At 63.6% G+C, this 55,873-nt stretch carries 56 protein-coding genes and 1 tRNA gene (2 of these 57 cut by a window edge); 34 read left to right on the forward strand and 23 right to left on the reverse strand.

Annotated features, from left to right (window positions below; genetic code table 11):
* A protein-coding gene (locus tag OE747_RS17165) for an extracellular solute-binding protein (protein ID WP_263829779.1) crosses the window boundary here: on the reverse strand, positions 1-892 show its 5' end (the start). Its footprint begins 923 nt before the window's first position; the window shows 892 of its 1,815 coding nt (coding positions 1-892); the start codon lies at positions 890-892; its stop codon lies off the left edge, out of view.
* Positions 893-1,214: 322 nt separating this feature from the next.
* On the opposite strand from OE747_RS17165, the gene OE747_RS17170 reads away from it, so the two are divergent.
* A complete protein-coding gene (locus OE747_RS17170; protein ID WP_263829780.1) occupies positions 1,215-1,988 on the forward strand; it encodes a 3-hydroxybutyrate dehydrogenase in 774 nt (257 codons plus the stop codon).
* 75 nt (positions 1,989-2,063) lie between these two features.
* Positions 2,064-3,101: a patatin-like phospholipase family protein gene (locus OE747_RS17175; RefSeq protein WP_263829781.1), complete on the forward strand. Its 1,038-nt coding sequence runs from the start codon at positions 2,064-2,066 to the stop codon at positions 3,099-3,101.
* A 7-nt stretch (positions 3,102-3,108) separates the two neighbouring features.
* Here OE747_RS17175 and OE747_RS17180 read toward each other — a convergent pair whose 3' ends face one another.
* From OE747_RS17180 to OE747_RS17200, 5 genes are all read right to left on the reverse strand, one after another.
* Positions 3,109-3,795, reverse strand: coding sequence for a DUF502 domain-containing protein (locus tag OE747_RS17180; RefSeq protein WP_263829782.1), 687 nt, complete (start codon positions 3,793-3,795; stop codon positions 3,109-3,111).
* Between the two features lie 79 nt (positions 3,796-3,874).
* The gene (locus OE747_RS17185; protein ID WP_263829783.1) at positions 3,875-4,789 is read right to left on the reverse strand and encodes a pseudouridine-5'-phosphate glycosidase; all 915 of its coding nucleotides are present in this window, start codon (positions 4,787-4,789) and stop codon (positions 3,875-3,877) included.
* Complete coding sequence (locus OE747_RS17190) at positions 4,786-5,679, reverse strand: PfkB family carbohydrate kinase (RefSeq protein ID WP_263829784.1); 894 nt, start codon at positions 5,677-5,679, stop codon at positions 4,786-4,788. Before OE747_RS17190 ends, OE747_RS17185 begins: the two co-directional genes overlap by 4 nt.
* Positions 5,680-5,735: 56 nt before the next feature.
* Positions 5,736-6,539, reverse strand: a complete 804-nt coding sequence (locus OE747_RS17195) for a glutathione S-transferase family protein (protein WP_263829785.1) — start codon at positions 6,537-6,539, stop codon at positions 5,736-5,738.
* Between the two features lie 99 nt (positions 6,540-6,638).
* Positions 6,639-7,439, reverse strand: coding sequence for a DUF4198 domain-containing protein (locus OE747_RS17200; protein ID WP_263829786.1), 801 nt, complete (start codon positions 7,437-7,439; stop codon positions 6,639-6,641).
* Here OE747_RS17200 and OE747_RS17205 point away from each other — a divergent pair.
* The gene (locus OE747_RS17205; RefSeq protein ID WP_263829787.1) at positions 7,405-8,574 is read left to right on the forward strand and encodes a HupE/UreJ family protein; all 1,170 of its coding nucleotides are present in this window, start codon (positions 7,405-7,407) and stop codon (positions 8,572-8,574) included. The genes OE747_RS17200 and OE747_RS17205 overlap by 35 nt on opposite strands.
* On the opposite strand, the gene OE747_RS17210 is transcribed toward OE747_RS17205, so the two are convergent.
* Positions 8,571-9,191 (reverse strand): thiamine phosphate synthase, encoded by a 621-nt coding sequence (locus OE747_RS17210; RefSeq protein ID WP_263829788.1) that lies wholly within the window; start codon positions 9,189-9,191, stop codon positions 8,571-8,573. The two genes, OE747_RS17205 and OE747_RS17210, sit on opposite strands and share 4 nt — an antisense overlap.
* A gap of 187 nt (positions 9,192-9,378) precedes the next feature.
* Here OE747_RS17210 and OE747_RS17215 point away from each other — a divergent pair, with 187 nt between their 5' ends.
* The 4 genes from OE747_RS17215 (at position 9,379) to OE747_RS17230 (ending at position 13,363) form a co-directional block, all read left to right on the forward strand.
* The gene (locus OE747_RS17215) at positions 9,379-10,125 is read left to right on the forward strand and encodes an RNA methyltransferase (protein ID WP_263829789.1); all 747 of its coding nucleotides are present in this window, start codon (positions 9,379-9,381) and stop codon (positions 10,123-10,125) included.
* A 69-nt stretch (positions 10,126-10,194) separates the two neighbouring features.
* Positions 10,195-11,337 (forward strand): heme A synthase, encoded by a 1,143-nt coding sequence (ctaA, locus tag OE747_RS17220; RefSeq protein ID WP_263829790.1) that lies wholly within the window; start codon positions 10,195-10,197, stop codon positions 11,335-11,337.
* Positions 11,338-11,345: 8 nt separating this feature from the next.
* Positions 11,346-12,815 carry a carboxypeptidase M32 gene (locus OE747_RS17225; protein ID WP_263829791.1) on the forward strand — a complete coding sequence of 490 codons (1,470 nt, stop codon included), beginning with the start codon at positions 11,346-11,348 and terminating at the stop codon, positions 12,813-12,815.
* 83 nt (positions 12,816-12,898) lie between these two features.
* Positions 12,899-13,363 (forward strand): MAPEG family protein, encoded by a 465-nt coding sequence (locus OE747_RS17230; protein WP_263829792.1) that lies wholly within the window; start codon positions 12,899-12,901, stop codon positions 13,361-13,363.
* Here OE747_RS17230 and OE747_RS17235 read toward each other — a convergent pair.
* Positions 13,360-13,710 (reverse strand): DUF6614 family protein, encoded by a 351-nt coding sequence (locus OE747_RS17235; protein ID WP_263829793.1) that lies wholly within the window; start codon positions 13,708-13,710, stop codon positions 13,360-13,362. The genes OE747_RS17230 and OE747_RS17235 overlap by 4 nt on opposite strands.
* A 117-nt stretch (positions 13,711-13,827) precedes the next feature.
* Entirely contained in the window at positions 13,828-16,569 is a 2,742-nt protein-coding gene (gene gyrA, locus OE747_RS17240) for a DNA gyrase subunit A (protein ID WP_263829794.1), read from the reverse strand.
* Between the two features lie 191 nt (positions 16,570-16,760).
* Here gyrA and OE747_RS17245 point away from each other — a divergent pair, with 191 nt between their 5' ends.
* Positions 16,761-17,030 carry an usg protein gene (locus tag OE747_RS17245; RefSeq protein WP_263829795.1) on the forward strand — a complete coding sequence of 90 codons (270 nt, stop codon included), beginning with the start codon at positions 16,761-16,763 and terminating at the stop codon, positions 17,028-17,030.
* Positions 17,031-17,132: 102 nt separating this feature from the next.
* Here the strand turns inward: OE747_RS17245 and OE747_RS17250 are convergent, their stop codons facing one another.
* Entirely contained in the window at positions 17,133-17,828 is a 696-nt protein-coding gene (locus OE747_RS17250) for a glycoside hydrolase family 19 protein (RefSeq protein WP_263829796.1), read from the reverse strand.
* Positions 17,829-17,940: 112 nt separating this feature from the next.
* On the reverse strand, positions 17,941-18,894 hold the full coding sequence (locus tag OE747_RS17255; protein ID WP_263829797.1) for a radical SAM protein: 954 nt from the start codon (positions 18,892-18,894) through the stop codon (positions 17,941-17,943).
* A gap of 158 nt (positions 18,895-19,052) precedes the next feature.
* Here OE747_RS17255 and zwf point away from each other — a divergent pair, with 158 nt between their 5' ends.
* The 3 genes from zwf to pgi are packed head-to-tail and all read left to right on the forward strand — an operon-like array spanning position 19,053 to position 22,771.
* Positions 19,053-20,489, forward strand: coding sequence for a glucose-6-phosphate dehydrogenase (gene zwf / locus OE747_RS17260; RefSeq protein ID WP_263829798.1), 1,437 nt, complete (start codon positions 19,053-19,055; stop codon positions 20,487-20,489).
* A complete protein-coding gene (pgl, locus tag OE747_RS17265; RefSeq protein ID WP_263829799.1) occupies positions 20,486-21,157 on the forward strand; it encodes a 6-phosphogluconolactonase in 672 nt (223 codons plus the stop codon). Before zwf ends, pgl begins: the two co-directional genes overlap by 4 nt.
* 9 nt (positions 21,158-21,166) lie before the next feature.
* Complete coding sequence (pgi, locus tag OE747_RS17270; protein WP_263829800.1) at positions 21,167-22,771, forward strand: glucose-6-phosphate isomerase; 1,605 nt, start codon at positions 21,167-21,169, stop codon at positions 22,769-22,771.
* Here the strand turns inward: pgi and OE747_RS17275 are convergent.
* Positions 22,768-23,238, reverse strand: a complete 471-nt coding sequence (locus OE747_RS17275) for an acyl-CoA thioesterase (protein WP_263829801.1) — start codon at positions 23,236-23,238, stop codon at positions 22,768-22,770. The genes pgi and OE747_RS17275 overlap by 4 nt on opposite strands.
* Before the next feature lie 175 nt (positions 23,239-23,413).
* On the opposite strand from OE747_RS17275, the gene OE747_RS17280 reads away from it, so the two are divergent.
* The gene (locus tag OE747_RS17280; RefSeq protein WP_263829802.1) at positions 23,414-25,033 is read left to right on the forward strand and encodes a long-chain-fatty-acid--CoA ligase; all 1,620 of its coding nucleotides are present in this window, start codon (positions 23,414-23,416) and stop codon (positions 25,031-25,033) included.
* 104 nt (positions 25,034-25,137) lie between these two features.
* Here OE747_RS17280 and OE747_RS17285 read toward each other — a convergent pair.
* The 5 genes from OE747_RS17285 to OE747_RS17305 form a co-directional block, all read right to left on the reverse strand.
* Positions 25,138-25,211: transfer RNA gene (locus tag OE747_RS17285), tRNA-Gly, on the reverse strand.
* 37 nt (positions 25,212-25,248) lie between these two features.
* A complete protein-coding gene (locus OE747_RS17290; RefSeq protein ID WP_263829803.1) occupies positions 25,249-26,106 on the reverse strand; it encodes a class I SAM-dependent methyltransferase in 858 nt (285 codons plus the stop codon).
* A gap of 22 nt (positions 26,107-26,128) precedes the next feature.
* Positions 26,129-28,174, reverse strand: coding sequence for an ASKHA domain-containing protein (locus OE747_RS17295; protein WP_263829804.1), 2,046 nt, complete (start codon positions 28,172-28,174; stop codon positions 26,129-26,131).
* A 148-nt stretch (positions 28,175-28,322) separates the two neighbouring features.
* Positions 28,323-28,757 carry a hypothetical protein gene (locus tag OE747_RS17300; protein WP_263829805.1) on the reverse strand — a complete coding sequence of 145 codons (435 nt, stop codon included), beginning with the start codon at positions 28,755-28,757 and terminating at the stop codon, positions 28,323-28,325.
* Between the two features lie 87 nt (positions 28,758-28,844).
* A complete protein-coding gene (locus OE747_RS17305) occupies positions 28,845-30,002 on the reverse strand; it encodes a CaiB/BaiF CoA transferase family protein (protein ID WP_263829806.1) in 1,158 nt (385 codons plus the stop codon).
* A 174-nt stretch (positions 30,003-30,176) separates the two neighbouring features.
* On the opposite strand from OE747_RS17305, the gene guaB reads away from it, so the two are divergent.
* The 5 genes from guaB (at position 30,177) to OE747_RS17330 (ending at position 36,729) form a co-directional block, all read left to right on the forward strand.
* Positions 30,177-31,625, forward strand: a complete 1,449-nt coding sequence (gene guaB / locus OE747_RS17310; protein WP_263829807.1) for an IMP dehydrogenase — start codon at positions 30,177-30,179, stop codon at positions 31,623-31,625.
* Positions 31,625-32,407 (forward strand): MBL fold metallo-hydrolase, encoded by a 783-nt coding sequence (locus OE747_RS17315; RefSeq protein WP_263829808.1) that lies wholly within the window; start codon positions 31,625-31,627, stop codon positions 32,405-32,407. The genes guaB and OE747_RS17315 overlap by 1 nt, the downstream gene beginning before the upstream one ends.
* A complete protein-coding gene (locus OE747_RS17320) occupies positions 32,404-33,147 on the forward strand; it encodes an SDR family NAD(P)-dependent oxidoreductase (RefSeq protein ID WP_263829809.1) in 744 nt (247 codons plus the stop codon). Before OE747_RS17315 ends, OE747_RS17320 begins: the two co-directional genes overlap by 4 nt.
* The gene (locus tag OE747_RS17325) at positions 33,144-34,319 is read left to right on the forward strand and encodes an RsmB/NOP family class I SAM-dependent RNA methyltransferase (protein WP_263829810.1); all 1,176 of its coding nucleotides are present in this window, start codon (positions 33,144-33,146) and stop codon (positions 34,317-34,319) included. The genes OE747_RS17320 and OE747_RS17325 overlap by 4 nt, the downstream gene beginning before the upstream one ends.
* A gap of 103 nt (positions 34,320-34,422) precedes the next feature.
* Positions 34,423-36,729 (forward strand): hybrid sensor histidine kinase/response regulator, encoded by a 2,307-nt coding sequence (locus tag OE747_RS17330; RefSeq protein WP_404818332.1) that lies wholly within the window; start codon positions 34,423-34,425, stop codon positions 36,727-36,729.
* A gap of 20 nt (positions 36,730-36,749) precedes the next feature.
* On the opposite strand, the gene OE747_RS17335 is transcribed toward OE747_RS17330, so the two are convergent.
* Positions 36,750-37,343 (reverse strand): gamma-glutamyl kinase, encoded by a 594-nt coding sequence (locus OE747_RS17335; protein WP_263829811.1) that lies wholly within the window; start codon positions 37,341-37,343, stop codon positions 36,750-36,752.
* A gap of 192 nt (positions 37,344-37,535) precedes the next feature.
* On the opposite strand from OE747_RS17335, the gene recA reads away from it, so the two are divergent.
* The 4 genes from recA (at position 37,536) to OE747_RS17355 (ending at position 42,068) form a co-directional block, all read left to right on the forward strand.
* Positions 37,536-38,597, forward strand: a complete 1,062-nt coding sequence (gene recA, locus OE747_RS17340) for a recombinase RecA (protein ID WP_263829812.1) — start codon at positions 37,536-37,538, stop codon at positions 38,595-38,597.
* A gap of 148 nt (positions 38,598-38,745) precedes the next feature.
* Positions 38,746-41,418 (forward strand): alanine--tRNA ligase, encoded by a 2,673-nt coding sequence (gene alaS / locus OE747_RS17345; protein ID WP_263829813.1) that lies wholly within the window; start codon positions 38,746-38,748, stop codon positions 41,416-41,418.
* Positions 41,419-41,422: 4 nt separating this feature from the next.
* The gene (locus OE747_RS17350; RefSeq protein ID WP_263387588.1) at positions 41,423-41,710 is read left to right on the forward strand and encodes a DUF1330 domain-containing protein; all 288 of its coding nucleotides are present in this window, start codon (positions 41,423-41,425) and stop codon (positions 41,708-41,710) included.
* 10 nt (positions 41,711-41,720) lie between these two features.
* The gene (locus OE747_RS17355) at positions 41,721-42,068 is read left to right on the forward strand and encodes a DMT family protein (RefSeq protein ID WP_093029141.1); all 348 of its coding nucleotides are present in this window, start codon (positions 41,721-41,723) and stop codon (positions 42,066-42,068) included.
* Positions 42,069-42,104: 36 nt separating this feature from the next.
* Here OE747_RS17355 and typA read toward each other — a convergent pair whose 3' ends face one another.
* Both typA and OE747_RS17365 read right to left on the reverse strand, forming a co-directional pair.
* Positions 42,105-43,925, reverse strand: a complete 1,821-nt coding sequence (gene typA / locus OE747_RS17360) for a translational GTPase TypA (protein ID WP_263829814.1) — start codon at positions 43,923-43,925, stop codon at positions 42,105-42,107.
* A 103-nt stretch (positions 43,926-44,028) separates the two neighbouring features.
* Entirely contained in the window at positions 44,029-44,364 is a 336-nt protein-coding gene (locus tag OE747_RS17365; RefSeq protein ID WP_263829815.1) for a DMT family transporter, read from the reverse strand.
* A 211-nt stretch (positions 44,365-44,575) separates the two neighbouring features.
* Here OE747_RS17365 and OE747_RS17370 point away from each other — a divergent pair, with 211 nt between their 5' ends.
* Positions 44,576-45,370 carry a class II glutamine amidotransferase gene (locus tag OE747_RS17370; RefSeq protein ID WP_263829816.1) on the forward strand — a complete coding sequence of 265 codons (795 nt, stop codon included), beginning with the start codon at positions 44,576-44,578 and terminating at the stop codon, positions 45,368-45,370.
* Positions 45,371-45,449: 79 nt separating this feature from the next.
* Positions 45,450-45,587: a hypothetical protein gene (locus OE747_RS17375; protein WP_263829817.1), complete on the forward strand. Its 138-nt coding sequence runs from the start codon at positions 45,450-45,452 to the stop codon at positions 45,585-45,587.
* Positions 45,588-45,591: 4 nt separating this feature from the next.
* Here the strand turns inward: OE747_RS17375 and OE747_RS17380 are convergent, their stop codons facing one another.
* From OE747_RS17380 to OE747_RS17390, 3 genes are read right to left on the reverse strand one after another with little or no spacing between them, the layout of a single operon-like run.
* Entirely contained in the window at positions 45,592-46,752 is a 1,161-nt protein-coding gene (locus OE747_RS17380) for an HD domain-containing protein (RefSeq protein WP_263829818.1), read from the reverse strand.
* Positions 46,749-46,994 carry a hypothetical protein gene (locus OE747_RS17385; RefSeq protein ID WP_263829819.1) on the reverse strand — a complete coding sequence of 82 codons (246 nt, stop codon included), beginning with the start codon at positions 46,992-46,994 and terminating at the stop codon, positions 46,749-46,751. The genes OE747_RS17380 and OE747_RS17385 overlap by 4 nt, the downstream gene beginning before the upstream one ends.
* A complete protein-coding gene (locus OE747_RS17390) occupies positions 46,994-47,647 on the reverse strand; it encodes an alpha/beta hydrolase (protein WP_164126586.1) in 654 nt (217 codons plus the stop codon). Before OE747_RS17390 ends, OE747_RS17385 begins: the two co-directional genes overlap by 1 nt.
* Positions 47,648-47,829: 182 nt before the next feature.
* On the opposite strand from OE747_RS17390, the gene OE747_RS17395 reads away from it, so the two are divergent.
* The 11 genes from OE747_RS17395 to OE747_RS17445 all read left to right on the forward strand — a co-directional run.
* Positions 47,830-48,288: a Fe-S cluster assembly transcriptional regulator IscR gene (locus tag OE747_RS17395; protein WP_263387580.1), complete on the forward strand. Its 459-nt coding sequence runs from the start codon at positions 47,830-47,832 to the stop codon at positions 48,286-48,288.
* Between the two features lie 75 nt (positions 48,289-48,363).
* Positions 48,364-49,407: a cysteine desulfurase family protein gene (locus tag OE747_RS17400; RefSeq protein WP_263829820.1), complete on the forward strand. Its 1,044-nt coding sequence runs from the start codon at positions 48,364-48,366 to the stop codon at positions 49,405-49,407.
* A 40-nt stretch (positions 49,408-49,447) separates the two neighbouring features.
* Entirely contained in the window at positions 49,448-50,968 is a 1,521-nt protein-coding gene (gene sufB / locus OE747_RS17405) for a Fe-S cluster assembly protein SufB (protein WP_263829821.1), read from the forward strand.
* Positions 50,968-51,141 carry a hypothetical protein gene (locus OE747_RS17410; RefSeq protein WP_263829822.1) on the forward strand — a complete coding sequence of 58 codons (174 nt, stop codon included), beginning with the start codon at positions 50,968-50,970 and terminating at the stop codon, positions 51,139-51,141. The genes sufB and OE747_RS17410 overlap by 1 nt, the downstream gene beginning before the upstream one ends.
* Positions 51,142-51,197: 56 nt before the next feature.
* Positions 51,198-51,386, forward strand: a complete 189-nt coding sequence (locus tag OE747_RS17415) for a hypothetical protein (protein WP_263829823.1) — start codon at positions 51,198-51,200, stop codon at positions 51,384-51,386.
* A gap of 31 nt (positions 51,387-51,417) precedes the next feature.
* Positions 51,418-51,732: a heavy metal-binding domain-containing protein gene (locus tag OE747_RS17420; protein WP_263829824.1), complete on the forward strand. Its 315-nt coding sequence runs from the start codon at positions 51,418-51,420 to the stop codon at positions 51,730-51,732.
* Positions 51,733-51,749: 17 nt separating this feature from the next.
* A complete protein-coding gene (locus OE747_RS17425; RefSeq protein WP_263829825.1) occupies positions 51,750-52,685 on the forward strand; it encodes an FkbM family methyltransferase in 936 nt (311 codons plus the stop codon).
* A 2-nt stretch (positions 52,686-52,687) separates the two neighbouring features.
* Positions 52,688-53,521, forward strand: coding sequence for a polysaccharide pyruvyl transferase family protein (locus OE747_RS17430; RefSeq protein ID WP_263829826.1), 834 nt, complete (start codon positions 52,688-52,690; stop codon positions 53,519-53,521).
* 17 nt (positions 53,522-53,538) lie between these two features.
* Positions 53,539-54,294 carry a Fe-S cluster assembly ATPase SufC gene (sufC, locus tag OE747_RS17435; RefSeq protein WP_263829827.1) on the forward strand — a complete coding sequence of 252 codons (756 nt, stop codon included), beginning with the start codon at positions 53,539-53,541 and terminating at the stop codon, positions 54,292-54,294.
* On the forward strand, positions 54,294-55,574 hold the full coding sequence (locus tag OE747_RS17440; RefSeq protein ID WP_263829828.1) for a SufB/SufD family protein: 1,281 nt from the start codon (positions 54,294-54,296) through the stop codon (positions 55,572-55,574). Before sufC ends, OE747_RS17440 begins: the two co-directional genes overlap by 1 nt.
* Positions 55,574-55,873, forward strand: partial view of a YIP1 family protein gene (locus OE747_RS17445; RefSeq protein WP_263829829.1) — the 5' portion only. The gene runs 183 nt beyond the window's last position; the window shows 300 of its 483 coding nt (coding positions 1-300); its start codon is at positions 55,574-55,576; the stop codon falls past the right edge of the window. The genes OE747_RS17440 and OE747_RS17445 overlap by 1 nt, the downstream gene beginning before the upstream one ends.

Consider the following 55,873-nt stretch of genomic DNA (forward strand, 5'->3'; position numbering starts at 1 on the left):
GGACGGCGGGAAAGTCATATACACTGTCCCATTTCTGGGCGTTGAATTCCCGGATCGCGCTGATCTCACCGGCCTTGAATGCCTCGAACAGAACCGACTGGTCGCCGAAGAAATCAATGCGCATCTCGTCAAAGTTCATCGTGCCGCGCCGAAAGCCCAGGTTCTGCCCCCAATAGTCCGGGTTTCGCCTGAACGTCACGTAGCGGCCCGGCTCGTAGGCCGAGACGACATAAGGTCCGGTGCCGATGGGAATGTCGTGGATGCCAGCGTCGGACAGGCTGCGCCCCTCCCACTGCGCTTTTTGCAGAATCGGGCGCAGACCGGCCAGCATGGCCAGTTCCCGGTCATCGTCGGCAAAGGTCATCCGCACGCTGCGCGGGCCGGTTGCCTCGATCGACGCGATGCGCGACCAGAATCCGCGATAGCGCAGATGCCCCTCGGTGCCCAAGGTCTGGTAGGACCAGATCACGTCTTCGACCGTGACCGGGTTGCCATCCGAGAATCGGGCCTCGGGGCGCAGGGTGAATTCCACCCAAGAGCGGTCCGGCGGCGTCTCGACCGATTCGGCCAAAAGACCGTAGAGCGTGAACGGTTCGTCCCAGCTGCGGCCCATCAGGCTCTCGTAGGACCAGAACTGCATCTGCCAGGGAACCGTGCCCTTCTGCGCAAAAGGATTGAGGCTGTCGAAGCCGCCGGTATTGCCAAAGACAACCCGCCCGCCCTTCGGGGCGTTCGGGTTGGCATAGGGCAAAGACACAAAATCCGGTGGTAGATCCGGGTCCCCATACATAGCTATGGCGTGCCGTGATTCTGCCGTGGCGAAATTCGCACTCAGAACAAGGGCGATTCCCGCCGCCAACTGACGGAGAGAGGGGAAAAAATCTGGTCGCACTTGCGAAACAATCCTGCTCGGGCCTTATTTTCTTGGCGCTCACCCTAACGAGGGATTCACGTCTTTTCAAACTTTTAGCTTGGATGCGAGCGTGGAATTGCTTATAAAGGGGTCACTGCTCGATAGGTTTCTTGCCTGTATGAAACCTGCCTCAATAACTTAACGCCCGCCTTGCGCGGGCGTTTTTTTCTGAGCGGATCTGCATCGTTTTTCCTCGCACGGGCACCGTTCACTTCCCCTCGGGCCAGTCGTTTTGTCGTTTTCTTTGCAGGTGCAGCATGGCAGGGTGTCGCGCGATGGACATTCTCAGAGAGGGCAAGACATGTCGCTGAACGGAAAGACCGCAATCGTCACCGGGTCCAATTCGGGTATCGGTCTGGGCATCGCACGTGAACTGGCGCGGGCCGGGGCGGATGTCGTGCTGAACTCGTTTACAGATCGGGACGAGGATCATGCGCTGGCGCATGCGCTGGCCGAGGAATTCGGCGTCAAGGCGCGCTATATCAAGGCCGACATGTCCAAGGGCGAGGAATGCCGCGGCCTGATCGAACAGGCAGGTGCTTGCGACATCCTGGTGAACAACGCGGGTATTCAGCATGTCTCGCCGATCGACGAGTTCCCGGTCGAGAAATGGGATGCGATCATCGCCATCAACCTGAACTCGGCCTTTCACACCACGGCGGTGGCCCTGCCGATGATGCGGGCGGCGGGCTGGGGCCGGATCGTCAATATCGCCTCGGCCCACGGGCTGACCGCCTCGCCCTTCAAGGCGGCCTATGTGGCGGCCAAGCATGGCATTGTCGGAATGACCAAGACCGTGGCGCTGGAAACCGCGCAGGAACCGATCACCTGCAACGCCATCTGTCCGGGCTATGTGCTGACCCCGCTGGTCGAGGCGCAGATCCCCGACACGATGGAGAAATATGGCATGGGCCGGGAAGAGGTGATCAAGAAGGTGATGCTGGAACGGCAGCCGTCCAAGGAATTCGCGACCGTCGAGCAGTTGGGCGGCACGGCGGTCTTTCTGTGTTCGGATGCGGCGGCGCAGATCACCGGGACCACGATCAGCGTCGATGGTGGCTGGACCGCGCTTTGAGGTCAAAGGGGGAAGGGGGCTCTGCCCCCGTCGCCCAGTGGGCGCCTCCCCCGGAGTGTTTTCAGCGAAATGAAGATGGCGGTTTCGATGCGGCGGATCAATCTGGCCTTGCAGGGAGGTGGCGCGCATGGCGCGTTCACTTGGGGTGTGCTGGACCGGCTGCTGGATGAGCCGGATGTGGAGGTGGCCGCGATTACCGGCACCTCGGCAGGGGCGCTGAACGGCGCGGCCTTCAAGGCGGGTATGGTGGCGGCTGGGCGCGAGGGCGCGCGCGCCGCGCTGGATGGCCTATGGCGGCGCATGGGGGCGCAGGCGGACGCGCGCCTGACCGCCTGGATGCGGGCACTGGATCCGTTTCATCTGGCGCGGATGCTGGAGCATTCGCCGATGTTCGCTGCCGCCGATCTGGCGACGCGGCTAGTGTCTCCTTATGCCTATGGGCCGTTTTACTCCAATCCACTGCGTCCGGTTGTGGAGGGGTTCGATTTTGATTGCGTCCACGCCTGTTCGGGGCCTGCACTTTTTGTGTGCGCCACCTGTGTGCGCAGCGGCAAGATAAGGGTGTTTGAAGGTCCGGAGATTACCACGGATGCGATCCTGGCCTCTGCCTGTTTGCCGACGCTGTTCCAGGCGGTTCGTATCCACGATCCGAAATCGGGCCGGGAGGAGGCATATTGGGATGGCGGCTATACCGGTAATCCGGCGCTGTTCCCGCTGTTCAATCGCGACCTGCCGGACGATGTGGTGATCGTCAACATCAATCCGCTGGAACGTGACGACCTGCCGGTGACGCCGCAGCAGATCCACAACCGGATCAACGAGATCAGCTTCAACTCATCTCTGTTGCGCGAGTTGCGGGCGATCAGTTTCGTGCAGCGGTTGTTGGAGGATGGCACCTTGGAGCGCGGACGGATGAGCCGGGTTCTGGTGCACATGATCGCCGATGATGCGCTGATGAACAGCCTGTCGGTGGCAACCAAGCTGGTGCCTGTCCCGCAAGTGTTGTTGCGTTTGAAAGAGGCGGGCAGGGAGGCCGCAGGCCGTTTCCTGGAGGCACACAAGCTGGATCTGGGCACGCGCTCGACCGTCGATCTGGCCGAGATGTTCGGGTAGTGTCGGCTCAGTCCTTTTCAGGCGGGCGGCTGGGGTCTTTTTCGTTGGGATAGACCAGCCCGGCGGAAATCACCAGTTTCGCCGCATCCTCTACCGTCATGTCCAGAATGGTGACGTCCTCTTCGGGGAAATAGAGCAGGAAACCCGAGGTCGGGTTCGGCGTCGTGGGGACAAAGACGCTCATCAGCCGACCCGATGTTTCGGCCTTGTCGGCGATTTCCCCCTTTGCGGTTGTGGAGACGAAGCCGATGGCCCAGATGCCCCGGCGCGGGTACTGGATCAGGCAGGCCTGTTCAAAGCTGCGCTCGGTCTGGGCGAAGACGGTTTCCGATATCTGCTTGATGCCGCTATATACCGACCGCACGACCGGCATCCGGTCGACCAGGCGTTCGGCATAGTGGATCAGTGAACGCCCGATGATCCCCTTGGCGATCCAGCCTACCACTACCGTGAACAGGATAAAGAAGATGACGCCGACACCGCGCAGGTTGATGCCGATATACTGTTCGGGGCGGAACTGATGCGGCACCAGCGGCAGGACAAAGCTGTCGACCCAGCCGACCAGCGACCAGAACAGCCAGATCGTCAGCCCGACCGGGGCGATAACCACGATACCCGTCAGAAACGAGGCGCGCAGACCGGCAAACCGGCTGCGTTTCACGGGGGTGGGTGTGTCGTCAAATGGCGTGTTCATGATGGTCCCGGCTGGTATTGGCAGGGAAGGTAGTCATTCCAAACCCCGCCTGCAATGGTCTGCGACCGGGGAGTGGATACTAGCGTCCGATGGCGCCGAGTTCCTGGGCGATGGCCGCCGCCAGGCGCGCATTATTGCGCACAAGCGCGATGTTGGCAGTCAAGGATCGGCCTTCGGTCGCCTCGAAGATGGCTTGCAGCAGGAACGGGGTAACGGCCTTGCCGGAAACACCCTGCGCGTCGGCCTGGGCCTGGGCGCGGGCGATGATCGGGGCCAGTTCCTCGGCGGCGATCTGGTCGGCCGCAGGAATGGGGTTTGCGACAAGTTGGCCACCCGGCAACCCCAAGGCCCGCCGCATGGCGTGGGCGCGGGCGATGCTGGCGGCATCGTCCATCCGCAAAGGTGCGGGCAGGTCCGAGGTCGAAGACCAGAAGGCGGGAAAGCTGTCCTGCCCGTATGCGATGACTGGAACGCCGAGGGTTTCGAGGACCTCCAAGGTCTTGGGCAGATCGAGGATGGCCTTGGCGCCCGCCGCGACAACGGTGACCGGGGTCTGGGCCAGTTCGTGCAGGTCGGCAGAGATGTCAAAGCTGGTCTCGGCCCCCTTGTGAACACCGCCGATGCCGCCGGTGGCAAAGACCTCGATCCCGGCATGGCGCGCGGCGATCATCGTTGCGGCGACCGTGGTTGCACCGGTTCCGCCAGTCGCCATGCAGGCCGCCATATCGGCGCGCGACAGTTTGGCGACACCTTTGGCCTGACCCAGGGCGGCGAGGCGTTCGGGGTCGAGACCGACATGCAAGCGCCCTTCGATCACAGCGATCGTGGCCGGTACCGCGCCCGCGTCGCGAATGTCCTGTTCGACGAGGCGGGCGGTGTCGACGTTCTGGGGATAGGGCATCCCGTGCGTGATGATGGTGCTTTCCAAAGCCACAACGGGTTTCCCGGCAACCCGGGCGGCATGGACTTCGGCGGACAGGTGCAGGTCGATCACAGCGGCGTTTCTCCTGAAACATAGGTGGCGGCGGCATGCAGCGCGCGGGCAAGGGCGGTCTCGCGGTCGGCCCCCTTGGCCTCGGCCGCGATATGGGCCGCCATGAAGGTGTCGCCTGCGCCGGTCACCCGGGTGACCAGAACGGCGGGCGGGGTTTGGGTGATCACCCGTTCAGCATCCCCTTCGGAGGCCGAGCGGCCACCGTCGGTGACCAGAACCCGCTGCGCGCCACGCGCCAGCAGGGCCTGCGCCGCGCTGGCGGAGTCCGAAAACTCGGTCTGGCAGAGCAGGCCGGCCTCTTCGAGATTGACGTAAAGCGTCGCGCGGCCCTGCCGGACAAAGGGCAAGAGCCGCTCGGCCTTGCCGGGCGATGCAGGTGCGACCCTCAGATCGGCGCGGGCAAAGGCGGGTGATTGCGCGATCTCGTCCAGCAGCGCCAGAGTCAGATTACCATCGAGCGCCACGGGGCCGTCATAGGGCGACTGTTCGCTTCCCAACTGCCCGTTGAACAGGGCGCGCAGGATCTTGGCGCCCGCGGCCTCAAGCGAGTGGGCGTCAGCGATTGCGGCGATCAACCCGTTCGCCCCTTCGACCGCCATATAGCGGTCGGTTGGCAGGTCCTCGGAGCGATACACATGCTCGGTCCTCATCCCCATCTGGGCGCAGGCGCGGATCAGTTCGTCGCCCTCGGCATCGCGGCCGATGGCCGTGAGCAGGGTCGGGGTCATGCCAAAGCGGGCGAGCGTCATGGCGATGTTCATCGCCACGCCGCCCGGCAGACGCGTGATCCGGCCGGGCACGTCAGAACCCTGGCGCATATGGCTGGCCGAACGCCCGATCACGTCCCAAAGGACCGAGCCGATGCAGAGGATATCCGAGTTTTGCGTCATTCCGCCCTCATGCCGCAGGGTAGCGGCCAGCGCAAGCGAGGTCTTGCACCGAAAGCTCAGGCCGGAACAAGGCCAAGTGCCGCGTCCGAGGCGGTACCATCATATTTCGCGCGCGGCGGCCAGGGACGTTGTCGCCAATCCGGCTCGAACACGAAACTGGACACTTTGCGCCCATCGACCAGCGCGCCGTTGCCTGCGCCAAGGGCGTAATCGTAATAGAGTTTCACGATCTCTTCTTCGCTGACCTGATCGGTAGCGGGATGTGCCATGCAGGCAGCACGCCAATGGCGCACGCGGTCATAATCGGGGCCGGTGGGGAGTTCGAAATCCTCGTAATAGTCCAGAAACCAGAATCGTTTGAAGATCGGTGTGTAAACCGCCTCGGCCAGACCAAACGCGTCAAACAGCCAGGTGCCGTGCGGATTGTGTTCGATCAAGAAATCGTTGAGGCCGCGATAGAGCGCCAGCAACCGGTCGCGATGTGCGTCGCGCTTGGAGATGTCCTGATTCAGGACAAACAGGTAACCCGCTGTGACAAAGGGATCTTCTTTGGCGACCATCATGGATTCAGTCGCATGCTCGCCGGGGTCGCGCCGCCGCAGTGGCGCGCCGGGCAGGACCTCGTCAAGGTAGCGCAGAATGACCAGGCTTTCCTTGATGATCTTCCCGTCCGGGGTTTCGAGCACGGGCAAGGCCGTTGTTCCACGGGTCTTGGCCAGCAACCCTGGGTCGCGGGGGCGGGTGATGTCCACCACCCGGAACTCGACCGCGTCGGGCTGGCCGCGCAAGGCAAGAAGTATTTCTATTCGCTGAGAAAATGGACAAACCGGGATGTGGTGAATGATGAATCTGTCGGGCAAGAAAAACCTCCAGTCCGCGATGACCTGTGTCCAATGCGTGGTTCGAAACCATGGGCAGGGTGCAAAAAGTGCACGTCGATCACAAGAGCCAATCCGGGGTCACTGATCCGGCACGGCAAAGGTCAAAGCGGCCCACAGGCTGTGCCAGACCGGCCGCCCGCCTGCGGGTGCGGGGCGCAGAACCACCGCGTCGAACAGATAGGCATGGCCCGGCTGAACCGGAATGAGGGCCTCGCCGACCGCATCCGTGCGGTAAAGCGAAACCGATACCGTCTTGTCCGGCGCCCGGTCGAAAACTTCGACCTGTGCATCATTCCTGACATTCCCTTGGTAGAGGAGTCGTACCCGCATTCCCTGTGACAGGTCGTCGGTATAGGGGTTGGTCAGCGCCAGAAACTCGGTCTCCATTCCGGTTTCCCGGTCGGCGCCTCGTGCATTGCCGACCCCGATCAGCGCTTTGACATGGCGGGTGTAGCTTTCAAAGAAGTCCTGGCGCGGCAAACCCCGCTCGGCATGTCGCGCCTCGATATCGGGGAAATCCTTGTGTTCGGCAAAGGCGGCGAAATCGTCCCAGGCCTTGTACTTGAGCGTCGTTGCCCGCGTTTCATGTACCAGTACAAGCAGCCCGTCCTGGGACGTGGTCAACTGAATGGCGGGAACATCCCCCATGCGCCCCTCATACGGCACGACCTTGCCGTCCTGAATCAGCTCCGAGCGCGTGGCGCGATCCGGGAAGAACACTTGCGGCGAGCCCTCGAAGGTCTGACCGACGAGCAGGTCCGCAACCAGGCCTTTGCTGTTTTCCACTTGATATTCATATGGTTCAATCCAAAACTCATGAGCGACGCCGGGGCAGGCGGTGACAATGAATGCGAACAACGGAGCGATTGCGCGAAACATGGGCCGGACCTTTGTAAGACTGTATATGAAGCTGATCCATCTGCTCGTGCTGTCAAGCGTTTGGGTAAGCTCTGCGGCATCCCACGAAGTGACGCCCACCGTTGGCGATCTGCGCCAGGAAAACGGGCAGGTTTTCCTTGAATTGCGCATGAATGTAGAGGCGTTTGTGGCCGAAATCGACCTGGACGACCTGGTCGATACCAACGATTCCGATGCGTCCGAGCGCTATGACCAGTTGCGCGGCATGGATGCGTCACGGCTGGAGCCGCTGGTACGTCAGTTTGCCCTGGGCTGGCTTGAAAGCGTGAAGATCGAAGCGGGCGCGCCTTTGGCGCTCAGCTACGAAGGCGCCCGCATCCCGGTGGTTGGCAACCCCGAGCTGCCCCGCGCCTCGGTGATCCTGCTGGCGGGTCAGTTGCCTGAACGTGCCGGCAGCGTGACTGTGACCTGGCCTGTTGGAGCAGGGGGGCTGGTGCTGCGGCAACAGGGGGTCGAAGAGCCCTATACCGGCTATCTCAGGGGCGGCGAAACCAGCCCACCCATTCCGCTCAAGGGCGGTGCGGCGCTGGGTCCGATGGAAACCTTCGTCTCCTATATTCCGGTGGGCTTCGATCACATCCTTCCCAAAGGGCTGGATCACATCCTGTTTGTGCTTGGTCTCTACTTTCTGTCCTCGCGCCTGGGTCCACTGGTCTGGCAGATCAGCGCGTTTACTCTGGCCCATACGGTCACGCTTGCTCTGGGGACTTCCGGCGTGGTGAGGGTCGATCCCGCGATTGTCGAGCCGCTGATCGCGGCCTCGATCACCTTCGTAGCTCTGGAGAACGTGTTCGTGCGCAAACTGCACCCCTGGCGGCCGATCATCGTTTTCTGTTTCGGCTTGCTGCATGGGCTTGGCTTTGCGGCCGTTCTCGGAGAGTTCGGGCTGCCGACCGGGCAGTTCCTGCCCGCACTCTTGGGGTTCAATGTCGGCGTCGAACTGGGCCAACTCACCGTGATTGCGTTGGCATTCCTCGCCGTGGGGGTATGGTTCCGGAAAAAGCCCTGGTATCGGGGCCGGATCGCCATTCCGGCCTCGATCGTGATCGCGCTTGTGGGTGGATACTGGTTTGTGGAGCGCGCTTTTCTGGCTTAGCGCAGTGCCGATGTGAGTGCGGCGAGGGCTAAAACCGGGTCTTCGGCCGACCAGATCTCTTCTCCGATGCCAAAGAAATCTGTGCGCGGTGCGAGCGATGCCACCAGATCGGCCGTCAGCCCACCTTCGGCGACCACCGGGACTTCGATCATTTCGGACCACCACTGGAACAGGTCCTGTTCGGCAATCGTGCCGTCGCCCAGTGCATGCGCGCCGACCGGGCCAAAGGCGACGTAATCCGCGCCCGCCTCGCCTGCTGATATGCCGTCGTGCCGTGAGGCCCCGCAAAAACTGCCGACGATGGCGTCGGGGCCAAGTTCCTTGCGGGCGGCACGGACCGAACGGGCCGCGTCCGACAGATGCACGCCATCGAGGCCAAAGCGCTGTGCGATCAGAACATGATCCGAGATCACCAGCGCCACGTCACGGGCATGGGCCACCTCGCGGCAGGCATCTGCTGCGCGGCCGATCATGTCCTCGTCGCGGGAGGCGAGCGCCAGCCGGATACAGGCTATTTCTGCGCTGTCGAGGACGCGCGCAAGCAGGTCGGGGAAACTGTCGAGATCGAGGCTCGGCGGGGTAATCAGGTAAAGCTGCGGCTGCTCGGGGGTGTCCATGGCGGTGCCTCTGGTCTGAGTTTTGGCCGGTTTAGCCGATCGGACGCGGAATGGGAATATCGGGAAAGGGGGCGTGGCGCGGTTGTCGCGGACATGAGTATTTTTGGCGGAATGAAGAGGCGGGGCCTGCGGTCTTGCCCAGGTCGGCCACGGACGATAGAGCGGGGCGGAGTTTTGGAGGGATGACATGCCAAGCGAGAAGGCCCAACCCGAGATCGTGCTGGTGCGGCCCCAGATGGGCGAGAATATCGGCGCGGCCGCGCGGGCGATGTGGAATTTCGGGCTGGACCGGATGCGGATCGTGGAGCCGCGCGATGGCTGGCCCAACAGCCGGGCGGTGGCGATGTCTTCGGGGGCCGGGCGGCTGTTGGACGAGGCGCAGCTGTTCGGCGACCTGCCGGGGGCGCTGGCCGATAGAACCTACGTCTTTGCCACCACCGCACGGCCGCGTGAGATGACGAAACCGGTGTTCAGCCCCGAGCGCGCGATGCAGCTTGCCGCTGAGAAGGTGGCAGCCGGGGAAAAGGTGGCCGTGCTGTTCGGGCCCGAGCGCGCGGGCCTGGAAAACGAGGATATCGCGCGGGCCAATGCGATCATCACGGTGCCGGTGAATCCGGAATATGCCTCTCTCAACCTTGGGCAATGCGTACTGCTCGTGGCCTATGAGTGGATGCGTCAGACCGGCGATGTGGTGCACCTGTCGGACGATCCCGGGCCGAAGGGTGACTGGGCGACGGGGCTTGAGATCGAAAAACTCGCGGAACACTACGAGGAACGGCTGACCGAGGCCGGTTTCTTTTTCCCGGAAACCAAGGCCGAAGGCATGAAACAGAACCTGCGCAACCTCTGGAGCCGCATGAGCATGACCCGCGCCGACGTGCAGATGCTGCACGGGATCATGCGGCAGATGGTCCGCTGGAAGGACCGGGGCTGAGCCGGGCGCTGGACCTTGCCGCGCGGGCACCCTAGCTTGCAGGCGGCAAGACGACATAATGAGGATGGCATGAGCGGCAAGCGCAGCATCTTTGAAGAGGTATCCGGCGACACCCGCAAGGCGGTGGCGCAGCCGGGCATGATCGACCGGGGCCGGGGCGGGGCGCGGGGCGCCATCCGCGCCTGGCTGATGGTCCTCTTCGCGCTGGTGGTGGCGATGATCGTGGTGGGCGGGCTGACCCGGCTGACCGACAGCGGCCTGTCGATCACCGAGTGGCGGCCTGTCACCGGGGCGCTGCCCCCGATGTCCGAGGCCGAATGGCAGGCGGAATTCGACAAGTACAAGCAGATCGACCAATGGCGCCTGCAAAACCAGTGGATGGAGCTGGGCGACTTCAAGTCGATCTATTGGTGGGAATGGGGGCACCGTCAACTGGGCCGCGTGATCGGGCTGGTCTGGGCGCTGGGATATGCCGGTTTCCTGATTGCGCGGAAAATTCCGGCCGGATGGCACGGGCGCCTTTTGCTGCCGGGGGTCTTGGGCGGGATTCAGGGGGCGATCGGCTGGTGGATGGTCAGTTCCGGCGTCACAAAGGGAGCGGAGATGACATCCGTCGCCTCTTACAGGTTGGCGACACATCTGGGGCTGGCCTTTGTGATCCTGGGGCTATTGGCCTGGTACATGATGGCCCTGGGGCGCAGCGAGCGCGATCTGATGCAGGCCCGCCGTGCCAAGGAAACAAGGTTGTTTGGCCAGGCCACCGGCTGGATGCATTTTGCGTTTCTGCAAATCCTGATCGGCGCGCTGGTGGCGGGCATCGACGCGGGGCGGAACTTTGTCGACTGGCCGCTGATGGCGGGGCAATTCTTTCCGCCGGATGCCACCGAGCTGACGCCGCTTTGGCGCAACTTGTTCGAAAGCCCGGGACTTGTGCAGTTCATTCACCGGATGGTGGGTTACCTTCTGTTGGCCTATGGCATCATGGCCTGGCTCCGGGGGCGCCGCAGCGCCCATGCGCAGACGCGGTTTGCCTTTAACGCGGCCTTTGCCGCGCTGTTGTTGCAAGTGGTGCTGGGGATCGTGACGGTGCTGTATGCTGCACCGCTGCATATCGCCATCGTGCACCAGCTTATGGCGGTTGCGGTGTTTGTCCTGATCCTGCGGGCGCGGTTCCTCTGTGCCTATCCGATTGCAACCTCTGTCAGGGGATGACCAGAGTCATGACCGCATTTGACGATCTGATGACCTTTCAACGTGAAACCTCGGCCCTGGGACAGGTAGCCGGGCGACTTGGCTGGGATCAGGAAACCATGATGCCGAAAGGCGCGGCGCCGCAACGGGGTGAGGAGAAGGCGGCCATGGCCGCGATCCTGCATGCCCGCCGCTGCGACCCGCGGGTGGCCGAATGGCTGGCGGCGGCAGAGGCGCCCGATCCCATCGGTGCGGCACAGCTGCGCGAGATCCGGCGCGCCTATGACCGGGCGACCAAGGTGCCTGCCGATCTGGCCCGGGCGCTTGCCCGAACCACCACGCGCGCGCATGGCATCTGGGCGCAGGCCCGCGCCGACGAGGATGTGGCGGCCTTTCTGCCGGTGCTGGAGGAGGTCGTTGCGCTGCGTCGGCAAGAGGCGCAGGCGCTGGCCGACGACGGCGATCCCTATGACGCCCTGGTCGAGGATTACGAGCGCGCAACCACCGGCGCGCAGATCGCGGCGATTTTCGACGCGATGCGGCCGCGATTGGTGGCCTTGCGCGCGGCGGTCCTGGAACGCCCGGCCCCAAAGGCGCTGGACGGCAGTTTCGACGAGACCCGGCAAATGAAGCTGAGCCGCCAACTGGCGCGCGCCTTTGGCTATGACATGCATCACGGGCGCGTGGACAAGGCGGTGCATCCGTTCAGCTCGGGGTCGGGTATGGACGTTCGCATCACAACGCGTACCAACCCGCTGGACCCGTTCAACTGCTTCTATTCAACGATTCACGAGGTCGGTCACGCCGCTTATGAGCAGAATATCAGCCGGGATTTCCTGCTGACCCCGCTGGGGCGGGGCGTCTCGATGGGGGTGCACGAAAGCCAGAGCCGGATCTACGAGAACCAGTTGGGTCGCAGCCGTGCCTTTACCGGCTGGATGTATGGCCAGATGCGCGAAGCCTTTGGCGATTTCGGCGTCGAGGGGCCGGACGCGTTTTATGCCACCGTAAACACCGTGCATCGGGGGTACATCCGGACCGAGGCGGACGAGGTGCAGTACAACCTGCATGTCATGCTGCGGTTCGAACTGGAACACGCGCTGATATCGGGCGATCTGGCGGTTTGCGATCTGGAAGCCGCCTGGAACGACCGTTTCGAGGCCGATTTCGGCTATCCGGTCGACAAGCCGTCGAACGGGTGCCTTCAGGATGTGCACTGGTCCGAGGGGCTGTTCGGTTATTTCCCGACCTACAGCCTGGGCAATGTCTATGCCGGCTGCCTCTACCAGGCGCTGCGGCACGCGGTGCCGGATCTGGAGGATCAACTGGCCCTGGGCGATACCTCGGGTGCCACCGGCTGGCTGGCGGAAAATGTTCAGCGCCATGGTGGTTTGTACGAGCCGCGCGAAGTGATCGCACGGGCGAGCGGAATGGAACCGGGCCCCGAGCCACTGCTCGACTATCTCGAAGCGAAGTTCGGCGCGCTCTACGGGCTTTGACCCAACAAATCATCGGGCGGCCGCCGGGACAACGGTGGCCGCGTCGTTTCGTGTTACGCTGTTCCGATCGGAGGGACACGCCCATGGACGAACTCAATCTGAACAACCCGGTCTTCGTGACCTATACCATCGCCTCGGCGCTTTTGGTGCTCAAGCTCATGGGGCAGGGTTGGATGACCGTTTATCGTATGATGCGGGTGGATGGCGGATTTGTCAGCCCCGAAGACCTGCGCAAGACGCCGCTGAACCCCAATCCGCGTCCGCAACAACTCGATACCGACGATTATGTCGACCGGTCCCGGCGGATGCACCGGAACGATCTGGAAAACATTCCGGGATTCTGGATGGCGGGGTTTCTTATGGTCATGGTTTCGCCGCCGCTTTGGCTGGCCCAATGCCTGATGTACGGTTTCGTCGCCGCACGGGCGGCCCATGCACTGGCTTATGCCACAAAGCAGACCCATGACGTCCGGGCAACATTCTATACGATCGGATCCCTGATCGTTATCTTCATGGCGCTTTATGTCCTTTGGGCGATGCTTTTCTAAAGCAGCGCCATGCGCTCGGCCCGCTCGGGATCGGGGAAGGGGCGGTAGAGGCCGAATTCCGACCGCGCAATCAGGGCACTGACAGCGCCGTAAAGCCGCTCGACCTCTTCGTCATGCTCGCCCAGCACCCGAAACGCGCGGTCCAGCTGGGTCATGTCGTCAAACTCGATCTCCAGCAGGAAATCGCGGCAGCTGTCGGCGGCCAGGTTCAGCTTGCGCCGTAAAAGCCGCCAAGAGCGGATCACGCCGCGCGCCCTCAGATACCCCATCCAGTGATCGACGGCGGCGGCAAAGGCCAGCGCCTTTGCCTCGTGTTTCAGATCTATCGCGCAGTGATAAAGGTTCATGGCCGGACCGTCCCCTGTGACCGTTCGGGCCAGATTGACGCGACAGCGATTGCCAACAGGTTAAAGGCAAAAGAAAAGGCGCGGTCTCCCGCGCCTTTTTCCGGCTTTTGGAGCATATTACTCCGCGCCGTCCTCTTCTTCGTCATTCTGTTCGGCGATACGGGCGACGCTGACCACTTCTTCGCCCGGTGCCGTGTTGAAGACACGCACGCCGCCTGCACTGCGAGAGCGAAACGAGATTCCGTCAACCGGAACCCGGATCGACTGGCCGCCCGAGGTGGCCAGCATGATCTGGTCATCCATCAGGACCGGGAAGGAGGCCGCCAGCGTGCCGCCACGCGGGCCTGCCGAGATTGCCTTGACCCCCTGGCCACCGCGCCCACGCACCGGATAGTCATGCGAGGACGACAGCTTGCCCAGGCCGGTGACCGTGATGGTCAGGATCAGGTCCTGCGCATCCAGCATCTCCTGATACCGCTCGTCGGTCAGGACGCCGGCGCCTTCGACGGCATCCTCGTCCGCGTCTGCGGCGTCATCCTCCATCTCGGCGCCCAGAATGGTGCGGAACCGCTTGATGAATTCGGCGCGCTCCCAAGGCTCGGCGTCGAAATGACGGATCACAGACATCGACACCACCTTGTCGCCGTTCAGCAGGCGCACACCGCGCACCCCGGTGGAGTCGCGGCCCTTGAACACACGCACCTCGGTGGTCGGGAAGCGGATGGCGCGCCCCGCATCGGTCACCAGCATGACATCGTCATCCTCGGAACAGATGCGCGCATTCACCAGTTCCACGCCCTCGGGCAGTTTCATGGCGATCTTGCCGTTCCTTTTCACATTCGTGAAATCGCTCAAGGCGTTACGGCGCACATCTCCAGCACTTGTGGCGAAGAAGATTTGCAGATCGTCCCAATGTTCCTCGTCCACATCCACCGGCATGATCGCGGCAATCGAAACACCACTTGGGATCGGCAGGATGTTGACGATGGCCTTGCCCTTGCCGGTGCGCCCCGACTGCGGCAGGCGCCAGGTCTTGAGCTTGTAGACCATGCCGTCGGTGGTAAAGAACAGAAGCTGGGTATGCGTATTGGCCACAAAGAGGGTGGTGACCACGTCCTCTTCCTTGGTCTGCATGCCGCTCAGCCCCTTGCCGCCGCGTTTCTGCGCGCGGAAATCGGCCAGCGGGGTGCGCTTGATATAGCCGCCCGAAGTCACGGTCACCACCATATCCTCGCGCTCGATCAGGTCCTCGTCGTCCAGATCACCGGCCCAGTCGACGATCTCGGTACGGCGGGGCACGGCAAAAGCGTCTTTCACCTCGCGCAACTCATCGGCGATGATGCCCATGATGCGTTCGCGCGAACCGAGAATCTCAAGGTATTCCTTGATCTTACCGGCCAGAACCTCCAGCTCGTCGGTGACTTCCTTGACGCCCAGCTGGGTCAGGCGCTGCAAGCGCAGGTCAAGGATGGCGCGGGCCTGCACCTCGGTCAGGTTATAGGTGCCGTCTTCGTTCATCCGCGACAGCGGGTCGTCGATAAGCCGCAGATACCCGGCGATCTCGGCGGCGGGCCAGCGGCGGGTCATCAGTTTCTCACGCGCGTCCGCCGCATCGGCCGAGGCGCGAATGGTCGCGACCACCTCGTCCACATTGGACACAGCCACCGCAAGACCGCACAAGACATGGCTGCGCTCGCGCGCCTTGCGCAGGTCATAGGCGGTGCGTCGTGCGACAACTTCTTCGCGGAAGTCTATGAAACTGGTAAGAAAACGCCTCAGCGTCAGCTGCTCTGGGCGACCGCCGTTCAGCGCCAGCATGTTGCAGCCAAACGAGGTCTGCATGGGCGAGAACCGATAGAGCTGGTTCAGCACCACCTCGGGCGTGGCGTCGCGCTTCAGCTCGACCACCACGCGCACGCCGTTGCGGTCGCTTTCATCCTGCACATGTGCGACGCCTTCGATGCGTTTCTCGCGCACCGCCTCGGCGATCTTTTCGATCATCGCGGCCTTGTTCACCTGATAGGGGATCTCGTCGACGATGATGGCATAGCGGTCCTTGCGCAGTTCCTCGACGCGGGTCTTGGCGCGGATGATGACGCTGCCGCGCCCCTCCAGATAGGCCTTGCGCGCGCCCGAGCGGCCCAGCATGACGCCGCCGGTGGGGAAATCGGGGCCGGGCACATAGTCGATCAGCTGTTCGCTGGTCAGGTCCGGGTCGTCGATCAGCGCCAGTGTGGCGTCGACCACCTCGCCCAGGTTATGGGGCGGGATATTGGTCGCCATGCCAACGGCGATACCACCCGCGCCATTGACCAGCATGTTCGGAAACCGCGCCGGAAGAACCGTGGGCTCACGATCCTTGCCGTCGTAATTGTCTTGAAAATCAACGGTTTCTTTCTCGATATCCGCCAGCATGAAGGCCGCCGGCTTGTCCATCCGCACCTCGGTGTAGCGCATCGCGGCGGGGTTGTCGCCGTCCATCGAGCCGAAGTTGCCCTGTCCGTCCAGAAGCGGCAGGGACATCGAGAAATCCTGGGCCATGCGGACGAGGGCGTCGTAGATCGCGCTGTCGCCATGGGGGTGGTACTTACCCATGACGTCGCCGACGGGACGGGCCGATTTGCGATAGGATTTGTCGTGCGTGTTGCCGGTCTCATGCATCGCATAGAGGATGCGCCGGTGCACCGGTTTCAGCCCGTCGCGCAGATCGGGAATGGCACGGCTGACGATGACCGACATCGCATAGTCGAGATACGAGGTGCGCATCTCGGATTCGATGGAGACGGTCGGCCCCGCATAGGCGCTGCGCGAGCGCGGTGTTTCGTCTTCGTTTTCAGGGGTTTCTGGCGTATCGCTCACGTAGGCTGCCCGTTCTGTGTGCAGGTTCTATATGTTGTGGGCGCATCATAACAGACCCCGTACATAAGGTGCAATGCATGGAGCGAAATTAGCCTGGCAGCCACAGAGACAAAGTGCCAACATACTGTTTTTATGGATTTTTTACTGGAATCAGGCATTCTGAATGAACCGGGGGCAACTGGAGGTTCAAAATGGGCACAACAGAAACCGAGCTGATGCTGAAGGGGTATGGGCTGACGACGGCGGAATTCTTCTATCACATGCCGGACCATATCCATGTGCTGAATACCTTTGTCTGGCAGGATTACGACCTTGCGCCGGACCATCCGAAACTGTTCGGTTTCATCGAGTTCTGGCAGCGCGAGATAGACGGGCCGCTGCATTCGGTGCGGTTTACCCATCGCAAGATGATCTCGCCGGGCGAATGGCGCAACGTGGTGGGAGAGTTCCTGTTACATTGAATTGACCGATTTGTACCGGGGTCAGAGCGGAAATTGACCGTTTTGTACAACAAAAATGGCACCCGGACGGGCCGTATCCGGGCGCCATTCCGGCGGGTGTGGTCAGTGCCGGTCGCGTTCGATCAGCTCGTATTGCGCGGCCAGATGTTCGGGTGACGGGAGCATCGGGGACTGGTCGTCTTCCAGCGTCTGGCCCTCGGTTTCCATTGCTGCGTCCGCGCGTTCCAGCGCGTCGAGAAAGCGGGTGGCGTAGACGGCGATCTCGTGCGCGCGGTCGAGTACGTTGACGGTGCGCCGGGCGTTGACAAAATCCTGATGGGTCGCGTTGACGTAATGCGGCAGGCCGTGGCCGTGACCATTGAAGTCACCCGCCATCATGCCGCCGACCAGAACCCGGATCGCGACCTCGGCCCTGAGCGCGAGGTCGGGCTCGGCCACCAACGGTACGCCGAGTTTCTCCTCTTGCCGTTCATAATTGCGGTGCCAGGTCAGCTGAACATAGCCGCGCCCGTAATAGGCATGGCCATGCGGCGGCACCGATTGGGCATAGGGTTTATGCGCCAGCCGTGCGCGCGCCTGGGCATCGGAATTGGCGAAGGTCTCGCGCACCGGGGCCATCTTCAACCCCACCTCGGCGCGGACGGTGGCCAGGACATAGGCCAGCTGGTTCCTGGGATTGGCGGCATGGGCCTGATCCCAGAAGGCGAGAACTGCGTTGATATTGTCCACCGCGCTTTGCGACAGGCTGCCGCCGAAAATCGAGCGGCGGATATTGGCATAAAAGACTGCATGGTCCATGAAAATCACCCTTAAAACAACAGGATGACCGCGAAATGCTGCGGTCACATGCCGATAATGCGCGGCATGCGTGCGCAGTGTACCACATCTTCGCGCAGAAATCGTGCGCTGATCAGGCCGAGCAGCTGGCACCGCCCAACACGCAGAACTTGGCGCAATGGGGGTGGTTGAGATGCACGTCCGCCTCGGCCTGTTCCAGTGTTTCGCCCATCTCGAACTCGGGCGCATAGGGCAAGAGGGTGCAGGCCAGCACCACCGGGCGCGCGGCGCCCTTGCGCTTGACCACCATGCGCGAGCTGGCGCACATCACCTGATCAGGATGCTTGCCCAGAATATCCCAGCAGGCGGTGGTGATTTCCGGGACCTCGACGGTTTCGTCCATCTCTGGGAAAAGCACTGTCTGGCCTGGATCTTGCGCGTCGATATTGAAGTTGTTCTCGCGGTAGAGCGCAGCATAACCGTCGCGCGCTTCGGCCTCGCTTTCGTGCCAGACGGCGCGGCCCGCGACGGTCATCCGGACCCCGGCATCGCGCAGGAAACGCATGCCTTGCAAGCTGCGTTCGAAACTGCCCGCGCCGCGTTCGGCATCGTGCCGGGCGGCGGTGTGATGATCGACCGAAACCCGCAGGGTGAGCCGATTGCCATATTCGGCGGCAAGCGCGCGCACGCCCTCGCGCATCTTTCTGCGCATCATCGGGCGCATGGCATTGGTGAGGATCAGCACCTCGTAGCCGCGCTCCAGAGCGGCGCGGGCCATGTCGAGGATCTGGGAATTCATGAATGGCTCGCCGCCGGTAAAGCCGATCTCGCGCACCGGCCAGCCCCGTTCGGTGATCTGGTCAAGATATGCGCGCACTTCGTCGGCGGTGATATAGACCAGCGCGTCGTTCGTCGGGCTGGACAGGATATAGCAGTTGGCGCATTCGATATTGCAGAGCGTGCCGGTGTTGAACCACAGGGTTTCCGGATGCGTCAGAGCCACGCTGGCGCGGGTCTCGCCCCTGGCTGTCACGAATCTGTCCTGAAACTTGCCTATGTTGGCGGACTGGTGCGCCTGATCTTTCATCTTGCCTGCCTGCTTGCGGTACCGTTTTGCATCTAGCCCAAGCTGTGGGAAAAGATAAAGTCGGCACAATAACTTTGACGGGTTTGTGATACGGCGAGAGGAAAGTTATGTTTGCGCTAACAGTGGACAGGACGGCGGCGGGGCGGTAAGGACGGGCCATGGTATCGCGCGTCATTCCTGTCGACCCGTTCGACCTGGTGGTTTTTGGCGGCACGGGCGATCTTGCCCGGCGCAAGATTATGCCTGCGCTGTTCCGGCGCTGTGTCGCGGGGCAGATCCCCGACGCGGCGCGGATCGTCGGCGTTGCGCGTCATGAACATGACAGCGAGTCCTACCGGGCGCTGATCGCCGAGAGCCTGCGCGGGGAGAATGCGGACCCCTGCCAGATGGAAGGGTTTCTGCGGCGGCTGGAGTACCGGGCGCTGGATGCCACCCGACCCGAGGGCTGGGACGCGCTGGCCGTCGGGATGGGGCAGGGTGTGCGGGCGTTTTACTTCTCGGTCAGCCCCGACCTGTTCGGGGCATTGGCGGAACGCTTGCACGCGCATGGGCTGGTGACGCCCGGCGCGCGGATCGTGGTCGAGAAACCCTTTGGCCACGATCTGGAGAGTGCGCGGGCGCTGAACCGGGTGCTGGCGGCGCATTTCCGCGAGGACCAGACCTATCGCATCGACCATTACCTGGGCAAGGAGACGGTGCAGAACCTGATGGCGGTGCGGTTCGGCAACATGCTGTTCGAACCGCTGTGGAACAGCCAGTATGTGGATCATATCCAGATCACCGTGGCCGAAAGCGTGGGTGTGGGGGCGCGGGGCGCCTATTACGATCATGCAGGCGCGATGCGGGACATGATGCAGAACCACCTGATGCAGCTCTTGTGCCTGATCGCGATGGAGCCGCCGGCGAAGTTTGACCCCGATGCGGTACGCGACGAAAAGCTGAAGGTGATCCGGGCGCTGGACGCGGTCAAACCGCACCATATCGTGCGCGGGCAATATGCCGATGGTGAGGGTTGTGGTTATCGCGCCGAGGTGGGCGATCCGCGGACGACGACGGAAACCTATGTGGCGCTGCGGGCGCATATCAGCAACTGGCGGTGGGCGGGCACGCCCTTCTACCTGCGCACCGGCAAGCGGCTGGTGGCGCGGTCCTCGGTCATCAACGTGATGTTCAAGGACGCGCCGCATTCGATCTTTGGCGAGGAGGCGGGGCGGCATGCCAATGTGCTGTCGATCCGGTTGCAGCCGAACGAGGGCATCACGCTGAAGGTGACGATCAAGGAGCCGGGGCCGGGCGGCATGCGGCTGGTCGATGTGCCGCTGGACATGAGCTTTGCCAAGGCGCTGGGGCCCGAGAACCAGAACCCGCCCGATGCCTATGAACGCTTGATCATGGATGTGATCCGGGGCAATCAGACCCTGTTCATGCGCGGTGACGAGGTCGAGGCGGCCTGGGCCTGGACCGATCCGATCATCGCCGGGTGGCAGGCGCGGGGCGATGTGCCCAAACCCTATGAGTGTGGCAGCACCGGGCCGGGCGACGCCGAGCTGCTGATGAAACGTGACGGTCGCCGCTGGCAGGGGATAAATCCATGAACATACTCGACTATCCTGATCGCGAGATGCTGGCCATCGACCTTGCCAATCACCTGGCCGGTGAGCTGGAGGCGGCGCTGCTGACCCACGAGACGGTGACGATGGCGGTGCCGGGCGGCACCACGCCCGGGCCGGTATTCGACAGCCTCTGCGCGGCGGATGTGGAGTGGCACCGGGTGATCGTGCTGCCGACCGATGAACGCTGCGTGCCGCAGACGGACATGCGGTCGAACGCGCGGCTGATCACCGAGCGGCTGCTGGTGAACCGCGCCAGCGCGGCGCGGTTCCTGCCATTGTACCTTGAGGGGGCCGAGCCCGAGGATTGCCTGGCCGAGATCGAGGCGACGCTGGTGCCGAACCTGCCGATCTCGGTCCTGGTGCTGGGCATGGGGGCCGATATGCACACTGCCTCGCTGTTTCCGGGCATGCCGGGGTTGGAGGCGGCGCTGGATGGCGATGCGCCCGCCTTGGCGGTTGCGCGGCCCCAGACCCAGCCGGAGGCGCGGATCACGCTGACCGGGCCGGTGCTGGACGGGGCCTTGTCGAAACATCTGATCATCTATGGCGAGGCCAAGCGCGCGGCGCTGGAACGCGCCATTTCGATGCCGCCCGAGGAGGCGCCAATTGCGGCGGTTCTGGACGGAATAACAATACATTGGGCTGAATAGGTAATTTTCATGTTTCACGATTTGAACGCATTGCACGCCGGTCTGGGCGGGCGCCGGATTGTTGATCTTTTTGCAAGCGATCCCGACCGCGTGGCGGGCTTCTCTGTCCAGCTCGGCGAGATGCTGCTGGATTACTCCAAGACGCAAGTGGACGCCGAAGTGCGCGCGGCGCTGGTGGCGCTGTGCGACCGGGCCGGGCTGGCGGCGCGGCGCGACGCGATGTTTTCGGGCGCGCCGATCAACGAGACCGAGGGGCGCGCGGTGCTGCACACCGCTTTGCGCAATCTCGACGGTGGGCCGGTGTGGGTCGACGGGGCCGATGTGATGCCCGGGGTACGGGCGACGCTGGACCGGATGCGCGCGTTTGCGGGCGCGGTGCGGTCGGGCCGGATCGCGGGCGCGGGCGGCGGTTTTACCGATGTGGTCAATATCGGCATCGGCGGCTCGGACCTGGGACCGGCGATGGCGGTGCTGGCGCTGGCGCCTTATCACGACGGGCCGCGCTGCCATTTCGTATCGAATGTGGACGGGGCGCATATTGCCGACACTTTGCGCGGGCTCGATCCGGCGCGAACGCTGGTGATTGTCGCATCGAAGACATTCACTACCATCGAGACGATGACCAATGCGCGCACGGCGCGCGACTGGATGGTGGCGGGCGGTGGCGATCCGGCGCGGCAGTTCGCGGCCGTGTCGACGGCCGAGGACCGGACCGCCGCGTTCGGCATACCGGCAGGCCATGTCTTTGGCTTCGCCGATTGGGTCGGCGGGCGCTATTCGATGTGGGGGCCGATCGGGCTGAGCCTGATGCTGGCGGTGGGGCCCGAGGATTTCGATGCCTTCCTGCGCGGCGGTCAGGCAATGGACCGGCATTTCCGGACCGCGCCCTGGACCCAGAACATGCCGGTGATGCTGGCTCTGGTGGGGATCTGGCATCACCAGATCTGCGGTTATCCGAGCCGGGCGGTGCTGCCTTATGATCAGCGGCTGGCGCGGCTACCGGCCTATTTCCAGCAGCTGGAAATGGAATCGAACGGCAAGTCGGTGGCGATGGATGGCACACCGCTGGCGCAGGCGGCGGGGCCTATTGTCTGGGGCGAGCCGGGCACCAATGGGCAGCACGCATTCTACCAGCTGATCCATCAGGGCAAACAGGTGGTGCCCTGCGAATTCATGCTGGCTGCGCGGGGGCATGAGCCCGAGCTGGCGCATCATCACCGGCTGCTGGTGGCCAATTGCCTGGCGCAATCCGAGGCACTGATGCGCGGCCGTCCGCTGGAGGCGGCGCGCCGGATCGTGTCGGGAAAGGGGTTTGAGGGCGCCGAGCTGGAACGGCAGGCGCGGCACCGGGTGTTCGAGGGCAACCGCCCCTCCACCACGCTGATCTATCCGAAGCTGACGCCCGGGGTGCTGGGCGCGATCATCGCGCTTTACGAACACCGGGTGTTTGTCGAAGGGGTGATCATGGGCATCAACTCCTTCGATCAGTGGGGGGTGGAACTGGGCAAGGAACTGGCCACCTCGCTGGGCCCGATCGTGGACGGGACCGAAAGTGCGGCGGCCAAGGACGGTTCGACCGCTGCTCTTGTCGCCTATGTTCTGCGCAGCCGCTAAGCCGGCTGTGCGCCGTCGCGGTCGATGAACTGACGGGTCAGGCGGGCGGGCAGGGGGTATTTGCCCGAGCCGTCGGGCATCATCGCCACCATCACCGCCTCAAGCCGGGCGCGCAGGTCGCCGGACCAGAGCTGTTGCTCCATCGTGAAAGAGGACTGACGAAAGCCGGTGACGCGGGCGGTGACGATGTAATCCTCGTCCTGCACCATCTCGCGGACATAGTGGAGGTTGGCGTTGCGGATCACGATCCGGGGTTCCGGCCCGTCGAAGAACGGCCGGCAGAAGCTGTTCACATAGGCAACGCGAAGGGTTTCGAACCACTCGACATAGGCCTTGTTGTTGACGTGGTTGAGGATGTCGAGCTCGGCAAAGCGCACCCGGTCGGCCAGCGCCAGCGGTTGCGGGGCGGTCAGTCCCTGGGCCAGTTGTTCCTGCGCGGAAAGCGGGGTGTGGTATCGAAGCTGCATGACATCGGGCTAACTGTCGTGGCGGCACATGACAAGCGGGATATTGTCATGGCCTGCCGGTCTTGGCAGGGTGCCAGCGAGGGGAGGGAGGCGGCGCATGCGCGCCGCGATCCTGGAAATGATGGGAGGCTCTGCCACCGATGGCCGGTGCGCGGAGGCAGGAGAGGAGATGTCCATGTTCGGACAGATGATGACGCAGCCGTTGTTGATTTCGTCCTTGATCGACCACGCCGCACGCTATCACCGGGAGACGCCGATCTGGTCGGTCAGCACCGGTGGCGGTATCGAGGAGACGAGCTGGGCCGGGATCGCGGCCAATGCGCGGCGCATGGGTTCGGCCCTGACGCGGCTGGGGCTGGCGCCGCAGGCGCGGGTGGCGACGCTGGCCTGGAACAACCGGCGTCATCTGGAACTTTATTACGGGGTGTCGGGGGCGGGGTTCGTGCTGCATACGATCAACCCGCGCCTGTTCCCGGAACAGTTGATCTACATCATCAACCATGCCGAGGATAAGGTCATCTTTTTCGATGCCACCTTTGTGCCGCTGATCGCGGGCATCAGGGAGCATCTGGTCGGGGTCGAGCATCTGGTGTTGATGGGGCCGCGCGACGATGCGGCGGCGGCGGCGCTGCCGGGGCTGGAATTTTACGACGAGTTGATCGAGACGGGCGATGCCGGGTTTGACTGGCCGGAACTGGACGAGCGCACCGCGTCGAGCCTGTGTTACACTTCGGGGACAACGGGGCATCCTAAGGGCGTGCTCTATTCGCATCGCTCCACCATGCTGCACAGTTTCGGGTCGAACACGCCAGATTGCATCGGCTTCTCGGCCGCAGACGTGGTGCTGCCGGTGGTGCCGATGTTCCATGTCAACGCCTGGGGTACGCCTTATGCCTGCGCCATGGTGGGCGCCAGCATTGTGCTGCCGGGTCCGGACCTGCATGGCGATGCGCTGGTGGGGCTGATCGACCAGTACGGCGTGACCATCGCGCTGGGGGTGCCGACGATCTGGCAGGGGCTGCTGGCGGTGGCGAAGGCCAAAGGCAGCAAGCTGGAGAGCCTGACGCGAACGGTGATCGGTGGCTCGGCCTGCCCGCCGTCGATGATAGCCACCTTCCGCGACGTTTATGGCGTGGACACGATCCATGCCTGGGGCATGTCCGAGATGAGCCCGCTGGGCACCACCAACCAGCCATTGGCCAAGCACCGGGCGTTGCCGGTCGAGGCGCAGCACAAGCTGCGCGAGAACCAGGGGCGGCCGCCCTATGGGGTCGAGCTGAAGATCGTCGATGACGATGGCAAGACGCTGCCCAATGACGGGGTGACGCAGGGCGATCTGATGGTGCGCGGGCATTGGGTGCTGGACGGGTACTTCCAGATGCAAGGCACCGAAGTCTTGCAGGACGGCTGGTTTGCCACCGGCGATGTGGCGACGCTGGACCCGGATGGATACATGACCATCCGCGACCGGTCCAAGGACATCATCAAATCGGGTGGCGAATGGATCAGCTCGGTCGAGCTGGAGAATATCGCCGTGGCCCATCCCAAGCTGGCCACCGCTGCCGTGGTCGGCGTGCCGCATCCCAAATGGGACGAACGCCCGCTGTTGGTGGCGGTCAAGGCCGAGGGGGAAGACCCCAGTGAGGCGGAGCTGCTGGAGTATTTCGATGGCAAGATCGCAAAGTGGCAGGTGCCGGACAAGGCGGTGTTTGTCGACGCGCTGCCGCTGAATGCCACGGGCAAGGTGCTGAAGCGAACCCTGCGGGAACAGTTCAAGGATGCGCTGACCGGTTAGGTTCAGCAGCATCGAACAACAATTGCTTCTGGCCCGGAGAACATCCGTTTTCCGGGCATTTATCCGCTCTGGACAACAGAACAGGGAAAAGCCATCTGAGATTTTGGAGCGGGTAGCGGGAATCGAACCCGCACTTCAGGCTTGGGAAGCCGGCGCGCTACCACTACACCATACCCGCGCTCTCCGGGATCGAATACGCAAGTGTCAAGGCGGCGTCAAGCGGTTCGCGCGCGCCGGGCCTGGAACAGGTTGATGGTGGCGGGCATCAGGACCCGACCGTCCTCGACGTAAGGTTCGAGCGCCGCGCTGACCGCGTCGCGGATGGCGGCCTCGTCCGCCTCGGACCCGTCGAAATGGGCCAGAACGCGCGCGGCGGGTCCCAGGCGGGTACAGAGCGCCGAGGCTCCCGTTAGCCCGCCGGGCGGGGTCAGGTTCAAATCGGAGGCCCGCGCTTCGATATCGGCCAGCCCGGCCTTGGCCATCAGGCCGGTGACCCGGTCGATATCATGAAAGGCCAGTGGACCCGGCGCGTTGCGGTCGACCTTGGGCATCTGGCCCAGCCGGTCGGTGGCGGCGCGATGCGGAATGTAGAACCAGGGGTTTCCAGCCAGCGGCCCCCATGCGGCAAAGGTCATGCGCCCGCCGGGTTTCAGCGCCCGCGCGATGTTGGCGAAAGCCGCCACGTTGTCGGAAAAGAACATCATGCCAAAGCGCGAGATCATAGCGTCGCGGTCGGCCGGGGCAAAGGGCTCGGTCTGGGCATCGGCAAGGGCGTATTCCACGTTGCCCATTCCACTGCTGCGCTGCCGGGCGCGGTCCAGGAAGGGGGTCGAGATATCGACGCCCAGCGCGTGGCCGGTTGGCCCCACTGCGCGGGCGGCCGCAAGGGTGACGTCGCCCAGGCCGCAGCCGATATCCAGCACACGCTGGCCCGGTTCCAGCGCGGCACGGTCGAGCAGCAGATCGACCACCGGCGCAAAAGAGGCGGCGATCTGCTCTTCAAAGGTGAGCCACTTCATGCCCGAAGCGGATTTACCCCAATACTCGGCCTGATCCTGGTTTGTCGCTGTCATGATGCCTCCCTTTCGGGGGGCATCATGCCCTGCGGCGTCGGCGGCGGCCAGACCCGTCGTCGTCGCCGCCGCCGGTGTTGAAGGACACCTTGGGCAGGGTGACGACCGAATAGAGGTCCGGGAACGGGTCGGTCTTGTGCGGGATCGCGTTGGCGGCCACGAAATGATCCTGGAACTTGGGTTCGATCGCGGTCTCGACCTTGGTGATCTCGCGCACCACACGCTCGATCTCGGCCCGGGCGCCGATGTTCGACAGGGCGATACGGGCGCCGGTGCCGGCGGCATTGCCGGCGCTGGTGACCTTGTCGAGCGGCGCGTCGGGGATCATGCCCAGCACCATCGCGTGCTTGGTCGAGATATGGGCGCCAAAGGCCCCGGCCAGCACGATCCGGTCGACCCGGTCGACCCCCATCTCGTCCATCAACAGGCGCGCACCGGCATAGAGCGCCGATTTCGCCAGCTGGATGGCGCGGATATCGCCCTGGGTCACGGTGATGCGCGGGCCGCCGGTTTCCGAGGCGTCGTGCAGCAGATAGGAATGGGTGCGCCCTTCGGGCACGCAGCGGGAGGTGCCGGTCTGCTCGGCCGAGCCGATCAGGCCGCTTTCGTCCAGAAGGCCCGCCATGCGCATCTCTGCCACGGCCTCGATGATGCCCGAGCCGCAGATGCCGGTGATGCCGGTGGTGGCGATGTCGGTGTCAAAGCCTTCTTCGTCGGACCATTTGTCGGAACCGATGACGCGGAAGCGGGGGGCCTTGGTGATGGGATCGATCTCGATCCGCTCGATGGCGCCGGGGGCGGCGCGTTGGCCCGAGCTGATCTGCGCGCCCTCGAAGGCGGGGCCGGTGGGCGAGGAACAGGCCAGAACCCGGGTGGTGTTGCCCAGCAGGATCTCGGCATTGGTGCCGACATCGACGATCAGTACCAGATCCTCGGACTTGCCAGGTTCCTCGGACAGTGCCACGGCGGCGCAGTCTGCGCCCACATGGCCCGCGATGCAGGGCAGGATATAGACCTGCGCGCGCGGGTTCATCGCATCGAGCCCCATCTCGCGGGCGGGCAGCGACAGGCTGTCAGAGGTGGTGAGCGCAAAGGGCGCCTGGCCCAGTTCGACCGGGTCGAGGCCCAGGAGAAGGTGGTGCATCACCGGGTTGCAGACGAACACGGTTTCGACGATCTGACGCGGCTCGATGCCGCCCTCAGTGGCGATGGAGCGGGTGAGGTCGTTGATCGCCTCGCGCACGGCCGCCGTCATCTCGCGGTCGCCGCCGGGGTTCATCATCGAATAGCTGACCCGGCTCATCAGATCCTCACCAAAGCGGATCTGGGGGTTCATCAGGCCGCTGGAGGCCTTGACCTCGCCATTGCGCAGGTCGCACAGATGCGCGGCGATGGTGGTGGAGCCGAGGTCGATGGCAAGGCCATAGATCCGTTCCTCGGAATAGCCGGGCCAGATTTCCAGAATCCGGTGGCTGGTGTCATTGTGCCCCTTGTGCAGGGCCACGGTGACCTTCCACTCTCCCTTGCGCAGGGCCGGTTGCAGCTTGGCCAGCAGCGACAGGTCGGCGGTGACCTCGCCAATGCCCCATTGCGCCTTGAGCGCGCGTTGCAGACGTTCGAGATCGCCGGTCGGCTCGTGCATGTCGGGTTCCTCGACCGCGACGAAATAGAGATGCGTGGCCGGGTCCATGGTGATGGCGCGGGCGGTGGCGGCCTTGCGCACCACCTGGCGGTGGACCTGGCTTTCGGGGGGCACGTCGATCACCACGTCGCCCTGAACGGTGGCCTGACAGCCAAGGCGGCGGCCTTCTTTCAGGCCGCGCTTGTCCTGATAGCGCTGTTCGACCGCGTTCCATTCGCTGAGCGCGCCGTCGCGCACGGTGACGCCATGTTTGGGAAACTCGCCATAGGACGGGGTGATCTGGCATTTCGAGCAGATGCCGCGCCCGCCGCAGACCGAATCGAGATCGACGCCCAATTGCCGCGCGGCGGTCAGGATCGGGGTGCCGACGGGAAAATGGCCCCGCTTGCCCGAGGGGGTGAATACGACGAGGGGATCGCTGCTCATGCTATTGCCTTCCGGTCTACCGATTGTGCGCGACAATATTGTGTTTTGCGCCAGCGGAAAGGCGGCGCGCGGCATTTTCCTGTCCGGGGGCGGCATTCGGGCGAAAAAGATACGCCGCGAATGTGAGTTTCGACGTGGGGTCGTGTCGCTATGCCACCGGTTCCGACAGGAAATCCCGGGCCTCGTCCAGTGTCTTGCAGACACGGGCGCTGACACGGTCGCCAAAGCGGGACAGGGTGTTAGCCTCCCAGTCGGCCACCCAGGCATCGTCCTGGCCGGATTCGGGGAGCGGCGGGATGAGCACGAATTTCCGCAAAGGCGAATCCAGAACGGCGGCGCGGAAGTCCTCGCCGCTGACCCATTCGTAGTCACGTTCGGAAAGCGCATGGGGCGAGGTCGAGACATCGGCGACCCAGTGTTCGACCTTGTTGGTGCGCACCCAGGCCAGCACCGCCAGGACCGCGTCGCGGACGCGGGTTCCTTCATCGTATTCGCTGTACCATTTGAGGTAGACCGCCTGAAGCGCGGGCTGCCAGGTGACCCGGACCAGACCCTCGGCATGGTGAACGACGAATTCCGCCATCCGCTTCGCTCCTTGTGTGGTGCAGGTCCCAAGGCAGCTTACCCGGTTTTGGCGGTAATTTCCATTGCCGAGGGCAGGGCTGTCCGATCAGGCTTCTGGCTCCTGATCGAGCCATGCGAGGATCGCGCTACGGTCTTCGTCCAGCGCGGGCGCGGCGGCGCGGGTGGTGGGATCGGGCAGGGCCGACATCTTGATCGGGTTGCCGGCAGCGACATAGGCCGGTGCGCCGTCGCGGTCCAGAATGTCGACCACCATGTTGCGGGCACGGATCTGGGGGTCTTTCAGAACTTCGGCCACGTTCTGGATCGGGCCGGTGGGGACGCCCGCGCGAGTCAGCAGCGCGATCCAATGCGCCTTGGGCCGGTCGAGCGTTACCGCCTCGATCAGGCGTTTCAAGAGGCGGGCATTCTGGCAGCGGGCCGGGTTGGTGGCAAAGCGCGGATCACCGGCGAGCGGCAGTTGAAGCGCGGTACACAGCTTGGCAAAGAGCGCGTCGTTTCCGGCCGCGATGACAAAGAGGCCGTCTTCGGCATGGAAGGTTTCGAACGGGGTGATCGAGGGGTGGCGCGCGCCCGAGGGGCGCGGCGGCTGTCCCGTTGCTGTCGTGATTGCGATCGCATGTTCCAGAAGTGCCAGCTGGCTGTCGAGCATGGAGATGTCGATCTTCTGCCCCTTGCCGCCGCGCTCGACCTCCAGCCGCGCGGCCAGCACGCCCTGGGCCAGAAACATCCCGGCCACGATATCGCCGATCGAGGCGCCGACGCGCACCGGCTCGCGGTCGCGCTCGCCGGTGATCGACATCACCCCGCCGCGCGCCTGCACCACCATGTCATAGGCGGGGCGCTCGGCCTCGGGGCCGGTATGGCCAAAGCCCGAGACCGCGCCATAGATCAGTTTGGGGTGTCGCGCATGCAGCGCCTCCCAGCCGTAACCCAGGCGCTCCATCACGCCGGGGCGGTAGTTTTCCAGAAGAATGTCGGCGCGCGCCAGCAGCCTCTCGAAGATCACGCGATCCTCGGGCGATTTCAGGTCCAGCGCGATGCTTTCCTTGCCGTGGTTGATGGCGGCGAAATAGGCGCTCTCGCCGTTTTTGAACGGCGGAAAGGCGCGGGTGTCGTCGCCGGTGCCGGGGCGTTCGACCTTGATCACCCTTGCCCCCAGATCGGCCAGCGTCATGCTGGCATATGGTCCGGCCAGAACATGGGTCAGGTCGAGGATGAGAATGCCGTCGAGGGGTCCGGGCATGAGATGTTCCTTGGTCTGTTTGCGCACACATAGGGATAGCGCCGCAGGGTGACAGTGCCTTGACACAGATCAGTCCCGGGGTGGGGCCGGGTTTTCTTGCCTCAGGCCCTTTTCCCTCTCGGGTAACTGTGCCATAGGGTCACCGCCAAACGGGATTATGCATGGGGACCGCATATGCAGATTCGTGAGGCTCTCACCTTTGACGACGTTCTTCTGGTTCCGGCGGCCTCGTCGGTGCTGCCCTCGACGGCCGATACCAGGACACGGGTGACACGCGAGATCAAGCTGAACATTCCGCTCCTGAGTTCGGCCATGGACACGGTGACCGAGGCGCGCATGGCGATTGCCATGGCGCAGGCGGGCGGCATGGGCGTGATCCACAAGAACCTCGGGATCGAGGAACAGGCGCGCGAAGTGCGCCGGGTGAAACGGTTTGAAAGTGGTATCGTCTATAACCCGGTCACCCTGAAACCGAACCAGACCATCGCGGATGCGCGGGCGCTGGTGGAACGGTACAACTTCACCGGCTTTCCGGTGGTGGACGACAGGGGCCATATCGTTGGCATCGTCACCAACCGCGACATGCGCTTTGCCACCAGCGACGACATGCCGGTGAGCGCGGTGATGACCACCAACGACCTGGCCATGCTGGCCGAACCCGCGGATCTGGACCAGGCCAAGAGCCTGATGCGGGCGCGGCGGATCGAGAAACTGCTGGTGCATGATGGCAAGGGGCGTCTGACCGGTCTGTTGACGCTGAAGGACACCGAACAGGCGGTGCTGAACCCCACCGCCTGCAAGGACGAGCTGGGCCGGTTGCGGGTGGCGGCCGCGAGTTCCGTTGGCGACAGCGGCTTTGCCCGGTCCGAGGCGCTGATCGACGCGGGCGTCGATATCGTGGTGGTCGATACCGCGCATGGCCATTCGGCTGGCGTGATCGAGGCGGTCAAGCGGATCAAGGCGCAGTCGAACGCGGTGCAGGTGATCGCGGGCAACGTGGCCACTGCCGAGGCGACAAAGGCCCTGATCGACGCCGGCGCCGATGCGGTCAAGGTGGGGATCGGGCCGGGCTCGATCTGTACCACGCGGATGGTGGCGGGCGTGGGCGTGCCGCAGCTGAGCGCGATCATGGATTGCGCGGGCGCGGCGGGTGACGTGCCGGTGATTGCTGATGGCGGCATCAAGTTCTCGGGCGATTTCGCCAAGGCGATTGCTGCGGGCGCGTCCTGTGCCATGGTCGGTTCGATGATTGCGGGCACCGATGAGAGCCCGGGAGAAGTCATTCTGTATCAAGGCCGTAGCTTCAAGAGTTATCGTGGAATGGGGTCGCTTGGCGCGATGGCGCGCGGCTCGGCCGACCGCTACTTCCAGAAAGATGCCGCCAGCGACAAGCTGGTGCCTGAGGGGATCGAGGGGCAGGTGCCCTACAAGGGCTCGGCCAGTGCGGTGATCCACCAGCTGGTTGGCGGCCTGCGCGCGGCGATGGGTTACACCGGCTGCGCCACCGTCGCAGAGATGCGCCAGAACTGCCAGTTCGTGAAGATCACCGGCGCGGGGTTGAAGGAAAGCCACGTCCATGACGTGCAGATCACCCGCGAAAGCCCGAACTACCGGATCGGCTGATGACGGGTGACACGTTCAGAGCGGGACCTTGGCGGATCACCTGCCTTGTCGATGGCGGGCTGACCTTTGGCGCGGATGTATTTCCCCAGGTTTCCGCTGAGAGGCAGGCCGAGTTGCTGGCCGCTGCCGGGCTAGGTGGGGCCGAGACCGAGTTCAACGCCTATGTGCTGCGGCATGACGATGGCCGGGTCTGGCTGGTCGATACCGGCTGCGGCGCGGGTTTTGGTCCTGCGGGCGGGCGGATGCCCGAGCGGCTGGCCGCGATGGGGATCGCGCCGTCGGATGTGAGCCGGGTGATCTTTACCCATCTGCATGGCGATCATTGCGGTGGCGCGCTGGTAGACGGGGCGTCGGTTTATGCCGCAGCAGAGGTAGTGTTGCATGCGCGCGAGGCCGCACATTGGCGCGGCACCGAGGGCTTGGGCGGACAGGTGCTGGCCGCTTGTGAAGATGCCCTGCGCTGTGTCGAGGATGACGCGGATCTGGGCGATGGCATTGCGGTTTGGGCACTTCCGGGTCACACGCCCGGTCATATGGGGTTGCGGATCGGAGAATACTTGGTTCTGGCCGGAGACATCATTCATTCCGAGGCGCTGCAACTGCCGGATCCGGAGAACGCGACGAAGTATGATGTCGACGGGCCGCTGGCCCTGGCCAGCCGACGCGCGGCGCTGGCCGAGATCGTGGACAAGGGGCTGGTCTGGACCGGCAGCCACATGATCGGCGCCAAGTTTGCGCGGCTGGAGCGCGCCGGTTCGGGATACCGGAAAACCCCCCTATGAAACGGGCGCTGGTCACCGGGGCGGGCGCCGCAGACGGCATCGGGCTGGCTTGTGCCCGGGCGCTTGGCCGGGCCGGATGCCGGGTGGCCATCTGTGCGACCACCGACCGTATTCACGAGCGGGCCGCAGCGCTGCGGGCCGAGGGGCTGGACGTGTCGGCGTATATCGCCGATCTGACCGAGGTCGATCAGGTGGCGCGGCTGCGCGCGGCGGTCGGCGCGGTCGATATCCTGGTGAACAATGCCGGGATGGGCTCGGTCGGCGCACCGGCTTTGCAAGCCGGGTTCCTGGAGATGGCCGTTGAAGAGTGGGATCGCGCGATGGACGCCAGCCTGCGAACGGCGGTTCTGACGACACGCGCCTTTCTGCCCGACATGGTCCGGGCCGGTTGGGGGCGGGTGGTGATGATGGCCTCGGTCACCGGTCCGCTGGTGTCGAACCCGGGCGAAGCGGCCTATTCGGCGGCCAAGGCGGCGATGGTCGGCCTGACCCATGCGCTGGCGCTGGAGCAGGCCGCGCATGGGGTGACCGTGAACGCGGTGGCGCCCGGCTGGATCGCCACCGGCGCCTCGACCGCCGAGGAACTGATCGCTGCGCGGGCGACGCCGCCGGGGCGGGCCGGAACCCCCGAGGAGGTGGCGGCGGTCGTTGCGTTTCTGGCCTCGGAAGGGGCCTCATATGTCAACGGGGCGGTCATTGTGGTTGATGGCGGCAATATCCTTCAGGAGCGCAAGGCATGACGCCGGGGGCGCGGGTGCAGGCCGCCATCGAGATCCTGGACGAGATTCTGGAGGGCAAGCCCGCCGAACAGGCGCTGACCACCTGGGCGCGGCGGTCGCGCTTTGCCGGGTCCAAGGATCGCGCCGCGATCCGCGACCATGTGTTCGACGCGCTGCGCGGGCGCCGCTCGCTGGCGGCGCTTGGCGGGGCTGCGACCGGGCGCGGGCTGATGATCGGGCTGGTGCGCGCGCAGGGCGGTGATGTGGATGGCTTGTTCTCTGGCGCGGGCCATGCGCCGGAGCCGGTGACAGAGGCGGAGCGCGCCAAGGCGCGCGATCCTGCCCCAGGGGCCGAGGCGGCGGATATTCCCGACTGGCTCTGGCCCCGGTTTCAGGCCGCTCTGGGTGCGCGCGCCGAAGAGGCGGGGCGGATCATGCAGACCCGCGCGCCGCTGCACCTGCGGGCCAACCTGTTGCGCACGGATCGGGCCGGTGCGAGCGCCGCTCTGGCAGCTGACGGGATCACCGCGGTGGCGCATCCCGCTTGTGACACCGCGCTTGAGGTGACGGAGGGCGCGCGCCAGGTGGCCCGGTCGCAGGCCTATCTGGAGGGGCTGGTCGAGTTGCAGGATGCGGCCAGTCAGGCGATCGTGGCACGGCTGCCGCTGCAACCGGGTGCGCGGGTTCTGGACTATTGCGCGGGCGGTGGCGGCAAGACACTGGCGCTGGCCGCGCGCATGCAGAGCGAGGTTCTGGCCCATGATGCCGCGCAGCAACGCATGCGCGACCTGCCCGAGCGCGCGGCGCGTGCCGGTGCCAAGGTCCGGCTGCTTGCGACCGAGGGCCTGGACCGGGAGGCGCCCTTTGATCTGGTGCTGACCGATGTGCCCTGTTCGGGCAGCGGATCGTGGCGGCGTGCGCCTGATGGCAAATGGGCCCTGACGCCAGAGCGGCTGGCGGAACTTGGGCGCATCCAGCGGGCGATCTTGCAGCGCGCGGCTGAGTTGGTCGCGGCGGATGGGGTGCTGGCCTATGCCACCTGTTCGATGCTGCATGAGGAAAACGGCGACGTTGTTGCCGATTTCCTGGCAGAACAGACGGACTGGTGTTTGAGCGAAGAGGCGCATTGGACCGTTCTGGATGGAACCGATGGATTCTTCCTGGCGGTATTGACGCGAGTGGGCGTCAAGTAATATCAACTTAAAGGAGAGTATCTGATAAAATAAGCGCGCGTTAAAGCGGGCTTAACCTTGGGTGCGCGACAAACACGAGTGATTCAGACGACGGAGCCGGATTGTGACCGATCTTACCGCCTCGATCCTGTCGACACCGAATGGTCAGCGCGGCGCGGGCGCGCGGATGGCGGTGTTGCTCATCCTGGCCGCGACGGCATTTGGCCTGGCGCTGTTCTGGGAGATGCCCGATTTCGCCCGCAAGGCCTTGGTTGCGGGCGGTGCGTCGTCGATCCTGGTCACGGCCTGGCTGGCGGTTCGGATGCGGGGGCAGCGCGGGTTGAAAGGGCAGATGCGCGATCTTCTCGCGGGCTTTATCGAAAAAGACGCGACGCCCAGCTTTGTCACCGATGACGACGGGCTGATTCAGGCCCGCAACCTCGCCGCGTCAGAGCGGTTTTCGGGGACACAGGACCAGACGCTGGCGGCGACGTTGCGGTCGATCTTTGGCAACCCTTCGGCGGTTCTCTATCGGTTGCAGATGCGGTCGAGGCTTGAAGGCAATGCGCGCGAGGATGTGGTGACCCGGCGGGGGCATATCCGCCTGTCTGTCCACACGCTGGGCAATGATGCCTTTCTCTGGCGGGTCGAGGACATTTCCGACCGGTCCGCCGCCGCCAGCCGCGCCGATAGCTTGCCCTTGCCGATGCTGACAATCGGACGTGGCGGCGCGATCCTGTTCATGAACGAGGCGGCGCGCAGCTTTATCGGGTCGCGCGTCAAATCGCTCGACCGGCTGTTTTTGCAGGTGCCGTACCGGGCGGATGAGATAAACCAGATCGCGGTTGCGGACGGGGCCGCGCCGGCCATTGTCGTGGAACTGGCCAGCGGGCCGGGTCGGCAAGAATTGTTCCTGGTTCCGGTCAAAGGCGAGATTTCCAGGGGGCATAGCCCGGATTTCGCGACACTGCCGGTGGCGATGATGCGGCTGTCGGCAAGTGGACGGATATTGGATGCAAACCGGATGGCGCAGGACCTGATCGGCGGGCCGGTTGCGCCGGATACCTCGCTGGAACAGCTGATGCAGGGGCTTGGCCGCCCGATCCCGGACTGGCTGAGCCAGGCACTGGACGAGACCGTTGCGCCGCGATCGGAGTTTCTGCGCCTGGCGAGCCGGGATCGCGAGGTGTTTGTCCAGGTGACTCTGAGTCCGATCACTGATCAGGGCGAAAAGGGACTGATCGCGGTGCTGAACGATGCCACCGAGTTGAAGACGCTGGAGGCGCAATTCGTGCAAAGCCAGAAGATGCAGGCGGTGGGGCAGCTTGCCGGCGGCGTTGCGCATGATTTCAACAATCTGCTGACCGCCATTTCCGGCCATTGCGATCTGCTGCTGCTGCGGCACGATCATGGCGACCCGGATTATGGCGACCTGGTCCAGATCAACCAGAACGCCAACCGCGCGGCGGCGCTGGTCAGCCAGTTGCTGGCCTTTTCGCGCAAACAAACGCTGCGGCCAGAGGTGCTCGACCTGCGCGATACCCTGGCGGACCTCATTCACCTGTTGAACCGGCTGGTGGGCGAGAAGGTCACCCTGACGCTGAGCCACGACCCGGCGCTGAAATCCGTCCGGGCCGACAAGCGCCAGCTGGAACAGGTTCTGATGAACCTGGTGGTCAATGCCCGTGACGCCATGCCGAAGGGGGGCGAGATCCGCATCGAGACAGAGGTGATAACCCTGAACGAACCGCTGGAGAGGGACCGGGCGACCCTGCCGAGCGGCGAGTATGTGACCGTCAAGGTGCGCGACGAAGGCATCGGGATCGAACCCAGCAAGCTGCAAAAGATTTTCGAGCCCTTCTACACGACCAAGCGCACGGGTGAGGGAACCGGCCTGGGGCTGTCCACCGTCTATGGCATCGTAAAGCAGACCGGAGGTTACATCTTTGTCGACAGCGTGCCGGGCAAGGGGACGGAGTTTATCCTTTATTTTCCGGCCTTTCAGGCGCGCGAGATTTCGCCCGCACCGGCAACGGCGGTCCAGGGCAAGCCCGCCGACTGTTACAATGGCGGCGTCGTGCTGCTGGTCGAGGACGAAGCACCGGTGCGCGCCTTTGCCTCGCGCGCGCTGCGATTGCGGGGCTACACCGTGCTGGAAGCGGAGTCGGCCGAGGATGCGCTGCGTCTTCTCGAAGATCCCGGGCTGACGGTGGATGTCTTTGTGACCGATGTGGTGATGCCGGGCCTTGATGGTCCGACTTGGGTGCGCCAGGCACTGGCCGACCGCCCGCAGGTGCGCGTGGTCTTTGTGTCGGGCTATTCCGAAGGCGCCTTTGGCGATTCGGAGGCGGACATACCGAATTCCGTGTTCCTGCCCAAGCCATTCTCGCTGAACCAACTCACCGAGACGGTGCAGCAGCAGCTGCATTAAGGCCATTCAAACCGCTCGGGTCAGATCGCATCCGCGTGCAGTTCGAATTCTTCGGCGAATTTCCGGCGAAAGCGTTCGGCAATGGCGGGGTCCAGCACCAGTTCCATCGCCGGCGAAACATTTTCACGCGGCAGCGAGATCGGGGTGGCAAGGCGGGCCTCGAGAAACGCGATGATGCCGGGCTGATTCTCGTATTTGAACAGGTGGGTCGCACTGCATCCGCCCGGGCGCGGGGTGAGAAAGCGCAGCTGGCTGCCGACATCGGCAAACGGCGGACGTTTGCCCTGCATATAGGCGGTCACGAAGTCGTCGAAGGGGATACCGTGGGTCGAGTTCGGCTTGCCCTCCATGAAAGGGCGCTGCCGATAGCGATACCAGCTGCCCAGCCAGTCGATCGGTTCGCGCACGACCGCCATGATCTCCATCTCGACGCCGAACATCTTGGCAAAGATCGGCCGAAAGAACCGGTCATAGCGGTAGATCGGCGCATGTTTCAGCTCGGGCGGATCGGAGATCACGATATCGGCCCGCGTCCGCAGCGCCGATTGGAACGCGGTGGTGCCGGTCTTGGGCACCGAAAGAAGAACCAGACGTTCCTTAAAGAAAACAAGCATCTAACACCCGATATATTCTGTCCGGGATTGTATTTTCCGGACGTAAACCACTCTTTAACACAAATGGAAAAAGCTCGGGTAGGAAAGATTCTATTTGAAATGTTCCTGCTTTGATCTCATAAGGAACAAGAGGTGAACAAAGCAGCGATTGCCGCCAATGACGGCGTGTGACACAAGGAAGGGGATGGGACTATGGCGGATCTTCTGACGATGAGCAGCAAACAGAACGCGGACAAGCAAAAGGCGCTGGATAGCGCCCTGGCCCAGATCGAGCGGCAGTTCGGCAAAGGCTCGATCATGAAACTGGGCGGCGACAATGCCATTCAGGAGATCGAGGCAAGCTCGACCGGCTCGCTGGGGTTGGATATCGCATTGGGGATCGGCGGCCTGCCGATGGGCCGGATCATCGAGATCTACGGCCCGGAAAGCTCGGGCAAGACCACGCTGACCCTGCATTGTATCGCCGAGCAGCAGAAGCGCGGCGGCGTCTGCGCCTTTGTCGACGCCGAACACGCGCTCGACCCGCAATACGCCCGCAAGCTGGGAGTCGATCTGAACGAGCTGTTGATCAGCCAGCCCGACACCGGCGAACAGGCGCTGGAGATCACCGACACGCTGGTGCGCTCGGGCGCGGTCAACATGGTGGTGGTTGATTCGGTCGCAGCACTGACCCCGAAATCGGAACTTGAAGGTGACATGGGCGATTCCAGCGTCGGCGTGCAGGCCCGTCTGATGAGCCAGGCCATGCGCAAGCTGACCGGTTCGATCAGCCGGTCGAAATGCATGGTGATCTTCATCAACCAGATCCGCATGAAGATCGGCGTGATGTTCGGCAGCCCGGAAACCACCACCGGCGGCAACGCGCTGAAATTCTACAGTTCGGTTCGCCTGGATATCCGCCGCATCGGCGCCATCAAGGACCGTGACGAGGTGGTGGGCAACGCCACCCGCGTCAAGGTGGTCAAGAACAAGGTGGCGCCGCCCTTCAAGCAGGTCGAATTTGACATCATGTATGGCGAGGGCATCTCAAAGACCGGCGAATTGCTGGATCTGGGCGTCAAGGCGGGTGTGGTCGAGAAATCCGGCAGCTGGTTTTCTTATGGCGATGAACGGATTGGTCAGGGCCGTGAAAACGCCAAGAATTATCTAAGGGAAAACAGCAAGATAGCCTTGGAGATCGAAGACAAGATCCGCGCCTCGCACGGGTTGGAGTTCGACATGGGGTCGAGCGACGACGATATCCTCGAAGCGTGAGGCGGCGCCCGTCGGCGCTTTGGAAGAAAGACGAGGGCGGTCCTGACGGACCGCCTTTTGTCTTTGCGACGACAGGGGCTGTGGACAGGGGGCCGGGCTGCCGCTAAACCAGCGCAGACCCTGCCGATTTCGCGCCGAGAGAGCCAGAATGCCCAGCCTGAACGACATCCGATCCACCTTTTTGAACTATTTCGCCAAACAGGGGCACACGGTTGTCCCGTCCAGCCCGCTGGTACCGCGCAACGACCCGACGCTGATGTTCACCAACTCGGGCATGGTGCAGTTCAAGAACTGCTTCACCGGGGTGGACAAGCGCGACTATGTCCGCGCCACCACGGCACAGAAATGCGTGCGCGCGGGCGGCAAGCACAATGACCTGGACAATGTGGGCTATACCGCGCGGCATCACACGTTTTTCGAGATGCTCGGCAACTTCTCCTTTGGCGACTACTTCAAGTCCGAGGCGATCCCGTTTGCCTGGGAACTGATCACCCGCGATTTCGACATTCCCAAGGACAAGCTTTATACCACCGTCTATCACACCGATGACGAGGCTTTCGAGATCTGGAAGAAGGTAGGCGTGCCCGAGAGCCGGATCATCCGTATCGCCACCTCGGACAATTTCTGGCAGATGGGTCCGACCGGCCCCTGCGGCCCCTGCACCGAGATTTTCTATGATCACGGCGACCATATCTGGGGCGGCCCTCCGGGCAGTCCGGAAGAGGATGGCGACCGGTTCATCGAGATCTGGAACATCGTCTTCATGCAGAACGAGAAGTTCGAGGACGGCTCGATGGTCGATCTCGACATGCAGTCGATCGACACCGGCATGGGGTTGGAGCGGATTGGTGCGCTGCTTCAGGGGAGCCATGACAACTATGACACCGATCTGTTCAAGGCGCTGATCGAGGCTTCGGCCGACGCCACCAGTGTCGATCCCTATGGAGATCAGAACGTGCATCACCGGGTGATCGCGGATCACCTGCGCTCGACCTCGTTCCTGATCGCGGATGGGGTGATGCCCAGCAATGACGGACGCGGCTATGTGCTGCGGCGGATCATGCGGCGGGCGATGCGGCATGCGCATCTGCTCGGCGCCAAGGATCCGGTGATGCACCGACTGGTGCGCACGCTGGTCGGCCAGATGGGCGCGGCCTATCCCGAGTTGGGTCGGGCGCAGGCGCTGATCGAGGAAACGCTGTTGCTGGAGGAAACCCGGTTCAAGCAGACGCTGGACCGTGGCCTGAAACTTCTCGATGACGAGCTGGGCGCGCTGCCCGAGGGCGCGCCGCTTCCGGGCGCGGCGGCGTTCAAGCTTTATGACACTTACGGGTTTCCGCTGGACCTGACGCAAGACGCGCTGCGCGAAAAGGGCCGCAAGGTCGATACCGACGGGTTCGATGCCGCGATGGCCGAGCAGAAGGCCAAGGCGCGCGCCGCCTGGGCGGGTTCGGGTGAGGCGGCGGACAATGCCGTATGGTTCGACGTGCTGGATGTTGCGGGCGCGACCGATTTCCTGGGTTATGACACCGAAAAGGCCGAGGGTCAGGCGCTGGCGCTGGTGGTCGAGGGCGCGCTCAGCGACAGGATTGCCGAGGGCGGCAGCGGCTGGGTGGTGACCAACCAGACGCCGTTTTATGGTGAATCCGGTGGTCAGGTCGGCGATAGCGGCGTGATACGCCGGCTGGAGAACCGCGATCACGTGGCGCTGGTCGAGGACACGCGCAAATTCGCCGATGGCAAGGTCTATGCCCATAAGGTGACGATGGAGCGCGGCGCGCTGGCCAAGGGCGATGCGGTCGAGCTGGAGGTGGATCATGCCCGCCGCAGCGCGATCCGGGCCAACCACTCGGCCACGCACCTGCTGCATGAAGCGCTGCGCGAGACATTGGGCGATCATGTGGCGCAGCGCGGCTCGCTGAACGCGGCTGACCGGCTGCGCTTCGACTTCAGCCATGCCAAAGCCCTGAGTGAGGCGGAACTGGCCCAGGTCGGGACCGAGGTGAACCGGTTCATCCGGCAGAACTCGCGCGTTGAGACCCGGATCATGACCCCGGACGATGCCCGCGCCATCGGCGCGCAGGCGCTCTTTGGCGAGAAATACGGCGACGAGGTGCGGGTGGTGTCGATGGGCCGGGCCGAGACCGGCAAGGGCGCCGATGGCAAGACCTGGTCGATCGAGCTGTGCGGCGGCACCCATGTGGCGCAAACCGGCGATATCGGCATGTTCGTCCTGTTGGGCGACAGCGCGTCAAGCGCCGGGGTGCGCCGGATCGAGGCGCTGACCGGACAGGCGGCCTATGAGCACCTGTCGCAAGAGGTGTCGCGTCTGTCCGAGGTGACCGCGATGCTCAAGGCGCAGCCCTCGGAGGTGGCCGAACGGGTGCGGGCGCTGTTGGACGAGCGCAAGGCCTTGCAGAACGAGGTGGCGCAGCTGCGCCGCGATCTGGCCATGGCCGGTGGGGCCGGGCAGGGCGGTGGTGCCGAGGCGCGCGACGTGGGCGGTGTGCCCTTCCTGGCGCAGGTGCTGTCGGGCGTTTCGGGCAAGGATCTGCCCGCGCTGATTGACGAACACAAGAGCCGCATGGGCTCGGGCGCGGTCCTGCTGATTGCCGATACCGGGGGCAAGGCCGCTGTAGCGGCTGGCGTGACCGAGGATCTGACGGCCCGCGTTTCTGCTGTGGATCTGGTCAAGGCGGCGGTCGTGGCGCTTGGCGGCAAGGGTGGCGGCGGGCGGCCTGACATGGCGCAGGGCGGCGGTCAGGACGCGGGCAACGCGGATGCGGCGATCAAGGCTGCGGAACAGGTTCTGGGAGGATAAGACGATGGGCGCACTCTGGATTGCACATGTGACGGTGACCGATGCCGAGGCTTATGGCAAATATGCCGAGCTGGCCGGTCCCGCCATCGCCAAGCATGGTGGCACCTTCATCGCGCGCGGCGGTCGGTTCGTGCAGCTCGAAGGCAAGGAGCGGCCGCGCAACGTGGTGGCGCGCTTCCCCTCGGTCGAGGCGGCGGTCGATTGCTACAACTCGCCCGAATACCAGGAGGCGCTGAGCCATGCGCGCGGTGCCTCGGAGCGCGAGTTGATGGTGGTCGAGACCAGCGAATGACGGGCCGGGGATGACGCCCGCGCATCTGCTGCCGCTGGTTCTGTTGGCAGCCTCGAATGTCTTCATGACATTCGCATGGTACGGGCATCTGAAATTCCCCGGCAAACCGCTGGCCGTGGTCATCCTGGTCAGCTGGGGCATTGCCCTGATCGAATACTGCCTTGCGGTGCCCGCCAACCGGATTGGGCACCGCGTCTACACGGCGGCGGAACTGAAGACGATGCAGGAGGTCATTACCCTGATCGTCTTTGCCGGGTTTTCCGTGCTTTTCCTGAAAGAGTCGTTGACAGTGAATCACGCCATCGGGTTCGGCTTCATCGCGCTGGGGGCGTGGTTCGTGTTTCGCGGGCCGTTCTGAACGGGAAAGGGCGCCACCGGGGCGCCCTTTGTTGGTTCAGCTTGCCGCCTTGGACTGGCGCTTGCGCTCGTGCGGATCAAGGAAGCGCTTGCGCAGCCGGATCGAGTTCGGGGTGACCTCGACCAGTTCGTCATTGTCGATATAGGCAATCGCCTCTTCGAGACTGAACTGGATATGCGGGGTCAGGCGCACCGCCTCGTCCGTGCCCGAGGCGCGCACGTTGGTCAGTTTCTTGCCCTTGAGTGGGTTCACTTCGAGATCGTTGTCGCGGCTGTGCTCGCCGATGATCATGCCTTCGTAGACATCCGCCTGCGGGCCGATGAACATGCGGCCACGCTCTTCGAGGTTCCAGAGCGCATAGGCCACCGACTGACCATTCTCCATCGAGATCAGCACGCCTGCGCGGCGGCCTGGGATCGGGCCCTTGTGCGGGGCCCAGGCGTGGAACACGCGGTTCAGCACGCCGGTGCCGCGCGTGTCGGTCAGAAACTCGCCATGATAGCCGATGAGGCCGCGCGAGGGCACATGCGCGATGATCCGGGTCTTGCCGGTGCCGGCGGGCTTCATCTCGACCAGCTCGCCCTTGCGCGCGCCGGTGACTTTCTCGATCACCGCGCCGGTGAATTCGTCATCCACGTCGATGGTGACTTCCTCGATCGGCTCCAGCCGTTGGCCGTCTTCTTCGCGGAACAGGACCTGCGGGCGCGAGATGCTGAGTTCAAACCCTTCGCGGCGCATGTTCTCGATCAGAACACCCATCTGAAGCTCGCCCCGGCCCGCGACCTCGAACGCCTCGCCGCCCGGCGTATCGGTGACGCGGATGGCGACGTTCGATTCCGCCTCTTTCATCAGGCGGTCGCGGATGACGCGGCTTTGTACCTTTTTGCCGTCGCGGCCCGCCAGCGGGCTGTCGTTGATGCCGAAGGTAACGGAGATGGTCGGCGGGTCGATCGGCTGGGCGGGCAGCGCCTCGATCACTTGCGGGTTCACCAGGCTGTCGGCCACGGTGGCCTTGCTCATCCCGGCGATGGTGACGATGTCGCCCGCCTCGGCCACGTCAATGGGCTGTTGGCCCAGACCCCGGAAGGCGAGGATCTTGGTGGCGCGGAAGTTCTCGATCAGCTCGCCCTTGCGGCTGAGCGCCTTGAGCGTTTCGCCCGTTTTCAGCGTGCCGCTTTCCACCCGGCCGGTCAGGATGCGGCCGATGAACGGGTCGCTGCCAAGCGTGGTGGCCAACATGCGGAACGGCTCGTCCTTGCGCGCGATCTGGGCCGGGGCGGGCACGTGGCGCACGACCAGGCTGAATAGCGCGTTGAGATCCTTGCGCGGGCCTTCCAGCGTTTCGTCGGCCCAGCCGGAGCGGCCAGAGGCGTAAAGATGCGGAAAGTCGAGCTGCTCGTCCGTGGCGCCAAGGTTGGCGAAGAGGTCGAAACACTCGTCCAGCGCGCGGTCGGGCTCGGCATCGGGCTTGTCGACCTTGTTCAGCACCACGATGGGGCGCAGGCCCAGGGCCAGCGCCTTGGAGGTCACGAACTTGGTTTGTGGCATCGGGCCTTCGGCGGCATCGACCAGCAGAACCACGCCGTCAACCATGCTGAGGATCCGCTCGACCTCGCCGCCGAAATCGGCGTGGCCGGGGGTGTCGACGATGTTGATGCGGGTGCCCTGCCATTCGACCGAGGTCGCCTTGGCCAGGATGGTGATGCCGCGTTCGCGTTCCAGATCGTTGCTGTCCATGGCGCGCTCGGCCACGGCCTGGTTCTCGCGAAAGGCGCCGGACTGTTTCAACAGCTCGTCCACCAGGGTGGTCTTGCCGTGGTCAACGTGAGCGATGATCGCAATATTGCGCAGGTCCATGAGGTCAGCCTTTGTAAGGGAGTTGGCCCGGCGCATAGCCCGACAGGCGGATAAAGGCCAGAGAAAATGCATCGAAACTGCGGAATATCGCCGCGTCGCGGCATCAGTGGGTCGATGTGGCCGAGAAAAGATGGATCACCAGAATGCCGCCGACGATCATCGCGATGCCCAGAAGGGCGGGTAGATCGAGCTTTTGGCCAAAGATCATATAGCCGATGGCGGCGATAAACACGATGCCGAGACCCGACCAGATCGCGTAGACGACCCCAACGGGCATCACCCGCAGGGTCTGTGCCATGAGGTAGAAAGCCAGGCCATATCCGACGACAACCAGAACCGACGGCACGAGGCGGGTGAACTGTTGACTGGCCTGGAGCGCCGTGGTGCCGACCGTTTCCGCCGCGACGGCGAGGATGAGGTAAAGGTAATGGGCAGGCATGATCACTCTCCGCACGGGTGGATTCGCATTGTCTTGTCAGACGCCCTCGCCCTAACCGAGAAAGCGGTCGAGTGACAGACCGACGTATTTGGTACAATTGCGAACAATCGAGTGTGCACGGATTCACTTTGCGGAAAAACCGGATCATTATAAGCAGCACAAAAGAGTTTCCGGGGCGCATCGAGCTGTGCCACCAAGATGGAGAGAAATCATGTGCCGTTGGGCCGCCTATCATGGAACGCCGATCTTCCTGGAAGATGTGATTTCGCGTCCCGGGCATTCGCTGATTGCACAGAGCGCCCATGCGGAACAGTGCAAGACCGCGACCAATGGCGATGGATTCGGGGTGGCATGGTACGACGCGCGGCCGGAGCCGGGGCTCTATCGCGATGTATACCCGGCATGGTCCGACCCGAACCTGCGCGCCGTGGCCCATCATGTGCGCTCGGGCCTGTTTCTGAGCCATGTGCGCGCCTCGACCGGGTCGTGCATCAGCCGCAACAACTGTCACCCGTTTTCAGCGCGTCAGTGGTGTTTCATGCATAACGGTCAGGTCGGCGGATTCGAGCGGTTTCGCAAGCATGCCGACATGCTGATCGCCGACGAATACTATTCCTATCGCAAGGGCAGCACAGATTCCGAAGTGCTGTTTCTGGTAGCGATGAGCGAAGGCATGGAGATCGACCCGCTTGGCGCGCTGGCTCGGTCGGTGGCGCGGCTCGAAAGCCTGAGTCGGGCGATGGGCACGACGCCGCACATGCGTCTTTCGGCGGCGTTCAGCGATGGTCAGACCCTCTATGCGGTGCGTTATTCCTCGGACCATATCGCGCCCTCGGTTTATTACCGCTACTCCAAGGCCCGGCAGGGCTGGGCCGTGGTGTCGGAACCGCTGGATCAGGAAGAGGGCGACTGGACGGAGCTGATGCCGGGCCGGATCCTGACGATCAACGCTGACGGCGCGGTCGAGCGCGAGTTCGGTCCGGCGGATCTGGCCAACGCGGCCTGAGGTCAAGAATACCTGACTTGGTGAAGCAGCGTGGACTCGCTAGGGTGAGGCCATTATTTGTTTTTTTCGGATATTTGTCATGATCACGCCTTTTGTCAAAGCGGTCTTGATTGCCTCGCTTCTGGTGGTTGCCGTTGGCCTGGGCTTTGCGCCACAGGACCCGGCACCAAATCCCGCTGCTCAGCTTGAAGAGACGGTCACCTCGACAGGGGTCTGAGCCGTCAGAGCGGCAATCCCAGCCGGTTGAAGCAGTCCAGAAGCTGTGGCTGGAGCCAGGTCCAGAGATCGGGCGCGCCACGGCTGACCGGCTGGCCGACGCGGGTTTCAAGCTGCGGCAGGCTGACCCGGTAGCTGACCCAGGATCCGCCGCCATTTTCCAGATTTGCGATCGGCGTCTGCACCCGGTCGACGGCCTTGCCAAAGACCGCCTCGGGGCTTTCGGCGGCTTCAAATTCCTGCCAGAGCGACCGCAACGCGGCGCCCTGATCCGGCGGCAACAGTCCGAACAGGCGGTTGGCGGCGGCCTGTTCCAGCGCCTCTTGCGCGGCGTGGTCCACATTGCCATGGATCGGATTGTCGCCGGCGTCGATCTCGACCAGATCATGCAGCAGGAGCATCCTTAATACGCGGTCGATATCGACCGGGTGCACCGCGTATTCATCCAGCACCCAGGCGTAGAGCATGATGTGCCAGCTATGTTCCGCCGAATTCTCGTACCGGCTGTCATCCAGCAGGCGCGAGGCACGGGTAACGGTTTTCAGCCTGTCGGCCTCGACTAGGAACGGCAGGCGCTCGGTGAATCGGTCCCGGGTGGCGGGAGTGCTGTCCAGCAGCGCCATCGCATGGGCATATGCCTCGGGCAGGGCCGAGGCGAGATAGGCCGCGCGCCCGGTGCCGAGGTTGTCGCGGACCACATCCACATGGTCAGGGCGCGGGGTATCGGCGCAAAGCACCTGGAACAACGGCTGGCAGCGGTCCAGCATTTTTGCATAGCGGGCGTCCGGCGTGGTGTCGGCTTCGAACTCGGTCCAGAGGTCGTGAAACGATTCGGCCTGATCGGGGGGCAAGAGACCGAAGAGACGGCGCGCGGCGGCCCGCTCGGCCCGCTCGACGGCCTGCCAGTCGGTCTCCTCGTGGATCGGGTGATCGCCGGTCTCGATCTCGACGAGGTCGTGCAGCAGCAGCATCCGGATCGCGCGGTCGACCGAGACATCCGGCCCGGCAAAAGGTTCAAGCGCCAGCGCCCAGAGCGCGAGGTGCCAACTGTGTTCGGCGGAGTTCTCGGGGCGCGACAGATCCATCAGGACATTGGCCCGCTCGACGGTCTTCAACCTGTCCGCGACCTTGAGAAACTCGATCTGGGCGGACAGGCGCGCCGTCATTGACCGTCCTTGGGCGCCTGGGCCGCCTTCAGCTCGTTCATCCGGCGGATCAGGAAGCGGCGTGCCTGCCGTTCGGCAAGGCGTACCCGGACCTCGGTCAGATAGGCCTCTTCCAGCGATTGTGAGGCGGCGGCCAGCACCTTGCCGACCTCGACATAAAGCCGCTCTTCGCCAGTCTGGTCCATCACTTTCATCGTGTCCTCGGCCAGCTTTGCGGCGAGGGATTCGATGGTACCCGCCATCAGCGCGAGGTCTCGGTCAGCCGGCGTTTCACATAATCGGCAACGTTGGTGATCATCGTGTCCATATGCTGGTTCTGGAAGAAATGATCGGCGCCCTCGACCTCGGTATGGGTGATGGTGATGCCCTTCTGCTCATGCAGCTTGTTGACCAGCGAACGGGTATCTGCGGGCGGCGCGACCCGGTCCGAAGTGCCGTTGATGATCAGGCCCGAGGAGGGGCAGGGCGCCAGGAACGAGAAGTCGTACATATTGGCAGGTGGCGCCACGCTGACGAAACCGGTGATTTCGGGGCGGCGCATCAAGAGTTGCATGCCGATCCAGGCACCAAAGGAGAAGCCCGCGACCCAGCAATGTTTCGAGTTGTTGTTCATCGACTGGAGGTAGTCGAGTGCCGAGGCCGCATCGGAAAGTTCGCCAATGCCCTGGTCATATTCGCCCTGGCTGCGCCCGACGCCGCGAAAATTGAACCGCAGCACGGTAAAGCCCAGATTGTAGAAGGCGTAATGCAGGTTATACACCACCTTGTTGTTCATGGTGCCGCCGAATTGCGGATGCGGATGCAGCACAATGGCAATAGGTGCGTCTTTTTCCTTTTGCGGGTGGTAGCGGCCTTCCAGGCGGCCTTCGGGTCCGGGAAAAATCACCTCGGGCATGTGTGCTTTTGTCCTGTGTCATTTCCTGCGATGCCGGGGCAATCTTGACGGAATCCCTAAGGCATCTTAGAACGGTTCTAATCAAACTGCCGGGCTGCGGCAGCGCTGTCAGTGGGAGATACGCACTGAGGGCGATAAGGTCAATGATTTCGCGCGCCTGAGCGCCGAGCGGAGGGTCTGAGGTGAAACTGTCGACAAAAGGGCGTTATGCGATGGTGGCGCTGACGGATATCGCGCTGCAATCGCCCGATACGCTGGTGACCCTTGGCGAGATCTCGGCGCGGCAGGATATCTCGCTGCCTTACCTCGAACAGCTTTTCGTCAAGCTGCGTCGCGCCAATCTGGTGGAAAGCGTACGTGGCCCCGGCGGCGGTTACCGGCTCGCCCGGCCAGCATCGGAGATCCGGGTCGTCGATGTGCTGGCCGCCGTCGATGAATCGGTGAACGCGATGCACAAGGGGGCCGGGGCCTCGGGCGCGATGTCGGGCAGCCGCGCGCAATCCCTGACCAACCGTCTTTGGGAAGGGCTGAGCGCCCATGTCTATGTCTTTCTGCACCAGACCCGCCTGTCGGATGTGGTGCGCAATGATCTGGCACCGTGCCCCGCGGTGCCGACCCTGTTTTCGGTTGTCGATGACTAGGCCCGGAGCCGGGTCCGATTGCCAATCTCCTCCGGCCCGTCTATCTGGCCGTACCCGCCATGAAATGATGACTCTGTGATGCGTGTTTACCTCGATCATAATGCCACTACACCGCTGCGCGCCGAGGCGCGGGCGGCGATGATCGCGGCGATGGATGTCTGCGGTAACCCGTCCTCGGTCCATGCCGAAGGGCGCGCGGCCAAGGCGGTGGTGGAAAAGGCGCGCGCGCAGGTGGCCGCCGCCTTTGGCGCCGAGGGGGCGGATATCGTCTTTACCTCAAGCGCGACAGAGGCCGCGGCACTGGCGCTCAAGGATCGGGGCTTGCACGGCTGCGCGCTTGAACATGATGCGGTAAGGGCCTGGATAAAAGAGGATTTGCCCGTTTCCGCCGATGGGTTGGTGAGGGTGGCAGATCCCGCACGATCAACCCTGCAACTGGCCAATTCCGAGACGGGTATCCTTCAGGACCTGCCGCAGGGTCTTGCCGTGACTGATGCGACGCAGGGATTTGGCAAGCTGCCGGTCGCCTTCAACTGGCTGGGGGCCGAAATGGCGCTGATCTCGGCGCATAAACTGGGTGGCCCCAAGGGGATCGGTGCGCTGGTGATGAAACGCGGCACCGATCTGGCGGCGCAGATCAAGGGTGGCGGGCAGGAAATGGGCCGCCGCTCGGGCACCGAGAACGTGATCGGCATCGCCGGTTTCGGCGCCGCTGCCGAGGCCGCCGCGCGCGATCTGGCCGAGGGCGTGTGGAGCCGCGTCGAGAAACTTAGAAATATTCTAGAAAATGCTCTTGAGGCCGGAGCTAAATCTACTATTTTTGTCGGGAAAGGTCGACCCCGCCTGCCGAACACCCTGTGCCTGGCCACGCCCGGCTGGAAGGGCGAGACCCAGGTGATGCAGATGGACCTGGCCGGATTCGCCATCAGCGCTGGCAGCGCCTGTTCCAGCGGCAAGGTCCGCGCCAGCGCGGTGCTGCAAGCGATGGGATATGACGAGGCCACGGCGATGAGCGCGATCCGCGTATCGCTGGGGCCCGAGACGACCGAAGCGGATGTGCTGCGCTTTGCCGAGGCGTGGCTGGACAAAGAAAAGAAACATCGCGCGCGTGCCGCGTGACACAGGACTAACAGCGCGCTTTGCGCGAAGGAGGGCTCTCATGGCCGCATTGGACCAGACCCAGGTAAAAGAAGGCGTCGATCAGGAGACGGTGGATGCCGTCCGCGAGGCGGGCACCTACAAATACGGCTGGGAAACTGAGATCGAGATGGAATACGCCCCCAAGGGTGTGAACCCCGATATCGTGCGGCTGATCTCGGGCAAGAACGAAGAGCCCGAATGGATGACCGAATGGCGGCTGGCCGCGTTCGAGCGCTGGACCGGCATGAGCGAGCCGAAATGGGCGATGGTCAACTATCCTGAAATCGACTTTCAGGATCAGTATTATTATGCCCGCCCCAAAAGCATGACCGAAAAGCCCAAATCGCTGGACGATGTCGACCCCAAGCTGCTGGCCACCTATGAAAAGCTGGGTATCCCACTCAAGGAACAGATGATCCTGGCTGGTGTCGAAGGCGCCGATGCGGCGCCTGTCGAGGGCCGCAAGGTTGCGGTTGATGCGGTGTTCGATTCGGTGTCCGTGGGCACCACCTTTCAGGCCGAGTTGAAAAAGGCGGGCGTGATCTTCTGCTCGATCTCCGAGGCGATCCGCGAACATCCCGAACTGGTGAAGAAATACCTGGGCTCGGTGGTACCGGTCAGCGACAATTTCTATGCCACGCTGAACTCTGCCGTGTTCTCGGACGGCTCGTTTGTCTATGTGCCGCCTGGCGTGCGCTGCCCGATGGAGTTGAGCACCTATTTCCGCATCAATGCCGAGAATACCGGTCAGTTCGAGCGGACGCTGATCATCGCCGACAAGGGATCGTATGTCAGCTATCTTGAGGGCTGCACCGCGCCGAAACGCGATACCGCCCAACTGCATGCCGCAGTGGTCGAGATCATCGTCGAGGAAGACGCCGAGGTGAAATACTCGACCGTCCAGAACTGGTATCCGGGCGACGAGAAGGGCCGCGGCGGCATCTACAACTTCGTGACCAAACGCGCCGATTGCCGGGGCGACCGGTCCAAGGTGATGTGGACGCAGGTCGAAACCGGCTCGGCCGTGACCTGGAAATACCCCTCCTGCATCCTGCGCGGCGATGACAGCCAGGGCGAGTTCTATTCCATTGCCATCGCCAACAACATGCAGCAGGCCGATACCGGCACCAAGATGATCCATCTGGGCAAGAACACCAAATCGCGCATCGTCTCCAAGGGGATCAGCGCGGGCAAGGCCCAGAACACCTATCGCGGTCTGGTCTCGATGCATCCCAAGGCAAAGAACAGTCGCAACTATACCCAATGCGACAGCCTGCTGATCGGAGATAAATGCGGGGCGCATACGGTGCCTTATATCGAGGTCAAGAATAACTCGTCGCGCTGCGAGCACGAGGCGACCACATCCAAGGTGGACGAGGATCAGTTGTTCTATTGCCGCTCGCGCGGGATTGACGAAGAAGCGGCGGTCGCGCTGGTCGTCAACGGGTTCTGCAAGGACGTGTTGCAGGCGCTGCCGATGGAGTTTGCCATGGAAGCGCAGCAACTGGTGGCGATCAGCCTCGAAGGGTCGGTGGGCTGATGCAGCGGGTCGCGCTGGATATCGTGCTGGCGACTGTCGTCTACACGGCGGTGTCCCTCGCATGGAGCGGTGCGGCATCGCCAGTTGGCACGCTGTTCAGCGCGCTGGTTTTTGCCATGGCCTATGGCGCGATCCGGGTCGCGATGATTGTATTCCGGGGGCAGGGTGAATGAGCAGGGTGCTTCTCTTGCCGCATGTCGCGCTTGCCAACAGGATGTGAGGCCGGGACATGCCCAAGGGGGACGATATTCTGACTTTTCTGGCCTATGCCTTGCCGGTGGCGGGCGGTTTGGCCGGAATGATCGTGGTCAATCTGAACCGTGACGATTTCATCAACCCGGTGACAGCCGTGGCGCTTGGCGCGGTCATAGGGTGGGGCCTGGCGCGGCTCTTGCGGGCGCTGGCAGGGCGGAGATGACGATGCCCCGGGCAACGAAGGACAAAAACACATGATCATCACAACCACACCCAGCATCGAAGGGCGCCGTATCGTCGAGTACAAGGGCATCGTGGTCGGCGAGGCGATCATGGGCGCCAATGTGGTGCGGGATTTCTTTGCTTCGGTCACCGATATCGTGGGTGGACGCTCGGGCGCATATGAAAGCAAGTTGCAGGATGCGCGCGAGACTGCCCTGGCCGAGCTCGAGCAACGCGCGGTTGCGCTGGGGGCGGATGCCGTTGTCGGCGTCGACCTCGATTACGAGGTCGTGGCAGATTCGATGCTGATGGTGTCGGCCTCGGGTACCGCCGTCGTGTTGGGTTGAACATGGAAGACGACGCGATGACACCGGACGGAACCGAGGCAGATCAGCTTGACGATCAGCCGCGCGCGGCTCGATTGCTGGCGCAGCGTTATGCGTTTCTGCGCGATGCACTGTCGCCGGAACGGCCGATGCGGATCACCGATGTGGGCGCCAACCCGATCAACGTACCGGACTATGACCGCCTGTTGCAGATGGGCGGGTGCGAGGTCTGGGGGTTTGAGCCGGATCAGGCCTCGTTTGACGCGCTGATGGCGGATCCACGCCCCGGAACCCATTACCTGCAACAAGCGGTGGGGCCGACCGGCCCCGGGCGGTTCCATCCGCATCGGTTGAGCGGGCTGGGCTCCTTGTTTCCGGTCCGGCGGGAATCCGTGACCTTTCTGGGCAAACCCCAGTGGACCGAGTCCAAACGTGACCCGATCGACATGGAGCTGATCGCGCTGGACGATCTGGACGATGACGCACTGCCGCGCCCGGACATGTTGAAAATCGACATTCAGGGGGGCGAGCTGGATGTGATCCGCACCGGGCGAAGTAAATTGTCCGACGCGGTGTGCATCGTGCCAGAAGTGCGGTTCTACCGGATTTACGAGAACGAGCCGCTGTTTGGACCGCTGGATGTGGAACTGCACGATCAGGGGTTCCGCTTTCACACGTTCCAGTTCACCAAATCGCGGCAGATCATCAACTCGCAAAACGCGCGGCTGCCCTACAAGACCATTCGCAGTCAGATGATGGATGGCGATGCGATCTATATCCGCGATCCCGAGACGATCGCCAACTGGAGCGCAGAGCAGGTGCGGCAGCTTGCGGTTGCCTCGTCTTGCGTGTTTGGCAGCTTTGACCTGACCGTGTTTTGCCTGGACGAACTGGTCCGGCGGGGCCTGGCGGATGTGGATGTACCTGCGCGGTTTGTCGATACGCTGCCCGCCTGGATGCTGAAGGACCGCTGAGAATGGGAGCCGTGCGAACCGAACCATTGCGGCTCTACTGGTGGAAGGGCGTGCCGAACTTCGGCGATGCCCTGTCGGCGCTGGTGGTGGGTCATGTCTCGGGTCGCGATGTGCGGCACGCGGGGCCGAAAGCCTGCGAGATGCTGGCCATCGGCTCGCTGATCCAGGTGATGCGCCGGAATTATGGCGATCCGGCGCCCGACGGGCGCCGCCCGGTGATCTGGGGGGCGGGGCTGTTGCATCCGGTCGGATCGACCGGGTTTCTCGACAATGTCGAAGTCGCGCTGCTGCGCGGGCCACTGACGGCCGAGTTGTTGGGCTTGCGGACGCGGACCTTTGGTGATCCCGGCCTGCTGGTGGCGGATCTGCTGGGCGCTCTGCCCGACCGATCCGACCGGATCGCGCTGGTACCGCATCATTCGATGCTGGAAGATCCGGCATTGGTGGCGCTGGTTGCGTGCGAACCGGCGCTGGAGCTGATCGACGTCGGCGGTGATGCGCTGGAGGTTTGCCGCCGGATTGTCGCCTGCCGACATGTGATCTCGGCCAGTCTGCACGGGCTGATCGTGGCGGATGCCTGCGGTGTGCCCTCGACCTGGCTGAGACCGGGCGATCAGGGACATCTGAAATTCTACGATTACGCGGCTTCGGTTGGGCGCCCGACAGGTGTGCCGATCGAGCTGGATGAAATTCCCGCATTGCTGCGCGGGTTGAAGGATGCGGATGCGCCGGGCTGGTCCGAGGGGATCGACAGGGCGAGGTCCGATTTGCTGAACCACTTCCCGGCGTCTTTGCGCGCCATGACAGATACCGTCCGCACCGGCGTGCGGGCCTGAGATGAGGCGAGGATAAAATGCTTACAATCAACAATCTGCACGTCAAACTTGAAGAAGAGGACAAACAGATCCTCAAGGGTGTGGACCTGACCGTCGAAGCGGGTAAGGTGCATGCGATCATGGGGCCGAACGGATCGGGGAAATCCACCCTGTCCTATGTTCTGTCCGGTCGCGATGGCTATGAGGTGACCGAAGGGTCGGCCCAGCTTGAAGGGGTCGACCTGCTGGAGATGGAGCCCGAGGAACGCGCCGCCGCTGGCCTGTTCCTGGCCTTCCAGTATCCGGTGGAAATTCCGGGCGTCGGCAACATGACCTTTCTGCGCACCGCGTTGAACGCGCAGCGTAAGGCACGGGGTGAGGAGGAACTGAGCGCGGCGGACTTCCTGAAACAGGTGCGCACCAAGGCCAAGGCGCTGAAGATCGACGCCGACATGCTGAAACGGCCGGTCAATGTGGGCTTTTCGGGCGGTGAGAAAAAGCGCAACGAGATCCTGCAAATGGCGATGCTGGAGCCCAAGATGTGCATCCTGGACGAGACCGACTCGGGCCTTGACGTCGATGCGATGAAGCTGGTGGCCGAGGGCGTGAATGCGCTGCGTGATGCTGGTCGCGGGTTCCTGGTGATCACCCATTACCAGCGCCTGCTCGATCACATCAAACCGGATGTGGTGCATATCATGGCCGATGGCCGCATCGTAAAGACCGGTGGTCCCGAGCTGGCGCTGGAGGTGGAGAACAACGGTTATGCCGACATTCTGGCCGAGGTGAACTGATGGCGCTGCCTGCTCAGAAACAGACCGCGACCGAAGCCCTGTTGTCGTCGCTGCATCTGCCCGAGGCCGGCTGCACCCGCGCCGCGCGTGAGGCCGCTTTGGCCCGGTTACGAGAGATGGGTGTGCCCGGTCGGCGCGACGAATACTGGAAGTACACCCGGCCCGATTCGCTGATCACACCGGACGCACCGCGCGCCGCCACGTTCGCAGCGGGCGAACCGATGATGTTCGATGCGGTCGACCGGCTGAAGATCGTCTTTGTCGATGGTGTGTTTGACCCCGAGGCGTCGGATCCGCTTGAGCTGGAAGGTGTCCAGATCGAGCGTATCGAGGATATCTGCTGCAAAGATATCCATTGGGCCAAGGACTTGTACGGCGTTCTTGAAGCGCGTGGTCATACGCCTGTGCCGCGCCCACTGGCGGCGCTGAACACGGCCTTTGCCGCCGATGGCGTGGCGATCCACGTCACCGGCACCCCGTCCAAACCGATCAGCCTGATCTATCAACATGCGTCCGAGACCTCGGACGCGATCCTGCATCACGTGATCCGGGTGGAAAGCGGCGCGGCGGTGACGGTTCTTGAAAACGGTCCGGCGGCATCGCGGTTCAACAAGTGCATGGAGATCGACATTGCCGATGGCGGCACCCTGCATCACGTGCGGGCGCAGGGGCGCGACCATGAACGCCGGGCGGTGACCCATATGTTCACGCGGCTTGGCGAAGGGTCGGTCTACAAGTCCTTTACCCTGACCGTGAACGGGGTGCTGACCCGCAATGAGCAGGTGGTCGAACTGACCGGCGACGACGCGGTGGCGCATGTGGCGGGGGCCTGTGTGGGCGACGGCGATTTTCATCATGACGACACCGTGTTCATCACCCATGACGCGGTGGGTTGCGAAAGCCGACAGGTGTTCAAGAAGGTGCTGCGCAATGGCGCGACCGGCGTGTTCCAGGGCAAGATCCTGGTGAAGCCCGGCGCGCAGAAGACCGACGGCTATCAGATCAGCCAGTCGCTGCTGTTGGACGATGACAGCCAGTTCCTGGCCAAGCCCGAGCTGGAGATCTATGCCGATGACGTGGCCTGTTCGCATGGCTCCACCAGCGGTGCGATCGACGAGACGGCGCTGTTTTACCTGCGCTCACGCGGCGTGCCGCTGAAGGAGGCGACCGATCTCTTGACGCTGGCCTTCCTGGCCGAGGCGGTGGACGAGATCGAGGACAAATCGCTGGCCGACGACATCGTCTCGCGGCTCGAAGGTTGGCTGGCGCGGCGGTCCTGATGCCGGTCACTGCCGATATCGTCGCCACCTATCGGGGGCCGCGGCGCGTGATGCGGCGCCTGCTGGATATGGGGCCGCGCGAAGACCGCGCGCTGGCCTTGGTCATGGCGTTTTGCGTCATTGCCTTTGTTGCGCAGATGCCGGCGCTGGCGCGCCGGGCCCATCTGGAGCAGTTGGAACTGGATATGCTGATGGGGGGCGCGCTGCTGGGCAGCGTGATCATCCTGCCGCTGGTGCTCTATACCCTTGCCTTGCTGTCGCATTGGGTCGCGCGGGTGCTGGGTGGTCGTGGCACCGCC

The sequence above is a fragment of the Ruegeria aquimaris genome (assembly GCF_025751555.1).
Taxonomy (GTDB): Bacteria; Pseudomonadota; Alphaproteobacteria; order Rhodobacterales; family Rhodobacteraceae; genus Ruegeria_B; species Ruegeria_B aquimaris.

Bases quoted from the DNA above. Each gene is read 5' to 3' on its own strand.
- OE747_RS17415 (WP_263829823.1), top strand. From the start codon at position 51,198: ATGCCCAAGGGGGACGATATTCTGACTTTTCTGGCCTATGCCTTGCCG.
- ctaA (WP_263829790.1), top strand. From the start codon at position 10,195: ATGAGCGGCAAGCGCAGCATCTTTGAAGAGGTATCCGGCGACACCCGC.
- OE747_RS17390 (WP_164126586.1), bottom strand. From the start codon at position 47,647: ATGCCCGAGGTGATTTTTCCCGGACCCGAAGGCCGCCTGGAAGGCCGC.
- OE747_RS17410 (WP_263829822.1), top strand. From the start codon at position 50,968: ATGCAGCGGGTCGCGCTGGATATCGTGCTGGCGACTGTCGTCTACACG.
- OE747_RS17295 (WP_263829804.1), bottom strand. From the start codon at position 28,174: ATGAGCAGCGATCCCCTCGTCGTATTCACCCCCTCGGGCAAGCGGGGC.
- sufB (WP_263829821.1), top strand. From the start codon at position 49,448: ATGGCCGCATTGGACCAGACCCAGGTAAAAGAAGGCGTCGATCAGGAG.
- OE747_RS17170 (WP_263829780.1), top strand. From the start codon at position 1,215: ATGTCGCTGAACGGAAAGACCGCAATCGTCACCGGGTCCAATTCGGGT.
- OE747_RS17355 (WP_093029141.1), top strand. From the start codon at position 41,721: ATGACGCCCGCGCATCTGCTGCCGCTGGTTCTGTTGGCAGCCTCGAAT.
- OE747_RS17430 (WP_263829826.1), top strand. From the start codon at position 52,688: ATGGGAGCCGTGCGAACCGAACCATTGCGGCTCTACTGGTGGAAGGGC.
- OE747_RS17365 (WP_263829815.1), bottom strand. From the start codon at position 44,364: ATGCCTGCCCATTACCTTTACCTCATCCTCGCCGTCGCGGCGGAAACG.
- OE747_RS17385 (WP_263829819.1), bottom strand. From the start codon at position 46,994: ATGGCGGGTACCATCGAATCCCTCGCCGCAAAGCTGGCCGAGGACACG.
- OE747_RS17370 (WP_263829816.1), top strand. From the start codon at position 44,576: ATGTGCCGTTGGGCCGCCTATCATGGAACGCCGATCTTCCTGGAAGAT.
- OE747_RS17280 (WP_263829802.1), top strand. From the start codon at position 23,414: ATGTTCGGACAGATGATGACGCAGCCGTTGTTGATTTCGTCCTTGATC.
- OE747_RS17425 (WP_263829825.1), top strand. From the start codon at position 51,750: ATGACACCGGACGGAACCGAGGCAGATCAGCTTGACGATCAGCCGCGC.
- OE747_RS17230 (WP_263829792.1), top strand. From the start codon at position 12,899: ATGGACGAACTCAATCTGAACAACCCGGTCTTCGTGACCTATACCATC.
- OE747_RS17335 (WP_263829811.1), bottom strand. From the start codon at position 37,343: ATGCTTGTTTTCTTTAAGGAACGTCTGGTTCTTCTTTCGGTGCCCAAG.
- sufC (WP_263829827.1), top strand. From the start codon at position 53,539: ATGCTTACAATCAACAATCTGCACGTCAAACTTGAAGAAGAGGACAAA.
- OE747_RS17200 (WP_263829786.1), bottom strand. From the start codon at position 7,439: ATGTTTCGCGCAATCGCTCCGTTGTTCGCATTCATTGTCACCGCCTGC.
- OE747_RS17325 (WP_263829810.1), top strand. From the start codon at position 33,144: ATGACGCCGGGGGCGCGGGTGCAGGCCGCCATCGAGATCCTGGACGAG.
- pgi (WP_263829800.1), top strand. From the start codon at position 21,167: ATGTTTCACGATTTGAACGCATTGCACGCCGGTCTGGGCGGGCGCCGG.
- OE747_RS17380 (WP_263829818.1), bottom strand. From the start codon at position 46,752: ATGACGGCGCGCCTGTCCGCCCAGATCGAGTTTCTCAAGGTCGCGGAC.
- OE747_RS17300 (WP_263829805.1), bottom strand. From the start codon at position 28,757: ATGGCGGAATTCGTCGTTCACCATGCCGAGGGTCTGGTCCGGGTCACC.
- OE747_RS17215 (WP_263829789.1), top strand. From the start codon at position 9,379: ATGCCAAGCGAGAAGGCCCAACCCGAGATCGTGCTGGTGCGGCCCCAG.
- OE747_RS17290 (WP_263829803.1), bottom strand. From the start codon at position 26,106: ATGACAGCGACAAACCAGGATCAGGCCGAGTATTGGGGTAAATCCGCT.
- OE747_RS17255 (WP_263829797.1), bottom strand. From the start codon at position 18,894: ATGAAAGATCAGGCGCACCAGTCCGCCAACATAGGCAAGTTTCAGGAC.
- OE747_RS17275 (WP_263829801.1), bottom strand. From the start codon at position 23,238: ATGCAGCTTCGATACCACACCCCGCTTTCCGCGCAGGAACAACTGGCC.
- typA (WP_263829814.1), bottom strand. From the start codon at position 43,925: ATGGACCTGCGCAATATTGCGATCATCGCTCACGTTGACCACGGCAAG.
- OE747_RS17315 (WP_263829808.1), top strand. From the start codon at position 31,625: ATGACGGGTGACACGTTCAGAGCGGGACCTTGGCGGATCACCTGCCTT.
- OE747_RS17305 (WP_263829806.1), bottom strand. From the start codon at position 30,002: ATGCCCGGACCCCTCGACGGCATTCTCATCCTCGACCTGACCCATGTT.
- alaS (WP_263829813.1), top strand. From the start codon at position 38,746: ATGCCCAGCCTGAACGACATCCGATCCACCTTTTTGAACTATTTCGCC.
- OE747_RS17375 (WP_263829817.1), top strand. From the start codon at position 45,450: ATGATCACGCCTTTTGTCAAAGCGGTCTTGATTGCCTCGCTTCTGGTG.
- OE747_RS17210 (WP_263829788.1), bottom strand. From the start codon at position 9,191: ATGGACACCCCCGAGCAGCCGCAGCTTTACCTGATTACCCCGCCGAGC.
- OE747_RS17245 (WP_263829795.1), top strand. From the start codon at position 16,761: ATGGGCACAACAGAAACCGAGCTGATGCTGAAGGGGTATGGGCTGACG.
- recA (WP_263829812.1), top strand. From the start codon at position 37,536: ATGGCGGATCTTCTGACGATGAGCAGCAAACAGAACGCGGACAAGCAA.
- OE747_RS17420 (WP_263829824.1), top strand. From the start codon at position 51,418: ATGATCATCACAACCACACCCAGCATCGAAGGGCGCCGTATCGTCGAG.
- pgl (WP_263829799.1), top strand. From the start codon at position 20,486: ATGAACATACTCGACTATCCTGATCGCGAGATGCTGGCCATCGACCTT.
- OE747_RS17205 (WP_263829787.1), top strand. From the start codon at position 7,405: ATGAATGCGAACAACGGAGCGATTGCGCGAAACATGGGCCGGACCTTT.
- OE747_RS17235 (WP_263829793.1), bottom strand. From the start codon at position 13,710: ATGAACCTTTATCACTGCGCGATAGATCTGAAACACGAGGCAAAGGCG.
- OE747_RS17250 (WP_263829796.1), bottom strand. From the start codon at position 17,828: ATGGACCATGCAGTCTTTTATGCCAATATCCGCCGCTCGATTTTCGGC.
- OE747_RS17175 (WP_263829781.1), top strand. From the start codon at position 2,064: ATGGCGGTTTCGATGCGGCGGATCAATCTGGCCTTGCAGGGAGGTGGC.
- OE747_RS17350 (WP_263387588.1), top strand. From the start codon at position 41,423: ATGGGCGCACTCTGGATTGCACATGTGACGGTGACCGATGCCGAGGCT.
- guaB (WP_263829807.1), top strand. From the start codon at position 30,177: ATGCAGATTCGTGAGGCTCTCACCTTTGACGACGTTCTTCTGGTTCCG.
- OE747_RS17225 (WP_263829791.1), top strand. From the start codon at position 11,346: ATGACCGCATTTGACGATCTGATGACCTTTCAACGTGAAACCTCGGCC.
- zwf (WP_263829798.1), top strand. From the start codon at position 19,053: ATGGTATCGCGCGTCATTCCTGTCGACCCGTTCGACCTGGTGGTTTTT.
- OE747_RS17440 (WP_263829828.1), top strand. From the start codon at position 54,294: ATGGCGCTGCCTGCTCAGAAACAGACCGCGACCGAAGCCCTGTTGTCG.
- OE747_RS17320 (WP_263829809.1), top strand. From the start codon at position 32,404: ATGAAACGGGCGCTGGTCACCGGGGCGGGCGCCGCAGACGGCATCGGG.
- OE747_RS17190 (WP_263829784.1), bottom strand. From the start codon at position 5,679: ATGACGCAAAACTCGGATATCCTCTGCATCGGCTCGGTCCTTTGGGAC.
- OE747_RS17180 (WP_263829782.1), bottom strand. From the start codon at position 3,795: ATGAACACGCCATTTGACGACACACCCACCCCCGTGAAACGCAGCCGG.